The organism is Streptomyces sp. NBC_01077 (assembly GCF_045162855.1).
Lineage (GTDB): Bacteria > Actinomycetota > Actinomycetes > Streptomycetales > Streptomycetaceae > Streptomyces.
Map to the genome: position 1 here is coordinate 2,219,306 of NZ_CP108669.1, position 57,671 is coordinate 2,276,976.

Below are 57,671 nucleotides of genomic sequence, written 5' to 3' on the forward strand. Positions count from 1 at the left end.
GACACCCTGGAGGTCCAGGAGCAGGACACCGCCCTCCTCCTGACGCTCCCCCAGAGTCTCGACTGGCGCACGCAGCCCTTCTCGCACGTCGGCGGTCCGGGCTCGCGCCCGATGCGGGTGCCGCAGATGCGGCGCGCGGCCTAGAGGGTGTCTTGCCGGACGGGGCCTCCGGGCCCCTCCGCTCACCAGTAGGTTCCCCGCACCATCGCCGCCAGGGTGGCATGGTGCAGGATCAGGCCGTCGGGGTCCGCGGGTATCTCGACCTCGCCGAAGTGGGCCTGCCGGTACGCGATCCTGAGCATCACGATCGCGTGCCGCAGCGCCGCGTAGAGCGTGTGGAACTCCATGTCGCGCGGGGTGTGCCCGGTCAGTTCCGCGTAGCGCCGTTCGACCGCGTCGCGCCGCAGGAAGCCGGGCAGCCCGGGCTGGCCGAAGGAGACGGTCAGGTCCTGGAAGAAGCGGTGCAGGTAGACCGTCCAGCCGAGGTCGACCTCGCGCGGGACGCAGGCCGCCATCTCCCAGTCGAGGACGGCTGCGGGGGTGAATCCGTCGTAGACGATGTTCCCGATGCGCGCGTCGCCCCAGCCGAGGACGGCCGGGCCCTCGTCGGCCGGCCAGTGGGCCTCCAGCCAGTCGAAGGCCGACTCGATGAGCGGCGAGGGGGCGAGCCCCTCCACCACCCAGGCGTAGTACGCGCGTTGGGCGTCGACGTGCCGACGCAGCGGGGTCCCCGGGCCGTCGGGCAGCAGGAACTCGGCCTCCTTCGCGGGGAACTGCTCGTGCAGCCGGGCGAGCACGGAGACGGACCCGGCCTCCAGCAGGGCGCGTTCGGCGTCGGTGGCGGCGTGCAGCCAGTTCCCCTCGTACGTGTAGGGCATGACGTCCGGCGGGACGCGGCCCTCGGCGCGGGCCATCACGAAGAAGGGGGCGCCGAGCGGTTCCGGGTCCTCTTCGAGCCACAGCACCCGGGGTACGGGGATGTCGGTGTGCTCGCCGACCAGGCCCATGACCCGGTGCTGGCGGGCCATGTCGTAGACGGGGAAGACGGTGTACGCGTCGGGGTCGGCGGCCAGCCGCAGGGCGCAGCCGCGTACCGGGGCGTCCGGATGGTCGAGGTCGAAGAGCAGGGTCTCGCTGGACATGCCGTTGGAACCGGGCACGGCGAGATCGGTGGCACGGGCGCCGGGCAGATGCCGGTCCAGCCAGGCGGTGAGCCGGCGCCCGAGCTCCTCGGGGTCGCGGGTGGTGGTGCGGGGGCGGGGCGCGGAGGTCAAGGGGAGCTCCTCGGAAGGCCGTTGACGTAGGAGGGTGGGACGGACGACCGCTGACGCGAACGAGGTTCGTCAGGGGGCCGTCGACGTGTGGTCGGCGAAGCCGCTGGGGTCGTGGCGGCCGAACGAACCGTGCTCGAAGATGCCGTAGCCGGTGTGGCCGTCGAGCGTGAACCGGGCGGCGTGGTCGGTGACGCCGTACGCGGCCATGGGGTGGGCGGCGGGGTCGCTGAGGTCGTAGACGCGCCGGTCGGTCCAGCCGCGCCCCTGCCAGGTGCCGTGCTGCCAGTCGGTGGCGGGCGGGTAGCCGGCGCCGACGGCGAGCGGGGAGGAGGCGAGGATCTCGACGCCGAGCTCCAGGGGTTTGCCGGTCGGGTCGGTCAGGTGGACGGCGGCTCGTTCCGGGTGGCGGGTGCCCGGGCGGTACGTGATCTCGGTGCGGGGCCAGCCGAGTTGGGTGTCGCGGTGGCCGTTCCGTACGAGCAGGGCCTCGTTGAGCGTGCGGTAGCCGTCGGCGTCCTCCTGGGCGACGACCATGAGGAAGCGGTCCTCGAAGCGCATCGGGATCCAGAGCCAGTGGAAGCCCTCGGGGCGGAACTCGGCGCCGCGCCCGGGCTCCTCGCCGGGGATCGGGCGGACTCCCCAGCTGCGGTCGCGGGTGCCGGTCCACTCCCCCGGGGTGACGGCGAACTCCTCGCCACCCGCCCTGACCGTGCCCGCGCAGTGCCCGGCCTGGACGAAGCGGCGGCCTTCGAGGGTGAGCCGGCCGCCGTGACGCTGGGTGTGGTGGGGTTCCCAGACGGCCGGGAAGTCGCCGGTCCAGGAGAGGTCGTAGGAGAGCCCGTCGGGGTCGTCGGGGTCGGCCGCGCAGCGCAGGGAGAGGCGCTTGAGGGGCTCGTCGACGGTGATGGTGAACGGGCCGACGGAGAGGTTCATCCGGTCGTCGCCGAGTGCGTCGGAGGCCCGGACGGCGTGCAGCCGGTCGCCGACCCTGAGGGTGGCGTAGGCGTCGACGACTCCGGCGTTCGGGTAGACCCCGAGGCCGGCGATGAGCAGGGCGCGGCCGGTGTGGTCGAAGACGTGGAAGATGCACCGGTCGTAGGCGTTGCGGTCGCCGCTGACGTGGTGCTTCATCGAGAGCGGGGCCTGGTGCACGGGGTATTCGTCGAGTGCGACGGGCCGGTCGTCGACGTGCCGGTGCACGGACATGGCTGACCTCCTGGTCGGCGAGCGCGTGTTCCGCGAGGGAAACTGACGGTACGTCAGGTGCGCGCCGGGGGGCCAGAGCCGTGCACCGGGTACCGGACGAACTGCCGCTCGAATCCGTTCGGCGGTGACCACGACCGCCGGGGCGCGTTGGTTCGGGCATGACCACGCTGTACACGACCCCCAGCGGAATCGGTCGGCACCGGCAGGCCGAACCGCGCATTGAAGAATCGGTTCCGCATCCGACACGGACGCAGACGTCGGCACCGACGCCCGGCGCCCCCGGTACGGGCCCCGGCCCCGTACCGATGCCCGTGCCCGTACCCGTACCGGCGCAGGCACCCGCCCCGGTCCCCGCCGACCCGCCCATCTACAAGGACGTGCTCTCCCTCTGGGCGAGCCAGGGCCGCACCCTCCCGGGCCACCGCGACCAGGAGTGGGCGCGGCTCGCCTCGGGCCCCGTCTGGGCGGACCGCACGGTCCGCGTCAGCGGGACTCTGGTCCGACCAGGTGACGGGCGATGACCACACGCTGGATCTGATTGGTCCCCTCGACGATCTGGAGCATCTTCGCCTCCCGTAGATACCGCTCCACGGGGAAGTCCGCCGTGTAGCCGTACCCGCCCAGCACCTGGACCGCGTCCGTCGTGATCTGCATGACGGCGTCCGTGCAGAACAGCTTGGCCATCGCCGCGCACCGGCCGAACGGCCGCCCCTCGTCCCGGAGCCGCGCCGCCTCCAGGTACAGCGCCCTGCCCGCCTCGACCCGGGTCGCCATGTCGGCGAGGAGGAAGCGGAGCCCCTGGAAGTCGGCGATCGGCCGGCCGAACTGGCGACGCTCCCTGGCGTACGCGACGGCCTCGTCCAGGGCCGCCTGGCCGAGCCCGACCGCGCAGGCGGCGATGCCGAGCCGCCCCGAGTCCAGGGCGTCGAGCGCGATCGCGAAGCCCTGCCCCTCCGCGCCGAGGCGCCGCGCGTCGGGGACCCGTACGCCGTCGAAGTGGAGCTGCGCGGTGGGCGAGCCCTTCATGCCCATCTTCCGCTCGGGCGGAGCGGCACTCAGTCCCGGGGCGTCCCCCGGCACCAGGAAAGCGGTGATGCCACGCGCCCCCGCGCCTCCGGTCCGGGCCATGACCGTGCAGAAGTCGGCGATCCCGCCGTGGGTGATCCACGCCTTGGTCCCGTCGATCACCCAGTCGTCACCTTCTCCGGGACCCCGGACGGCCCGGGTGCGCAGCGCCGCGGCGTCGGATCCGGCGGAGGGTTCGGAGAGGCAGTACGCGCCGAGGAGGCCGCCGCCCAGCATCGCGGGCAGATGGGCGGCGCGCTGCTCCTCGGTGCCGTAGCGGGCGAGCGCGTGACAGGAGAGGCTGTGGACGCTGACGCCGAGGCCCACGGTGAGCCGGGCCGCGGCGAGCTCCTCCAGGACCTGGAGGTAGACCTCGTACGGCTGACCGCCCCCGCCGTACGCCGGGTCGTACGGCAGTCCGAGCAGCCCGGAACGGGACAGCAGGGCGAAGAGCTCGCGGGGGAAGTGTCCGGCGGCCTCCTCCTCGGCGGCGCGCGGGGCGATCTCCCGCCGGGCGATGTCCCGTGTCAGGGCCAGCAGCTCGCGGGCCTCGTCGGTGGGCAGCCGGCGTTCCACGCCGTCCGGGGTGCTGTCGGCCATGGCCGGGCGCTCCTCCCTGCCGGGCGCGGGCACGGGCACGGACGTGCGGGGCGCGCGCGGGGTCGCGGGGAGTATGCCCGTTCGAGGCATCGGGATCACCCGATGGTCGGGGGATCACACGGACGCCGAGGGCAAGGGTCCACCGGCCTCACACGCCGAGGGCGAGCGGTCCACCGACCTCACACACCGAGGGCAAGTGGTTCCACCGGCCTCACATACCGAGGGCAAGTGGGTCCACCGACCTCACATGAGGCCGGCCCGGGTGACGAGCACGGCCAGGAGGACGACCAGGGTCCAGCCGAGGACGTGCTCCAGGAGCTTGGGGCCCCGGTCGTCCTTGGGGCCGCCCGTCCGGGCGCGGAGGAAGAGTCGGGTGGCGGCGGAGGAGGTGGAGGTCATGGCGACCACCTTGCGGTACGGGGGCGGCCCCGGGGTAGAGACGTCGGTCACGTCCCCCGGGGCCGCGCCGTCGCGTCGGACGACGCCGAGGGCCGCGAGGGCCTTGCGCTGCGCGGGCGAGCGACGGTCCGGGAAGGAGCGGTAGCAGACCCTCCTGTGCCGGAGACCACTTTCACGAACGCGCCGACAGGGGGCCCCGACGGCCCGGCTGAACGCCGCCCGTTTGGAAAAAGGTGGATTTCGGCCGGGGTGCAGAATTCTTTGGTCTCGGCAAGTGAATTTTCGCGATTTACGTGCACATGCCAATGAACCTTGACGGGCCAGGATGATCTTTGCCTATCATCCCCTGTCGCTTTCGCGGCACACCTAGGGGACCAAGGGGATCCAATGCGCAAGCTCCACATTCTCGGCATAGCCTCCGCCGTGTTCGGTATTGCAGCATTCGCAGCACCGGCCCAGGCGGCCTCGTACGACGGTGTCTGCAACTCTTCGAGCGGTGGCGAAATCTGTCTCTACCGTGACGCCAATGCGCAGGGGCCCATCTACGACACGCTCTACAGCAAGCCCTCGTACACCGGCACGTACTACGGAACGGGCACTTCGATCAACGACAGCGTGACGTCGATCAGGAACCTGGACCCCGACACCGACGCCATGGTCTTCACCAATGCCAATTACACGGGCGACGACTCGATGATCTGGTCGAATTCCACGTTCAACGACATGGGCTACGGGTCGCCGTGGATGGACAACTCGATCTCCTCGCACTGCTTCATCAACAACTCGGCCTGCCCGTACTAGAGCACACCGAATAGGCAGGTGCCATGGAAGTCTCTTCCATGGCACCTGCCGATATTCCGTCCACACTCATCAGAGGGCGAACCACGATGATTCCGCAGCGCCGAGTGGCCGCATTCAGTTCACTCGCCGTACTGGCAGTGCTTGGAATATCCGGCTGCACCGAAGGCTCCGTTCACGCCGGACCCGGGGGCGGGGCCGGGACCGTGTCCGGCTCGACGCCGACGGCCTCGACCGCGCACACCTCGCGCACCCTGGAACTGCCGCTCGACGCGTACAAGCTCAGCGCCAAGGACCGGACGTCTCTCACATGGGCGCAGTACGTCCTTGCGGACAAGTGCATGCGGCAGCGCGGCATGAAGTGGCCGGCCCCGCTCACTCCTCCCGGGGAGAGCCACGAGCCGAACCAGCGCCGCTACGGCATCAGCGACGCGACCGTCGCAGCCTCGTACGGATACCAGCTGCCTCCGCCTGCCGGGGTCTCGCGTGCGGAGGAATACGAGTCGGACCTGCGCGGCAAGGAACGTCTCAAGACCGTGGACCGCGCCACGATGAACGCCTACACGGGGCAGGGCGGCAGCGGTCCCGGCTGCCAGGACCGGGCGCGACAGGCACTGCACATGCAGTGGATGTTCACAGCTGATCCGGTGTCGACCGCGTCGCGCACCGCTTGGGCACGCGCGAAGAGCGACGGCAGGGTGCGGGCATTGGACACCGAATGGAGCGCCTGCATGCGGGCGTCCGGGCACACTCGGCCGGATCCTCTTTCCGCGGCCGAATCCTGGGCCGGTTCCGGCACGGTCCCGGGAAAGCAGGGACCCCTCCGGGCTCCGAGTGCCGAGGAGGTGTCCATGGCGCGCGCGGATGTGAAGTGCAAGAACACGGTCGACTACATCGAGCGTCGCCAGTCGGTCGAAGCCGGCTACCAAACCGCGGAAATCACCGCCGGCTCCCGCCAACTCCAGGCCTACTGGTCCGCCTTGCAGCGCAGCCTCCGCACGGCGCGTGAGGTCAGCACTCGATAGGTGTGCCGTCCACCGCACGATCCGCGGCACAAGCGGACCACCGTGGCCCTGACGAACGGTGTGTCCGTCCACGAGGTGTCTCGCCGGCTCGGACGTCGTTCGGTCGAGGTCACGGTGGACCGGTGCGGCCACCTCACGCAGGACGGTCAGGAGCGCTGCCGTCAGGCCGTCGAGACGGCCGTGCGGCCGTACATGTTCACACCAGGCCCAGCTCCTGCAGTGCGCGGTGCTGGCTCGGCGCCGGCTTAGCGGGCCAGCAGACACCGCCCGTACCGCTTCTGACCTTGCCGTTCGCGTCGTACCGCAGAATTCACCCTGCGGCCCCGGCTGCGATCTCTGGGGCTGTCAATCGAACGGCCCTGTCTCACATTCGGTGGTGACGGAGCGTGCCGCTATCCGAGGATGATGCGGTGGCGGAGCGGGGTTTCCCCCCTCCGGCCCCGGTGACGGCGTCGCGCGATCACTCGCTCACGACGCTCCAGGCTCCCAGGACTTCGGAGAAGTCCTGGGTTTTGACCAACAGCTCCGGGAGCCCCGGTTCACTCGCCAGGATCCTTTCGACGACCGCGCATGCTCGCTCCGACCCGATCCCTCCGGATACGGGCCACACCAGCGGGCGGTCGCTGCTCGCGTACTCCTCGCAGAGCACCTCGGCATCCTGCTCCGGCACCGGCCATAGACCGAACAGCCGATCGTTGAGGTCGGACGTCTCCGCCCGCTCCGCGAAGAGCTTGAAGTACCAGCAGGAGCCTCCTGCCACGCTCCTCACGACACCCTCGACCGGACCGTCCATCCAACCGAAGATCAGGAGAAGCTCGACGCGCTCATGCCCTTCTGCCAAACGCAAGGCCATCCGGCTACCGCCCAAACGTAGTGTTGAAGGTCTTCCTCACCGTCGCATCCACCGGCTGCGGAAGAATCAGAGTGTGATGATCCGGGATATTCCTGGTCGGGGTATATGTCAACGACATCCCCGCCTCCTCCAACTGCTCCTTGGTCGCCACCGAGGCCCCGGGGAGCACACCAGGACGCACCGAGACACCATGGCCGAAGCCGTTGGCTTCCGCCGCCTGCGCTTGGCCCGCGAGCCGCCCCGTGCTCTCGGCGTTGGTGGGGAACCGAGAGAACGGCTGGTCCGCGGGACACGTGCACGCATCCCCCTTGGCCATGCCCGGACCGCAATTGTGCACCAGAAGCGGCGTCGAACCCGCCAGCACATAATAGGTGTGCAGGTCATCGACCGTGAGGTTGTGGACCCGCTTGTGCTGGGTCCACGCGCGCACGGCGCTCACCTGGGTGTAGGAGCCGTTGCCGGTCTGCAGCAGCATTCCGGGGACGATTTCCTTGGCGTAGAGCCACTTGCCTGGTTCGGGCGCCCAGAACGGGTGATTGTCCGTCGCGACGACCTTGCCCGGGTGTCCGCCGGGGCTGGTGACGGTGATCTCGACCAGGTTCTTCTCGCCCTCACCGGTGATGAGCGCGGTGACCGTGCGCGGGCCGGTTTCTCCGGTCACCGGGTCGGTGGCGGTGACCTTGTCGCCGACGCGCACCTGTCCTATGACCTTGTTGTTGCCGTCGGCCATCACGACCATGGTGTCCGGGGTGAAGCTGTTGCCGGTGGCGCAGCTCCCTGCCCCGTTGTCGGCAGCCTTGGGGGCGGATCCGCTGTCGGCCGGTTTCGGTGCGGGAGGGCTGTCCGCCGCCTTCGGTACGGGTGCGGTGTCGGCCGCTTTGGCCGTAGTTGCCGCATCGGCGGCATTGTTGGCGGTCTTGGCGGCCTGTGCGGCGTCGAGTGCCTTGTTGCCGTACTTGGCCGCGTTCGCCGCGTAGCCCGCGCCCGGGATGGCTGAGGCAGCGGAGAGGCCGGCGTTGACGTAGTCGCCTTCCGCGGCGTACCAGCCCGCGTTGGCCAGGTCGCCGACCTCGCCGACGACCGGGACCATGCCGACGACGTCGAGGGTGGTGTGACCGATCGTCTTCCACGACGGCATCTTCGGCCACTTGCCGGTCGGGTCGGTGAGCTTGACCGGGTTGTTGTGGGTGTAGGTGTAGGCGGCGAGGTTGCGCGGCTCGGCGATGCCGCCCGCCATGCCCCCGTCGAGGTAGTCGGGCAGCGCCGGGTCGGTGCTCGCCCAGAGCTGGGTCCGTGGGTTGTAGTAGCGGGCCCCGTAGTAGTAGAGCCCGGTCTCCGCGTCGAGTTCCTTGCCGGTGAACTGGTAAGGCGTGTCCGCCTGTCCGGTCCGTTCCTCCACCCAGGTTTCCCCGTACGGGAAGTACTCCAGGTGCTCGGTGACCTTGCCCTGCTTGTCGGTGACGTAGCCGGAGGAGCCGATGTGGTCGGCGTGGAAGAACTGTTGGGCGTCCTCGGGACCGGTGGTCTCGACGGCTTTGGTCGTCACGCGGCTGTCGCCGACGAAGACGTGCTTGTAGCCGGTGGTGTCGCGTTCGCTGTAGTACCGGTTCGGGTACAGCGAGAGCCCGTCCTCGCTCCGCTTGACGAGGCGGTCGCCCTTGTCGTCGTAGACGTAGGAGACGGTGGCGCCGGCGCAGCCGCTCGGGTCCTGAGTGAGGGTGCCGGTCGCGGTGTCCTGGTTGCAGACGAGGCGGTTCTCCTCGTCCCACACGTACTGCCGGCGCTTGTCGGTGGCAACTGTGTTGACCGTGCTTGTCAGGTTGCCGTTGGCGTCGTAGGCATGGCTGATCGGACCGACCTTGGTCGGGGCATGCGGTGTGGCGCCGTCGTAGGCGTACGTGTAGGCGTAGGTCGTCCGGTCCTGGACGTCGCTCGGGTTGGACGGGTCCTCGACCGGTTCGATCGGCCCGGCTCCGCCGCCGCCGACCGGGAAGGCCGGGGTGCCGCCGGTGACCTCGTGGGTCTGCGACTTGCTCGTGGTGTTGTGGATCGAGTCGTAGCCCAGGCTCAGTGTGTACGTGTTGACCGCGTTGTTCTTGTCCGTGTACCGGCCGGACGCGGAGGTGAGCCGGTACTGGTCGTCGTATCCGTAGGTCTGGCTGCTCGGACCGCCGATGTCCCCGCCCTGCGGCGCGTTGTTCGCCAGCGAGGTGATGTTGCCGATCTTGTCGTACGTGTAGCCCAGGTTCTGGAACGCGGTTCCGCCCGGCGCCACGGACTTCAGTGCTCCGAGTCGACGGTCCTCGGTGTCGTAGGTGTAGGTGGTGCGGACCCCGTTGCCGGTCTGCTGGAGGATCTTCTGCCCGAACTTGTCGTAGTCGACCCGGTCCAGGTACGTGTAGCCGGTGCCGTTCTTGGATCCGGTGGCCCGGCCGACCTGGCCGCCCGAGTCGTAGTCGTAGGTCAGGACCTCTCCGTCGGGATAGGTCATCTGCAGCACACGGTTGAAGGCGTCGTAGCGCCAGGCGGTGGTGTAGGTGCGCGGGGCGTCGCGGACCGCGGTGATCGTGCGGGTCTCCTTGATCACCTCGCCCAGCGCCCCGTAGGCGCGCTTCGCCGTTCCCGCCGCGTCGTGGACCTCGGTGACGCGCGAGGCCGCGTTGTCCGGTGCGCCGGGGGCTCCGTACGCGTAGGAGACGTTGTTCTCCGGGAACGTCGGGTAGCGGATGGCCTTCAGCCGCGAGTACTCGTAGTCGTACTCGACGGCCTTGTCCGCTGCCCGCAGGTTCGCGGTGGTCTTCGACGTGACGTTCCCGGCGAGGTCGTAGCGGGTCTCGGAGCGCCCGGCGTCCGGGCTGTCGAACGAAATGCGGCGTCCCAGTGCGTCGTAGCCGGCGCGCGTGACGTTGTTCTTGTCGTCGGTGATCGTCGTGACCTGACCTGTGGGGTCGTACGCGTAGCTGGTCCAGATCTCCGAGGAGCCGTTGAACTCCTTCACCGAGGTGGTGGCACCCCGGACGTCGGTGTAGGTGCGGCGCTCCTTGCCGTTGCCGTCGGTCGCCGTCCGCTCGAAGCGGGTCGTGCCCGCCCGGTCCTCGCCGAAGCCGTATCCGGTGCTGGTGGTGACGCCGTCCGGTTGCACGGTCCTGACCGAGCGGTCCAGGACGTCGAAGGTGTCCTTCGTGGGTGCCACGGAGTCGAAGGAGGCGTTGAACGTGGTGTTCGCGGTTCCCTTGTCCTCGGTCACCGGGTAGTACTTCTCCACGGCGCGGCCGAGGTAGTCGAACTTCAGCCGGCCGGAGACCGTCATCACCTGGGTGGGCGTGGCCCCGGGCGAGGCGGACACCGAGGCGTCCTTCTTGGTCTGCAGGACACGCTTGAGGCCGTCGCTGAAGGTGACGGTGTCGATGGTGTCGTCGCGCACGTCCGAGGCGGCACGGTCGAGGTGCTTGGTCGTGGCGTACGGGACGGTCGCCTCGGGGTGGTAGCCGAAGGTGATCGTGGCCTGGTCGCCGTCCTTCTCGTAGGGCCCGATCACCTTGTCGAGTCGGCCGACACCGTCGTAGGACATCCGGAGCGGCTGGCCGTTGTGGTCGGTGTTCCGCTCGGGCTGGCCGTATTTGAGGTTGTACGCCGTGGACGAGCGGTAGCCGAAGCTGTCCTCGACGGACTCGACGTGTACGCCGACGGTGGTGTCGTAGCCGTACTCCAGCTTGTAGCGCTGCCCCTTTGCGTTGGCCGGACCGGTCACCGATTTCAGGTTCCCGTCCGGGTGGTACGTCAGGTCGGAGACGGCCGCGGTGTCGTCGTCGAGGTACTCGCGTATCTGGCGCACGGCGCCGGTCGCGCAGTCGACGGTGGATGCGCGGTGCCGTAGGAGTGCGCCGGTGGCCGCGGCCTTCTGCCGTATCGCGTTGGCGATGCCGACGAGGTACTGGTCGCGGCACTGCGTGTCGGAGCCGCTGTACGCGAAGACGGTCTCCAGGTCGTCCGCGGTGCCTTCGTCACCCGTGGCGAAGGTGCGGGTGACGTTGCCGTACTCGTCGTAGGAAAGGTCGGTGAAGGTGGACTTCTCTGCGGCGGCCGCGCCTTCGTAGTGCTTCTCCTCGACGCGGGTGAGCTGCGGGAAGACGGTGGCGGTGCGGCTCTTCGGGTCGGCTTCCTGGTCCGTGGAGGTGTCGAGCAGCCGGTAGGTGTTGAGTGTCTCGCGGTACGGGTGGCCGGCGCCGTCCTCGGTCAGCGTGCGGGTGAGCAGGCCGCGGCTCACGTATCCGTCGGTGCGGTACTCGTCGGTCACCGTGCGGCGAACGGCGTCGTCCGTACCGGTGTCGCGGTTCTCGGTCACCACGCGGCCGAAGCCGAGGAACTCGCGCTCCAGCCGGTCGTGGCGGCCCTGCTCGTAGCGGAAGGTCGTCAGACGCGTGTCGGCACCATCACCCGCGAGCCCGTCGAACACCGAGGTGCGGGACAGCACCCAGCGGCTCTCCTGCATGGCGGCGGTGTTGCCCGAACGGGTGTAGTCCAGGTCGATACGGGCGCCCATCGGCCGGCTGACGGAGCGCAGCAGGTTGGTGCGACCGGTCTTGTTGACCGCGACAAGGAGTTCGTCGTCCCGGGTGGACTTGACGTGGTCGGCCAGGCCGTCGCCGTTGACGTCGCGCAGGCTGGTTTCGGCCCGGCTGATGCCGGTGGTCGCGTTGACGCCGGGGTTGAAGACGAAGACGCCGACGGGAGTGGGCAGGCCGACGGTGAAGTAGGCGCCCCCTCCGAGACTGGCGTTCTTGTCGACGGCGATGTCGGGGAAGCTGCCGCGGAAGGGGGCGGGCGCGGTGAAGCCGGTGCCGGTGTTGACCGCGACCTTGATCGGGTTGGCCCCGTCGGTGAACACCCGGTCGGTGAGGCCGTCGCCGTTGACGTCCGTCATGCTCGCGTTGGTGAACGAGGTTCCCAGCTCGGCGGACACACCGCCCGCGAAGCCGTAGCGGTCGACGTTGAACCCGAGGTTGACTCCGACGTTGCGGGTGGACGCGTCGTTGATCGGTCCGGCCGACCAGGGTTCGCGGGCGGCGAAGGAGTAGCCGAGGTTCAACTGGGCGTCGCCGTTGCCGAACACCTTGTCCGGCAACCCGTCCCCGTTGATGTCGATCAGGTCGACGCGGACGTCGGACTCGCCGCCGCCGAGGCTGCCGCCGATGCCGAGCGACGGTTGGACCGCGCCGGTGGTGGCGGTGTGGGCGCTGGTGCCCGCGTCGGGTGCGGCCATGCCCAGTGCGCTGGCGATGGTGGCGGTCTCGCTGCCTGCCGAGAACGACACGTTGCCGGAGACGTTGTCCGCCTCGCGGACGTTGCCGCCGAGGGTGCCGCGCGTGGCGCCGAGCGCGCCGGTCATGTCGGAGAACTGGATCTCCTTGGCGCCCACGACGTCGGGGTAGCCGTCGCCGTTGAGGTCGAGGTAGTCGACCGAACCCGCGGTGATCCCGCCGACCACGGTGCCGCCGAACGGGCCCGCCGCGAGGGTGGCCGACACCTGGCCGGTGACACCGCGTCGCATCACCGCCCGGTCGCCCGCCACGTCGGCGTCGGTGACGATGTCGATGGTGTCCGCGCCGAGGCGGGAACTGGTCGCCATCGCGGCGGTGATCCAGGAGGACTCGTCCTGAGCGGCCCAACCGCCCTTGGCGGGAACGGGGGCGAACACCGCGAGGCGCGGCATGGTGAGCCGGGGATTCGCGGCGAAAGGTGCGACATCCGCTTCCTTGGGCTCCTTGGGAAGCGCGTCCTTGAAGCTCTGGTCCAGCGTGAGTTCGGCCTGCTTGAGCGGCTGGGCGGCGCGGTCGCGGTTGCCCTGGTAGCCGATCACACCCCAGCCGCGGTAGGGCTGGGCGAAGGCGCCCTGCCCGACGGAACCGTGCATGGCGCTGGGCGCCGGGGTGAAGGTCGGCGAGCCGGAGGTCACGTCATAGGTGACCGACGCGGCCTGCGAGACGAGCAGGCCGAGCAGCCTGGACTCCGCCGTCGAGTAGTCGATGTAGAGCTCGTCGCCGGCGGTGACCGGTACGGTCAGGTCCAGGTTCTTGCCACTGAAGGGGGAGGTGTCCCTCGCTTCGAAGATCCGTTTGCCGAGCAGCTGCCCGCCTCGCTTCTTCACCGTGAGCGCGATCTTGGCATCACCGAGGAGGTTAAGGTTGAGGGATATCTTCGGCCGCACCTTCAACTGGCCGGTCTTGGTCGCCTTGTAGGACTGCTGCGGCGCGGTGAGGGTGTCCGCCGGGTACATGGTCATGTCGTACGGCGGGGTGATCACCATCGTGGGATCGCCCGCGGCGTCGACGACCGACTCGACCCCCTGCGCGGCCGTGTAGTGCGCCTTCGGCGCCCAGCTCACCGCCGAGGCGTCGATCGGGGAGTCGGTCTTCAGCTTCCACGACATCTTCTCGAACGTTCTGACCGGAATGCTCACGTCGATCGCGGTGGTGCCGGTCGACGCGGCGGGCAGGACCTTGCGAAACACCTCCGCGCCGGGGTTGACGCCGTTGCCCTTCTCGATCACGACGGTCACGTCGTCCGAGGTCGCCTTGTTCTTGACCACGTCACCGGTCAGCCGCAGCGTGCCGTTCACCGGCACGGTCACCAAGGACGGCCTGCCGCCGAAGGTGAAGTCGGCCGACGCGCGGAACACGGTGTCCGCCAGCCCGTTGGCGTCCGTGCCGGCCGGCAGGTCGGTGTAGGTGATCGCCGGGTCCCACGCCACGGTGTCGTACTTGCCGTCCAGAACGGACTGTGTGCGGAAGTAGAGCGCGTCGCCCTTCTTCACCGGGATCGACGCCACATTGCCCGGGGTGAACTCGGTGTGGTCGTCGGGGCCGATCCGCTGCGCCCAGAGTTCGGTGTCCTTGTGCTGGATGGTGACCCTCACGCCGTCGGCCTTGGTGTAGGCCGCCCGCGCCGGGGAGGGATCCTGGGCCAGCTGCACGCGGCCGTCCACACGGACGTTGCCGTCGAACGGCGCGACCCAGCGGCGCACCGTGTCAAGGAGCGGCGAGTTGTCCACCTGCTGGTTGAACTGCGCGGTCTGATCGCCGACGATCTCGCCGGTCACCGCGCCGCCCCCGATCGGCACCGGGGTGCGGGTGGAGTCCGCGCTGTAGGCGGGTTGCCCCTGCGCGTCCAGGTAGCCGAACAGCACGCCGCCGTTGTTCACCAGGTCGGCTATGCCGTCGCCGTTGACGTCGCTGAAGAACCGGTCCGAGGTGGTCGTGGTGCCCACGAAGTCCAGCTGGGCCGAGGTGGTGAGGACGTACGACTCGACGCCGATGGTGCCGGACAGCGTGCGCTCGGTCGAGATTCCCGGGAGGTTGGTGAGCTTGACCGGCGTGTCGCCGAACTTCGGCGCACCCCCCGGTGTGGCCAGATTGGGCCGGTAGAACACGTCCTTGTTCTTGCGGAACACCTTGTCCGGCAGGCTGTCGCCGTTCACATCGGCCAGCGCCGACAGGCCATCGGACTGGCCCGCGCTGAACCCGACCTTCAACCCGACGGCACCCTCCTTGGTCGTCAGCCCCTGGACGTTGTAGCCCGCGAACAGGTGCGCGCCGAAGCCGACCGACGTGTTCGCCGAGATCGCGCTGGCCTCGCCTTCGCGGATGTTCACCCCGAGGTCGTCATCCGGCACCGACCAACCCGCCGCGTCGGCGAAGGCGTTGTAGTTGCCCGACTGGTCGCGCACGTCGTCGAAGTAGTCGAACGTGTGGGTGTTGAAAAGCTGGTTGCTCTCGCTGAACTGCGACACCGAGGTGAGCAGCGTCTTGGCGAACGCGCCGGTCCGGTAGTTCAGCTCGTAGGCGCGGATCAGCTGGTCGTCCAGCTTGACCTCGACGCGCCGCAGCAGGTCGGCGGTGACCTTCTTGAACCCGTACTTGGCATCGATCCGCACGTCCGCCCGGCGTGGCTCGCCGCGCTCACGGTCCCGGATGAACGTCACCGAGTACCTGCCGTCGGTGTCGCCGCGGCCGGTGTAGGTGATCTTCTGCGGGTACAGGTCGCTGCCCGGAACCGCGGAGCCCGCCGTGCCGCCGTCAGCCACCTCGGCGTACCGGTAGCGCATGACGTTGTCGTTGCCGTCGCGGATCTCCCGCGCCGCCCAGGTGGCGACGCGCCCCTTGCCGTCGGCCAGCGTGCTGTCGGCCGTGCCGCCGAAGTGCGTCCGGACACCCTGCTTGTCGGTGACCTCCCACCAGTAGTTCGTGGGGCTGTCGCCGTGGCGCACGATCCGGTCGAACGAGCCCTCCACCCGGGAGTGGAACACCTTCTCCGCAGTGCGCGCCTGTAACTCGCTCCGGTGCGCCACCGGGGTCAGCTGCTCACCGTTGAGCAGGTAGGTCTCGGTCTCCAGTCCGGCGTCGTAGCGCGGCACACCCCACCGTGTGTCGACCGTGACCATCGGGGTGGCGAGGTCCCACCCGACGCCGAGCCACCCGTTCGTCCCCGACGAGTTGTAGGTGACGGCCAGATTCGGCTCCAGGCCCGCGCGGCCCTTCGGCACCTCCAGCGGGTACGACAACCGCGCGTCACCGCTGTTGTTCGCCGAGGGCGCCTCGACCAGGTTCACCCCGGAGCCGGGGTCGGCCGCCTTGATGTCCTTGATCTGGTTCGGGTTGAACGACGTGCCCTCCGGTCCCTCCGGCCCGGTGACCGCCGACCCGGCGTCCGGCACCGTCGCGGCGGCGCTGCGCATCAGCTCGGGCGAGGTCAGCCCGGACATGGTGAGCACCATGGCCAGGAGGACGATCACGCCCGTCCGGCCGCGGACCACGCGCTGGACAGTCATCAAAGAGCCCCCATACCGCCGGACGTCCCCGGAGCACGGGTCATCCGACGACCTCCGCCCCCTGTACTACCGAACGGTAGGTCGCGAGCCGGGTCGTTCGTACAGGCTTTCTGGACAAGACCCGCCGGCGTGGTAACGATCCGGCAACGTGAGTTCTGACCGTTGGGAGGGGGCAATCGTCCAGGCCGTTCTCGCCCCTTGAGCCGTGGCAGGTGTGTCAGCCCGTACGTCACCGTCACCCCGGACTGACCCCAGGCCCACCGCGTCGGTCGCGTATGAGAGGCCACTGGCCCGGATGGCGCCGTTTACCCGCCGCACGCTCGGCGCCCCGGATCCTGCCGCATCGTCGTGCCCGGTGAGTACGGCCGCACGGCCGCCGAGGCGGCCGTGCGGCCGGGCATGCTCACGCCAGGCCGAGCGCCTGCAGTGCGCGGTGCTGGCTCGGCGCCGGCTTGGCGGGCCAGTAGACGTAGCAGACACCGCCCGTACCGCTTCTGACCTTGCCGTTCGCGTCGTACCGCTTGGTGCGGAGCCAGATGTTCTCCAAATGGGAGGGTGCCGCTTGCCACACGGCGCTCTCCCGCACAAACATGCAGGTCAGAGGCGCAGACCGGGCGAGGTGAATCGAGCGAAGATGCGCTGGTGCTGACCTGGTGCTGACTTCCGCCGGCGCCCGTTCCGGTCCGTTCGGGTGCGTCGTGCTGGATCGGTGCTGACTCCGAGGCCCTCGACGCCCGGCAGACCTCCGCCCACTTGGTGCGGCCGCCATTCCTCACTACCGTCCTCGCGAACAACTGAAGCAAGCGTAGAGGAAATGTCTGTGAGTGAGCCGATGTGGGACGTCAAGGCGCTTGCCGCATATCTCGGGAAGCCCACTTCTTGGGTGTACGACAACCACCTCAAGGAGGAACTTCCGAGCTTCCGCGTAGGCCAACACCTTCGGTTCTCGCCGGCGGAGGTCCGGATACGGCTGGAAGAGCGATGCCGAATGGTCGCATGAACGTGTACAGCAAGGAGCCCGCTCGGGGCGACCCCGCGTGAACTCACCAAGCACTGGCTCCAGCAGCCCGAGGGCGCTTCGACCGGCCCGCCGTGCTATCCGGCTACAGTAGGTGAGCCCGTTGAGTGGCATAGCGAATCCGTGCAGAGAGGGGCAGCGGGAATGAGTGTGGTGGAGAGCTGGTCCCGCGTAATGAATCTCCTCCGGGAGCATGCTCCGGCCGATCACGCGGACCTGCCCGGCCCGGCCCCGGAGCGGATACTCGCGGCCGCCGAGGAGCGCATGGGTGTCTCGTTGCCTCAGGACCTGCGGGCGTGGCTGCTGCAGAACAACCTGGATCTTCCCGAGGAGGACGTGGACGACGACGTCGCCTGCTGCGGTTACGCCGGGTTCCCGGACGAGGGGAGCTTCTTTCTGGGCATCCGGGCGATGGAGAAGCTCTACGCGAACCACCCCTTGTCCGGTGGGGGCGAATGGCGCGAGGAGTGGATCCCGTTCCAGTCGGACCGGGACGGCTGGATGGGACAGTTCATCGACGCGAGGGACGGACGTATCGGCAGATGGTTCGTGGGAGCGCCCACGGTCACCGGCGAGTACGCGTCACTGGCTGACTACTTCGACTCCGTGGCGGAGATGCTGACGAGGATCGGCGCGGGGGACTATCCGGTCTGTTCCGTTGCCGAAGGGCGACTTGTCTGGTCGTGAGGCTGTGAGGTCGCGAAACGGAAGTGCCCCCCGGAACCGAAGATCGGCCGGGGGGCACTTCTCATGGTCCGGTTACGGAGTGGGTGCGGTGAATCCGTCGAGGTCGACCCAGTAGTCGTCGTCCTCCATCAGGCGCTGTTCCTTGATGAAGTCGCCGAACGGCCGCATCGACTGGGTGTTCTGCCAGTTCGACATCGAGGACCGGCCGCAGAGCTCCTTCCACGTCGGTGCCGTAGCATCCGGGCGCAGGTGGATCGTCATGGTGTCGTCGGGGTTGCGCTTGACATAGGTCTGTATGCATTCCGCGCCGCTGTAGGCGACGTGGGGGCTGGTGGTGCTGTGGAGGTTTCCGGCGCTCTGGTGTGCGTTGGCGAAGGCGAACTCGTCGCAGCTTTCCACGTCGGTACGCGGCTCGCCCGCGTCCAGGGTCCACATGTCGCTGAACAGGCCGGTGCCCCGGTACTTCGTCCACTTTCTGCCGCAGATGACCTGACGGTTGCGGTACTGCTGCGTCTTGCCGGTGCCGTCGGCGGACAGCTTGTTGTCCAGGTAGGTGAGCGGCTTTCCACCGTTGCTGTTGCCCCACTTGACGTTGGTCTTGCGCCACATCATGTCGATGTGTGCCGCGGCCGCGGGGAACTTCTTGGAGTTCATGACATATGTCGGCTTGTAGCCGGAGAACACACAGCCGGTACCCGCGTTGACGACCTCTTTGTCGCAGCGGATGTTCAGCTTGGCGCTCTCGAATTCGGACGGATTCACGACCGAAGTGCTGTTGACCTTACCGCCGAGAGACAGGTACGGGGTGATCGAGTTCTTGGTGGCGCCGCTGGGCGACCACTTGAACCGCGTGGTGACGGTCCGCAGGAGCGTGTCGCCCTTGGCGAAGACCTTCGACCCGTTCCAGTCGACGCTGGTGATGTCGCAGTAACCTCGGCACTTGGCCGCGAAGTCGAAGGTGGCGGAGTTCACCGTACCGTCCATCGACTTCAGCCGGATATTGGCGACCTGCGAGAACTCGTCACTCTTCGGGTCGAGGTAGTACGTCATGTAGAGGTCGAAAGCCGCGCTTCCGACCGGGACGGTGTTCGCGTACTCCGTCATCCCGTAGTCGCTGTGGATACAGGCGGTGGTGCGCTTGCGGGTGAGGGAGTGGTTGATCGTCGAGCATGTCGCGGTGCTCGTGGCGGCCATCGCCCTCGGCGCCGCCGTGGCGGTTTTCGCCGAGGAGCTGCGGGCCGCGGAGAAGGTGCCGTTGGTGATGTCCTCCTCCGGCTCGACCGGCGCAGGATCCGGAGCGGTCGGGTCGGCCGTCATACTGCCGGTCAGCGCCTGACCTTCGTACGTGCCCGGGACGAACGCCACCGCGTCGAAGGCGATGTCCGCCGACCCGTTGCCGCCGTTGAAGTTGTCGAGCCTCACCTCGGGGATCTGGTCACCGAATTCATAGGCACCCAGGTCCACCCACTTGTTGGCCTGGTTCGCCGTCTGCGAGATCGTCGCCTCCACTTCCCCTTCGGGGGTCTGGATCCGGTACACGGCGTCGGAGGTCTGCGCCCCGTGGTCGGGTATGTGCGCGAAGATCTTCGCCTGGCGCGTGGTGTTGGTCAGCGGAGCGTTCAGCTTCCACGTGCCGGTCACCTTCAGGCGCTCGGCGCCGGCCGGGTTCGACTCGGGCGAGCGGGTGTGCGTGAACCAGAAGTGGTTGCCGTAGCCCGCACCGATCTGATGCGTGTCGATCTTCCCCGGATACGTGGTGACGGTGGTCGGGTTGTCCGTACCGTCGTTGGTGAGATCCATCTGGGTGTCCCACGGGACATACGTGAAGTTGAATGTGCCGCTCGACTTCACCGCCCCGCATCCCCGCTTGGCGTCCACGCCGGCAGGTATGGTCCCGTCCGCCAGATCGTCGACCACCAGGGCGTTGGCGGGCAGAGGCGTGGTGGCGCAGTTCGGCGGGTAGGAGCCGGCATCCGGCTGCTCGCCGTAGGACGTCGGGAAGCGGTGCACACCGTTGCCGCACTTGGCCCCCGTGGTGCAGTTCTTCCACTGCGCCTCGGTGACTGGCTGGTTCCACCAGCAGTGCAGCCAGTGCGGGTTGGTTTTGCTGTTGCCCGCGTCCAGGGTGCAGGCACCCAGGCCCGGGTCGTTGGAGTCGTTGTCGCCGATCTTGGCCGGGTTGCAGTTGTTCGACGCGTTGCAGAACAGGTCGATCGGAGGCTTGGCGCTCGCGCGGTCCGCGTTGGTGGTCCACCATGCGCCCTTATAGCCCGCCTGGAAGTCACCGGGAGCGAACATCGCTGAGATCGGGCGCGCCGCCCAGCCGATCACCTTCTCCTGGTACGGCCAGTCCTGCGGGTGCGCGGCGTGGCTGTAGTCGTCCTTGGAGGAGTCGGTGGCGTGCTGCAGGAACGGCACCCGGTTGGCCTTCCACAGGGGGTTGGCCGGGTTGTTCGTCCAGCCCACGCCCGAGTGCCCCGCGGAGTCGGCGGTGTCGTAGAAGCCGGAGTTGTACGCCCACAGGGCGAAGAACCAGTTCTCGATCCACTTGGGGTGGCCGCCGTTGATCTTCATGCCGGCGTTGTACGTCTGGTTCCACTTCTCCGACAGGATCCGCACGCCGGCCGCGACGTTTGCGGTGTAGTCCAGCGCGACCGCTTCCTGGGCGACCGTGGACAGGGCGGTCTCGCCCGGCTTGGTCTTGCCCGCCAGGCGCATGCCGTCGGTGGCCTGGGTGATGCCGTAACCGCAGTCGGCATGGGCCCAGTTGATGCGCCACGGGTCGAGCTGCTCGCCGGAGGCGGCGTAGTCGACGCCGTAGTAGTTGCCGATCAGTGAGTTGGAGGTGACACCGGGCACGGCGAAGCGGGTGGCCTGCCACATGTTGGATTCCTGCGCGGTGATGCCCAGCATCACCTGTGCGGGAATGTGCCACTTGTCGGTGACGGCAGGGTCCTCGTTGTCGAGCTTGCCGTTGGGGTCACCCGCGAGGACGGTCGGCGGGAACAGGCCCTGGGGCTGGTAGCCGCCGGCGATGCCGGTGTTCTTCCAGTTGCTGTCGCGGTAGAAGTTCAGGGAGCCGACGACCGCCTGGTCCACGGCCCACTCGACCTGCCGCGGTGTGGGCTGGAACGCCTGCTTCTTCGGGTCGTTGCGGGCCACCGCGCAGTAGCGTTCCCCGGTGTCTTCGCTGGGGTTGTCGGCCTGCGCGGTGAGGGCCTGGGTGCGGGCGGTCTGCGTGGACAGGCCGTCTGTGCTCTTCTTGCCCATGTCCGGGCCGGAGTCGACCGGGCCGCCGGTGCGTAGGGCGGGGGACAGGGCGTGCCCCTGTGCCTCGCCGCCCACGCGGTGCGCGCCGGGGCGCAGGTCGAGGGTGACGGACTTGCCCGAGTCCAGCATGCGCAGGGCCGTACGGGCGGGGCGCGGCTTGGCGGCGTCCTCCGGGTTGACCAGGGTGGTCTTCCCATCGGACCAGGTGGTGGTCAGAGCCGCCTGGGCGTGGCTGGAGATCGCCGCGTCCTTGGGGAGCTTGCCGGGGTTGTGCACCCGCTTGGGCAGGGCCTTGGACGTGGCGTCACCGGTGACGAACACCTCGCCGCGTGCCGAGCGGGTCAGGTCCCAGGCGTGCAGCCCGCCGGAGGCGACGGTGACGGGCTCGGTCTTCTTGCCCTGCCTCACCTTCGTACGGTCCAGGTGCTTGGCCCAGGCGGCCGGCTTGTCGGACACCTTCTTGTCCAACTCGCGGTCGATGAAGGTGATACCGCCGTCGGCGTCGGCGGTGACCTGGAACGGCACCGTGGTGGTGGGCGCCAGGGTCTTCTCGGCCGTGCCGTTGATCCGTACCAGCTTGTTGCCGTGGGCGGCGACGATGCCCGCGTCGGTGGGGATCGCCGAGGTGATCTGGCCGGCGAGCGTGACCGGCTTCGACTCCTTGCCGGTGGCCGCGTCGACGGTGATCAGACGGGTCTGCTGCTTGTCGTCACCGTCATGGGTGAGCTGGGTGAACACCGCCTGATCGCCCTGGCCGCAGCCGGGCGAGAAGTAGGCGAGCGACGACTGGAACGGCAGCTTGGTGACCTCGCCCGAGGTCAGGTCGACCACCGCGGTGAAGGCACCGCGCACCATCAGCTCGGGCTTGTTGGTGAACATCCGCGGCGCGTACGAGACGGCCGCGTACTTGCCGGACTCGGTGACGCAGTGGTTGCCGATCCAGGTGTCCGAGGCGAAACCGTCCTCGAACAGACTGGCCACCGTGCGAAGTTGGTAGCCGTCCTTCTCCTTGCCCGCAAGGAGGTGGAAGCCGGTGCCGTCGCCGGTCGTGGTGACCGCGGTGTCCGCGGATTTCTCGTAGCCCTGGCCGAGCAGGCCGGCGCGGTCCTTCGCGGGGATCGCGGAGGGCATCAGGGAGAGCTTCTTCTGCTGCTGGGTGGTGTCGCTCCACCCCTGCGCCGCGCCCTTGGGCGGCTTTGGTCCCTCGGCCTGCGCGGGCAGGCTCAGCGGTATCGCCAGCGCGGTGGTCACCGCAAGGGTGACCGGCACGCGCAGACGGATACGTATCTGTCTCAACTGTGTTCCTTATCTGGTTACTTGACTGCCTTCGCGGCAGCAAGGACCTCGCCCATGCGCTTCTTGATGGCGGCAAGCTGGTCCTTGTTCTCCTCGATCAGCCGCTTCTGGACGGCCGACTCCTCCTTGAACCAGACCTCGATCAGACGGGTCTGCTCCTTGCAGTCGATGTCGTCCAGCGCGAGCTCGATCGCGTTCTTGGTGGTGCCGTCGCCGTCGGCGTAGCCCTGCTCCATCGCCCGGTACGGATCGGCGGCCTTGCGGCCCTTGTCCTTCATGCAGGCCGACCAGCTCTTGAGAGCCTTCTCGACCGGCTTCAGCGGCCGGGACTCGGAGAGGCTTGTCGAGGCGAGCCCGGAGACAAAGCCCGCATCCCCCTCGTTCACCTTGAGCCGCCGCTTCGACCAGCCGGCGCAGCCGCCCTCGTGCAGCTTCTTTCCGTTGTGCTCGGCGCGCGCGGGCTCCGGGACCCCGCCGAAATGGCCGTCGCTGGCCTTGGCACCCTTGGGCGGGGCGAACTCGGGCTCCTTCCGCCCGGTCAGGACCTCCACCTCGATGCCCGAAAGCCCCTGCTCGACGGATTCGAGGCTCCGGGTCAGCTCCTTCGGCAGCCCGTACCCGTACTTCTGTGCCTGTGCGCGGTCGCTGAGGCCGTAACGCCGCTCGATCGAGACGGCGTTGCTGTGGGGCGGCGGGTTCGCGCCGGGATGCGGCAGATCGACGGTCAGCCCGTACTCAGACATGCACCGCGTCTGCAGGGTGCGCAGCGCGGTGTCGACGGCGACCTGATCCGCGTAGGAGGGCAGGTAGGACTCAAGCGGCAGCTCCAGGCCCTTGACCAGTCCGGAAGTGGGCACCTCCGCAGGCCAGTTGGCTTGGTCGATCGGGGCCTTGTCCTTCGGGGCCTTGTCCTTCGCCGAGTCGGAGGCCGATCCGGACGAGGAACAGGCACCGAGCGAGATTGCCGCGAGCATGACAGTGGTGGCGACGGCCGTTCGCCTGAGGACGTGCATGGGTTTTCCTTCTCTACGTGACGTGAGGTGGTCCACGTGCGTGACGCATGCCGGCCGCGCTCCCTACGCTCAGCGGCGCAGCGCCTCTACCGGCGTGATGCGGGAAGCTCTCCAAGCCGGATACAGGCCGGCCAGCAGACCAGTCGCCAGGCCGATGGCGGGCGCGGTTGTCACCGTCATGGAATGGATGACGGGCGTCCAGTCCCGGGCGATCGCGACTCCAACGACAGTCAGCGTGCCAAGGGAGGTCCCAACGAGGCCACCCAGGGCCCCCAAGGTCGCGGATTCCGTGGGGAACTGAGTGGTGATGTGCCGACGGGGTGCTCCCGGCGCACGCCGCAGCCCGATCTCACTCGTGCGTTCCAGCACTGCCACGAGTGTGGGCGTGGCGATACCGACGGCTCCAATGAAGAGGCAGCTCGCCGCAAGGAGGAGAAAGAGCTGGTCGAGGTCCCCCGTGACCTTGCCCCGCAGGCTCCTCGGATCCGGCGGAGGGATGGCCTTGAAGTACTGGGGATGAGCGGGGTCGAGCGCCATCGGGGATTCCTGGGCCACCCGGGTCGCTGCTCCCAGACGGGTCGACACCAGCATCTTGGCACCATCTTTGGGAGTACCCCATATGTGCTGTGCCGTTGAGCGCGGGACGACAACAGACAGGAGAAGATCTGCCTTGCGTTCCACATCACCGATCACACCGATCACGGTGAACGCCTCGTCGCCGATGAAGACCGCCGGCTGAGTCTCGACGGTTGAGATACCGAGCTGGGCAGCGACCCCTGACCCAACAACTGCCACACGCTGGCGGGTTCTGTCGTGCCAGGCTGCGCACTACTCAGTCCCCCTCCTAGTCATATGAACAGGTGCCGCCCGCATTGGGTCAACCTCAAAGGCAGGCAGACGGCTTCCTTTGATTTCACCCAAGCCGAGGCGGATCGTGCGCATCTGAGCGATAGCTGCACGGCGAGCGTCAACACTCGCATGAGTTGCGATACAGGCCGCATAAGCCCCCCCGGGCCTGCTGAAATCCATGTGGATCCACCCTACAGTCCGGGGTGACCAATTCAAGATCCATAAAGCCGACCTGTCATGCGATCAGGGGCATACGGGATGACTGCTGATCTTTGGCGTCGCTTTGATGGCCCTCGACTACGGAATCCCGAACTCGCGGACGCCTGGGACGAGTTGAGCCGCAGCAGCCGCGGACCCGTTCGAACAGGGGATGCGGCGGTACGGGGCCGCGTACGTGCTCAGGGCGACGCCGCACGCAGTCAGCGGTGCAGGGCAGCCAACCCCTCCGTCGACGACGCGATCCGGCGCGTGGTGAAGGTCAACCAGTTGGGGGCGATGTACGGCCGCGGCTGGGGCGTCCCAGCCCTGGTCGCCCTCGGGTGCGCGATCGGCGCCTTCCTCTACTGGGGCGTCATGGTCGCCCGCAAGGTCGGCGTCCTGATCATGGTCTCGCTCGCCGTCTTCGCCGGTGCCGGCGGCGGCTGGGAGGTCGCCATGCGGTGGCGACGCGGCTGGATCGAGGCCACCGCCACGCTGGTCGTCTCCAAGCTCCTGATGACCGTGGTCTTCCTGATCGGCGCCTCCGCCATGGGCAAGAGCGACGCTGGCGACGGCATGTCGGCCCTGTCCGACGCAATGGCCGGCATCTTCGTGATGGTCCTCGTGCTGCTATGCCCGTACGCCACGTACAAGTTCGTGCACTGGGCCAGCGACGGCGGCGGCCACGACGACCTGCACCGCACCGGCATCGCCGGCATGGCGGTCGCCGCCGGGGCGGCGAAGACCGCAGCCACTCTGGCGATGCAGGCCGGCACCGGCGCCCCCGCCCCGCAGGGGCCGAGCCAGGTCCCCGGTGCGGGCGCCGATGGCGTGGCCTCCGGCATCAATCCCGCCGGCGGCAACCTCAGCAAGGAGGGCATCGACGCCGGGCCGCCCAAGCAGCAGACCCGCTTCCGATACGGCGAGGACCCGAACGCGACCAGCCCCTGACCAACGGAGTGTCCATTCACGAGGTATCGCGCCGGCTCGGACATCGTTCGATCAAGGTCACGGTGGACCGGTACGGCCACCTCACTCAGGACGGCCAGGAGCGCTGCCGTCAGGTCGTCGAGACGGCCGTGGGGTCGCACATGCTCACAGCAGGCCGAGCGACCGCAGTGCGCGGTGCTGACTTGGTGCTGACTTGACCGGCCAGAAGATGTAGCAGACACCACCCGTACCGCTTCTGACCTTGCCGTTCGCGTCGTAGCGCTTCGTGCGGAGCCAGATGTTCTCCCACTCGCGCCGCGGGTAGACCCGGCGGACGGCCTCGTTGCTGGGCGAGGCGGGGTCGTTGGCGATGACGTCGCCGTCCGCCGTGAAGCCGATGACGGTCATGAGGTGGCCGGAGGTGCCGTACCCGGCCCCGGTCAGCTCCTCCTTGCGGAAGGACTGGGACGTTATGGCCGGGATGCCGGCCCGGATCAGGCTTTCCAGCTCGGTGAGCGAGCGCAGCCGGGTGACCACGGCGTTCATGTCGGGGTACGTGGCCGCGTAGGCGGCGTTGAAGGGCCAGTTCCCGCAGCCCTCGTACTGGTGGTCGAAGGTGAAGCGGGCCGCGTGGCAGACCTGGGGGTCGTCGAAGTCGGGGTTCACCCAGGCCAGCTCCGCCGCCGACGGCCGGCGCCCCCAGTACTCGACGATCATCTGGGAGGAGGTCGGGCTGCACCACGCCTCGCCGCCGTTGTCGTACTCGGGGTACTGCCCGACGTGGGTGTTCTGCGAGTAGCGCGGCACGGCCAGCTCGCGGGCGGTCCCGGGTGTCGAGGCCGGAACCGAGAACCGGTCCGGGATGTCCGAGGCCATCGCGCCGAGCCGCCACACCGTGGGCGTGAGACCGCTGCCCGGGGTGCGGTACAGCGTCAGACGCAGCCGGTACGAGGTCAGCCGCAGCCCGCTCGCCGCGTCGTCGATCGCGAACGTGTCGGTCCAGACGGTGCTCCTGCCGTCGGTCTGGTCGTCGACCGAGGTCCGCCGGATGTCGCCGTCGCCTGCGGCCCAGCGGCCCAGGACGTACCAGGGGGTGGCGGTCGCGTCCGTGTACGTGCCGGACAGTTCGACCTGGAGCCAGGTGCCGGGCGGCGTCTCGGCGTTCCAGGAGGCGATGACCTCGGCGGCGGGCACGGTCGTGGTGTGCACCGGCGAGGTCCAGCTCGCGTACTCCCAGGCGGTGGTCCGCCCGGTGTGCGGGTCGGTGTAGTCGGTGCGCCCGGCGGGGGTGGCGAGGACGAGCCCGGGGCGGCGCCCGGCGACGGCCTTCGTACCGGCCGCGCTGCCGCACCTCCAGTCCGTGTACGAGGACCAGAAGCGGTTGTCGACGAGCCCGGGCGCGGGGGCGTGGCCCCGCCCGGCGCCGTCGGCCGGGGCCGGCGCCGGGCCCGAGGAGGTGGGCGGGCAGTCGGCGGCGCATTCGGGAACAGCAGCCGCGGCGGAAGCTGCGGTGGCGGCCGTGCCGGCGGCCGCGAGGGCCGCTGCGAGAACGGTTCTGCGCGGCGTGGAGCTGGTCATGGACGGTGACCCCCAGTCGAGAACGGTGGGCGTACGGACCTGTGGACGAGCGGGCGGGCACGCGGGGCGTACGGACCTCCGGGCGCCGGGGCCCGTGGGGCGCACGGACGGGACCGCGCGGGCCCACTATCGCGGCTCCTGCCACGCCTCCGCCAGCACTTCGCCCCGCGTCGCCGCACCAATATTGGTCTCGACCACTGACGGCGGTACCTCCCTGACCTGCGGCGGTCCCCCGCTCCCCTACCCTGGGCCCATGAACGACCTCGACCGCGCGGCCCACGCGCTGCTCCGGCTGCCGCCCTCCTGCGGACCGGTCCGGCTGATCGCGGTCGACGGCCACGCGGGCTCCGGCAAGTCCACGCTCGCCGCCCGGCTCGCCACCGCCCTGGACGACGCCCCCGTCCTCCACCTCGACGACCTCGCCACGCACGAGGAGCTCTTCGAGTGGACCGAGCGGCTGCGGGAGCAGGTCCTCGACCCCCTCGCGCGCGGTGAGACGGCGTCCTACCGCCCTTACGACTGGCGTCTCCGGCGCTTCGGTGAGGCGCGCGAGCTGCCCCCCGCTCCGGTCGTCCTCGTCGAGGGTGTCGGCGCGGGCCGGCAGGTGGTGCGGCCGTTCCTGACGTGGCTGCTGTGGATGGAGCGCGGGCCTGAGGAATCCTGGGCCCGGGGCCGTCATCGGGACGGTCCAGACCAGGCGGCTTTCTGGGACGGCTGGACCGTGGCGGAGACTCGCCATTTCGCCGAGGACCCCTCCCGGCCCTTCGCCGACACCCTGGTACGGGAGTGTCGCGAGGGATACGACTGGCTCCCAGGGCCGGGTGTGACAGCGGGCGCGGACCAGATCATCACGTACCGTGACGGCTTCATGTCCGTGAACTGAGGGGCCGAAAGTCCGCTTTCGCAAGTGCCTCAACTCCGCTTGACCCAAGGGGCGTACAGGTCTTACGTTCTGAATGTGCGGCTTTTCGGAGCCGCTGCGGACGCGAAGCCCCCGGTTGTTCCCCCGTGATCGGGGGCTTCGTTCTGCCCCTGACGGCCCTCTCCGGAGCCCTTCGCGACCCCTGATGCTCACCCAGGGTCACCGCTTCCGGATCATGCGCTTCTCCTTAAGCGCGCACCCCCTGCGCAGGTACGATGCCCCCAGGTGCGGTCAAATCCCGTCCATGCGAAGACGGTTGTGGGGGACCCGATGGACATCGGCACGCAGGGCGCGCAGGCCCCGGCCGAGCTCGCCTGGCTGCGCGGAATCGACGCCTACACGATGGGCGCGTATCCGCAGGCGGAGGACGAGTTCCGGACGGCGGTACGGATCGACCCCGGGATGGCGGACGCCTGGCTCGGGCTGCACGCGCTCCGGGTCGACACCACGACCGCGCTGCTGCGCATGTACCGCAACCGCGACCGCTTCGGCGAGCAGCGGACCCGGTACCGGCGCACCCTGAACTCCTGGTACTGGCTGGGCTGGTGGGTGCAGCCGGTCCTGGAGAGACCGCGCGACCTGCTGCTCGCGCACGCCTCCCACTGGCTCGACGGGCGCCATGTGCCGGAGCTGGACCGGGCCCTCGCAGGGCTCCCCCCGGTCGACACCGACCCCCAGGTGCGCTTTCTGCACGCCTGCCGGGCCTACCTCGTCAAGGACTGGGACCAGCTGGTCCGGCACACCGAGACCCTCGTCGACGACCCGCTGCTCGGCATCGAGGCCGGACTCTTCGGCGGTATGGCCCGGGTGCGTCTGGAGATGTACGGGCAGGCCGAGCCGCTGCTCTCGACCTCGCTGATGCGCTGCCGCAGCGAGCAGCCCCAGCGCAAGGAGCTGCGGTACTGGCTCGCCCGCGCCCACGAGGGCACCGGACGCAGCGCCGCCGCGCTGCCCCTCTACCGGGCCGTGCACCGGATCGACCCCACGTTCATGGACACGGCCGCCCGGCTCGCGGCGATCGCCGAGTACGACGGCTTCGAGGGATACGACGGCGTGGACGACCCGGCCGGGCTCGCGACGGTCGCCCTGGGCACCGTCGGCGGGGGTGTCGGCCAGGACCCGGTGGACACCGCACCGGGCGCCGAGCCCGACCCGGGCGGCCCGTTGGGCGACGGGCTGCGGCTCGCGCCCGAACCCGTACCGCCGGTGGTACCGGTCACGCCCCCGGAGACCGTACGGCAGAAGGCCCCGCTGCCCTCCCAGCCCGTGCCGCCGCGCTTCCCCGCGGGTCCCACCGATCCGGTGCTGCTCGCGGAGGCGCTCGCCGAACTGGAGGGCATGGTCGGCCTGGAACCGGTGAAGCGGCAGGTCAAGGCGTTGTCCGCGCAGCTGGAGATGGCGCGGCTGCGCGCCGGTCAGGGCCTTCCGGTCCAGCCTCCCAAACGTCACTTCGTCTTCTCCGGCCCCTCGGGCACCGGGAAGACCACGGTCGCCCGGATCCTCGGCCGGGTCTTCTACGCCCTCGGGCTGCTCGGCGGCGACCATCTCGTGGAGGCCCAGCGGGCCGATCTGGTGGGCGAGTTCCTCGGGCAGACCGCGGTCAAGGCCAACGAGCTGATCGACTCGGCGGTCGGCGGGGTGCTCTTCGTGGACGAGGCGTACGCGCTCTCCAACACCGGCTACAGCAAAGGCGACGCCTACGGGGACGAGGCCCTCCAGGTGCTCCTCAAGCGGGCCGAGGACAACCGCGACCACCTCGTGGTCATCCTCGCCGGCTATCCCGAGGGCATGGACCGGCTGCTCAACACCAACCCCGGTCTGTCCTCCCGTTTCACCACCCGCGTCGACTTCCCCTCGTACCGCCCGCTGGAGCTCACCTCCATCGGCAAGGTGCTCGCGGCGGCCAACGGCGACGGCTGGGACGAGGAGGCCCGCGAGGAGCTGCGCTCGATCAGCGGGCACGTCGTCGAGCAGGGCTGGATCGACGAGCTGGGCAACGGCCGCTTCCTGCGCACCCTGTACGAGAAGTCCTGCGCGTACCGGGACCTGCGGCTCTCCGGCTATTCCAGCACCCCGACCCGGGAGGATCTCGCGACCCTCCGGCTCGCCGACCTCATGCAGGCGTACGGCGAGGTCCTGTCGGGCCGCGGTCCGATCGACCGCGGCCCTCAGCAGGAGCCTCCGGGGTACTAGGGAGTGGCGGATCAGGCCCGGGCCGAGGGCGGATCCACCGGACGCTCCCTAGACCGCCACCGTCCTCACCCGGTGCGCGGGGTCGCGGACCTCGCCCACCAGCATCTCCAGGACGTCCTCCAGGGCGACCAGGCCGAGCACCCGGCCCGAGCCGTCGGCGACCTGCGCCAGATGCGTCGCGGCGCGGCGCATCACGGTGAGGGCGTCGTCGAGGGGAAGTTCGGCGCGGAGCGTCGCCATCGGCCGCCACAGCCGCTGGGGCACCGCCCGCTCCCGTTCCTCCAGGTCGAGGACGTCCTTCACGTGGACGAAGCCCATGAAGGTGGCGCCCGCCCCGGACCGGACCGGGAAGCGCGAGTACCCGGTGCGCACGGTCAGCTCCTCGATCTCGCGCGGGGTGACCGTCGGCGGGACCGTGACCAGGGAGGCCGGGCCGATGAGAACGTCCGTCACCGGGCGGGTGCCCAGTTCGAGGGCGTCCTCCAGGCGCTCCTGCTCGGCCGGGTCGAGCAGCCCCGCCTGGCCGGCGTCCTCGACGAGCCGGCCGAGCTGGGCGCGGGTGAAGACCGCCTCCACCTCGTCCTTGGGCTCGACGTCGAAGGCCCGCAGGACCAGCCGGGCACAGGCGCCGAGCGCGGCCGTCACGGGCCGGCAGAGCCGGGCGAAGCCGACCAGGCCGGGGGCGAGCCAGAGCGCGGTCCGCTCGGGCGCGGCCATCGCCAGGTTCTTCGGGACCATCTCGCCGATGACGAGGTGGAGGAAGACGACCGCGGCGAGGGCGATGACATAGCCGAGCGGGTGGATGAGCCCCTCCGGGACCCCGACCGTGTGGAAGACGGGTTCGAGGAGACGGGCCACGGTCGGCTCGGCGACGGCGCCGAGCGTCAGCGAGCAGACGGTGATGCCGAACTGGGCGGCCGCCATCATCTGCGGCAGGTTCTCCAGACCGTGCAGGACCTGCTTGGCACGGGCGCCGCCGAGCGGTTCGATCTGACTGCGGCGGACGGAGACGAGCGCGAACTCGGCCCCGACGAAGAAGCCGTTGGCCAGGACGAGGAGGACGGCGAAGAGCAGCGGAAGGGTGCTCATCGGACCGCCTCCGCCGCCACGGGAACGGGCACGTCCGGGTGGCCGGAAACCGGATCCGGCGCCGGGTCCGTCCGGACGATCTTTACGCGCTCGGCGCGGTAACGGTCGACCTGGTGCACCGAGAGCCGCCAGCCGGGAAGTTCGGCCCGGTCGCCGGGGGCGGGGATGCGTCCGAGGAGATCGGCGACGAGCCCGGCGACGGTCTCGTACGGCCCGTCGGGCACGTCGAGGCCTATCCGGCGCAGGGTGTGGACCCGGCAGGAGCCGTCGGCCTCCCAGGCGGGCCGGCCGTCCTCGGCGGGGGCGGCGGCCAGTTCGGGCCGTCCGTCGGCCACCGTGTCGTGCTCGTCGCGGACCTCGCCGACGAGTTCCTCGACGATGTCCTCCAGGGTGACGACACCGGCCGTGCCGCCGTACTCGTCGACGACCACCGCGATCGGCTGCTCCCGGCGCAGCCGCTCCAGAAGGGTCTGGGCGGGCAGCGTCTCGGGCACGAGGAGCGGGGGAACGGCGATCCGGCCGACGGGGGTGCGCAGCCGGGCGTGCGGGGCGACGGCGAGCGCGTCCTTGAGGTGGACCATGCCGACGATCTCGTCGATGCGGTCGCGGTAGACGGGGAAGCGCGAGAGGCCGGTGGCCCGCGTGAGGTTGAGGACGTCGGCCGCGGTGGCGTCCCATTGGAGGGCGCTCACCTTCACGCGCGGGGTCATGACCTGCTCGGCGGTGAGGCCGCCGAGGGACAGCGTCCGTACGAAGAGGTCGGCGGTGTCCTGTTCGAGGGCGCCGGCCAGGGCGGAGTGCCGGGCCAGGGAGACCAGTTCGCCGGGGGTGCGGACCGAGTCCAGCTCCTCGGTGGGCTCGACGCCCAGGAGCCGCACCAGCCGGTTCGCGACCCGGTTGAGCAGGGAGATCACCGGCCGGAAGAGGCTGGAGAAGTGGCGCTGCGGGGTGGCCACGAAGCGGGCCACCTGGAGCGGCCGGGAGACCGCCCAGTTCTTCGGTACGAGCTCGCCGACCACCATCTGGACGGCGGAGGCGAGCAGCATCCCGATCACCACCGAGATACCGGAGACGGCCCCGGCGGGCAGTCCCGTCGCGGTGAGCGGTCCGTGCAGCAGTCCGGCGAGCGCGGGCTCGGCGAGCATGCCGACGACGAGGGAGGTGATCGTGATGCCCAGCTGGGTGCCGGAGAGCTGGAAGGACAGCTCGCGCAGGGCGGTGACGACGGTGCGGGCGCGCCGGTCGCCGGCGGCCGCGGCCCGCTCGGCCTCGGCGCGCTCGACGGTCACGAGACCGAACTCGGCGGCCACGAAGAAGCCGTTGGCGAGGATCAGGACGAAGGCCGCGACGAGCAGCAGAAGGGAGATGATCATGCCGCCGCCTCCTGGGAGGGGGCGGCGCAGGTACTACCGGATGATCCGTCCATTGCTGGAGGGAGTCACTCCTCGGGTCGAAGGGTGGCCTCGCGGGCCGCGACCGCGGCCCTGCACACGCGAGGCGGTGGTGCCGCTCGGCACCACCGCCTCCAGAGTAGTCACGCGAAGGCCCCGAGGGGCAGGGGGTCGGCCCCGGATGGGGGATGGATCGGGGTCCACCCGGATCCCGGCCGGGGGTCGGGCCGCCCGCTCGTCAGGCCGTCTCGAAAGACCGCCCGCTCGTCAGGCGGCCTCGAAGGACCGCCCGCTCGTCAGGCCGTCTGCTCCGTGCCCGTGCCATGACTGTCCGCCAGGGCCCGCAGGGCGCGGGCGTCCCGGATCGCCGCTTCCTTGGCGATGCCCGGCTGGATGCCGAGCGCGGCCAGGCTGGTGCCGTCGCTCAGGTCGAGGAAGACCCAGGGGTCGCCGGGGCGCAGGTTGACCTTGAGGATCTCCGCCCAGGCAAGCCGCCGGGTCCGGGTGATGTTGACGACCGTGACGCCCTCGTCGTCGGCGACGACCTTGGGGCGGCTCAGCAGCACGAGAGCCCCGGAGATCAGCGCGGCGGTGAAGAAGAAGCTGGCCCGCTCCCCCGGACCGAGCCGCTCCAGCATCAGCGCGACGACGGCGATGACGACGAAGATCACGACACTCATCGTGATCAGGACGGCTCGGGTGCGCCCGGGACGGAAGGTGACCGGCAGGACCGGCGTCTGGGTGTGGGACATCGGGGTTCCTCGGGGCCTTCGGTGCGGGCGGTCCGTGCCGTCAGAGGCGGCAGGCGTGGATGGCGGTGGTGAGGATGGCGCGGGCACCGATCTCGTACAGGTCGTCCATGATCCGCTGCGCCTCCTTGGCGGGGACCATCGCGCGGACCGCGACCCAGCCCTCGTTGTGCAGCGGGGAGACGGTCGGCGACTCCAGGCCCGGGGTGAGGGCGACGGCCTGCTCCAGGTGCTCGGCGCGGCAGTCGTAGTCCATCATCACGTACGAGCGGGCGACGAGGACGCCCTGGAGGCGGCGCAGGAACTGCTGGACCTGCGGGTTGTCGTCCGCGGCGCCGTGGCGGCGGACCACGACGGCCTCGGAGGTCAGGATCGGCTCGCCGATGACCTCCAGACCGGCGTTGCGCAGGCTGGTGCCGGTCTCGACGACGTCCGCGATGACCTGGGCGACGCCCAGCTGGATCGCGGTCTCGACGGCGCCGTCCAGGTGCACGACGGAGGCGTCGATGCCCTGGTCGGCGAGGTGCTTGGCGACGATGCCCTCGTAGGAGGTGGCGATCGTCATGCCGCCGAAGTCCTCGGGACCGTTCGCGGTGCCCGGGCGGGTGGCGTACCGGAAGGTGGAGCGGCCGAAGTTCAGCGCGAGGATCTCCTCGGCGCTGGCGCCGGAGTCCAGGAGCAGGTCACGGCCGGTGATGCCGATGTCCAGCTTCCCGGAGGCGACGTAGATCGCGATGTCCTTCGGGCGCAGGTAGAAGAACTCGACCTCGTTGTCGGGGTCGATGACCACGAGCTCCTTGGACTCCTTGCGCTGGCGGTAGCCGGCCTCATGGAGCATTGCCGACGCAGGTCCGGAGAGGGAACCCTTGTTGGGAACGGCGATGCGCAGCATGGGGTGAGCTTCCTTTGCCTGGGAGTGGTGGGGAGTCCGGGTCGGTGGGTGCCCGGAGGGGTGTGCTCAGAGGTGGGCGTATACGTCGTCGAGCGAGATCCCGCGGGCGACCATCATCACCTGGACGTGGTACAGCAGCTGCGAGATCTCCTCGGCGGCCGCTTCCTTGCCCTCGTACTCGGCGGCCATCCAGACCTCGGCGGCCTCTTCGACGACCTTCTTGCCGATGGCATGGACGCCCTTGTCCACCAGTTCCGCGGTGCGGGAGGTGGCCGGGTCGCCGGTCTCGGCCTTGAGCTTGAGCTCGGCGAAGAGCTCTTCGAAGCTTTTACGGGTTCCGTTCGCCATGATGGTCCTAAGAGTACGGGGTAAGGGTCGCGTCATCAGCGCCAGGGTTCGCTCACCGTGCGCAGCGTGGTCGCGGTGGCGACGGCGGCGGTGACGGCCTCGTGGCCCTTGTCCTCGCTGGATCCTTCGAGGCCGGCCCGGTCGAGGGCCTGCTCCTCGGTGTCGACGGTGAGGACGCCGAATCCGACGGGTACGCCGGTGTCGATCGAGACCTGGGTGAGGCCGTGGGTGACGCCCTGGCACACGTACTCGAAGTGCGGCGTTCCGCCGCGGATGACGACGCCGAGCGCCACGATGGCATCGTAGCCGCGACCCGCGAGGACCTTCGCCACGACCGGGAGCTCGAAGCTGCCGGGGACCCGGAGGAGGGTCGGCTCGTCGATGCCGAGCTCGCTCAGGGCGCGCAGGGCGCCGTCGACGAGACCGTCCATGATCTTCTCGTGCCACTGGGCCGCGATGACCGCGACCCGCAGGTCGCCGCAGTTCTTCACGCTGAGGACGGGTGCGCCCTTGCCGCTCATGTCTCTCCTTGAACCGTACGAATGAAGGATTTACTGGTTGCCGCAGGTGGAGGCCGGGGAGCCGTCCAGCCAGGGCAGGTCGTGGCCCATCCGGTCACGCTTGGTGCGCAGGTAGCGGAGGTTGTGCTCGCCGGCCGTGACCGGCATGGGCTCGCGGCCCTCGACCGTGAGGCCGTGCCGGGTCAGGGCGTCGATCTTGTCGGGGTTGTTGGTCATCAGGCGCAGGCTCCGGACGCCGAGGTCGACGAGGATCTGGGCGCCGGCCGCGTAGTCGCGGGCGTCGGCGGGGAGCCCGAGTTCCAGGTTGGCGTCGAGGGTGTCGCGGCCGCGCTCCTGGAGCTCGTACGCGCGGAGCTTGGACAGCAGGCCGATGCCCCGGCCCTCGTGGCCCCGGAGGTAGACGACGACACCGCGGCCCGCCTCGGTGATGCGGTCCATGGAGGCCTGCAGCTGGGGGCCGCAGTCGCAGCGCAGCGAGTGGAAGATGTCGCCGGTCAGGCACTCGGAGTGGACCCGGACCAGGACGTCCTCGCCGTCGCCGATCTCGCCGTGGACGAGGGCGACGTGCTCGACGCCGTCCACGGTGGATCGGTAGCCGTACGCGGTGAAGTCGCCGTGCGCGGTGGGGAGCTGGACCTCGGCCTCGCGGCGGACGGTCGGCTCGGCCGAGCGCCGGTAGGCGATCAGGTCCTCGATGGAGATGATCGTGAGGCCGTGCTTGCGGGCGAAGGGGACCAGCTCGGGGAGGCGCAGCATGACGCCGTCCTCGCCGGCGATCTCGACGATCGCGCCGGCCGGCCGGAGGCCCGCGAGGCGGGCGAGGTCGACGGCGGCCTCGGTGTGGCCGTTGCGGGCGAGGACGCCGCCGGCCTTGGCGCGGAGCGGGAAGATGTGGCCCGGCCGCACGAAGTCCGAGGGCTCGTGGTTGCCGCCGGCGAGCATCCGCAGGGTGGTGGCGCGGTCGGCGGCGGAGATGCCGGTGGTGACGCCGTGGGCGGGGGCCGCGTCGACGGAGACCGTGAAGGCCGTGCGCATCGACTCGGTGTTGTGCTCGACCATCTGCGGGAGCTGGAGGCGCTCCAGCTCGTCGTTCTCCATCGGGGCGCAGATGAGGCCGCGGCACTCGCTCATCATGAAGGCGACGACCTCGGGGGTGGCCTTCTCGGCGGCGATGACGAGGTCGCCCTCGTTCTCGCGGTCCTCGTCGTCGACGACCACGACGGGGCGGCCGGCGGCGATGTCGCGGATGGCCTGTTCGACGGGGTCGAGGGCGAGGTCGGTGGCGTCCCAGAGGGGCAGTGCGTTCATGCCGCGGCTCCTTCCAGAGCGGAGGTCGTACGCGTCCGGAGCCACCAGTCGCGCATGCCCCAGATGACGAGGGCGAAGTAGATGACGTAGACCAGGCCGGAGAAGGCGAGGCCGCTGTTGAAGGCGAGCGGGACGCCGACGAGGTCGACGAGGAGCCAGGCGAACCAGAATTCGACCAGGCCACGGGCCTGGGCGATCATCGCGACGAGGGTGCCGACGAAGATGTACGCGTCGGCCCACGGGCTCCAGGAGAGCGACGGGTAGAGGGTGAAGAGGCCGCCGACGGCGAGGGTGCCGAGCACCGCGCCGGCGAGGAGCAGTCCGCGCTCCTTCCAGCTGGCGAAGCGGACGGCGATGGAGCCGTCCTGGGCCTGCTGCCTGCCCCGGTTCCACTGCCACCAGCCCCAGGCGGCGACGCCGATGACGAGGAGCTGCTTGCCGACGCCGCCGGAGAGGTGGGCGGAGGCGTAGGCGCCGACGAGGATCAGGCCGGAGAGCAGCTGGGCGGGCCAGGTGAGGATGGAGCGGCGCCAGCCGAGCGCGAGGGCTATGAGTCCGATCGTGTTGCCGATCATGTCGGACCACATGATGTGCTGGTCGAGGACGGTGAAGGCCTCGGAGTTCAGCCAGTTCACTTGACGGTCTCCCCCGCGTCGGGTCCGGCGTTGGGGCCGAGCAGCCGCTCGACGTACTTGGCGATGACGTCCACTTCGAGGTTGACCGGGTCGCCGGACTGCTTGATGCCGAGCGTGGTCAGGTCGAGGGTGGTGGGGATGAGGCTGATGGTGAACCAGTCGTCGGTGACCTCCACGACGGTGAGGCTGACGCCGTCGACCGTGATCGATCCCTTCTCGACGACGTACCGGGAGAGGTGGACGGGCAGGCCGACCTTGACGAGTTCCCAGTGCTCGGACGGGGTCCGCTCCAGGATCGTGCCGGTGCCGTCCACGTGGCCCTGGACGATGTGACCGCCGAGGCGGCCGCCGACAGCCATGGGCCGCTCCAGGTTGACGCGGGTGCCGACCTCCAGGGCGCCGAGGCTGGACCGCTTGAGGGTCTCGGCCATGACGTCGGCGGTGAACTCGCCGTCGCCGAACTCGACGACCGTGAGACAGACACCGTTGACGGCGATGGAGTCGCCGTGCTGGGCGCCCTCCGTGACCAGGGGACCGCGCAGCCGGAAGCGGGAGGCGTCCTGCAGCTGCTCGACGGCGACGACCTCGCCCAGTTCTTCGACGATTCCGGTGAACACGGTCAGGCTCCCTTGAGGGTGGCGGTGATCTGAGGGGTGGCGGTGATGCGGATGTCGGATCCGATGTGCGCGGTCTCGGTGATGTCGAGCCGCAACGCTTCGGTGATGGTGGTGATTCCGGCGTCGGCGAGGACGTTCGGGCCCGCGCCGAGGAGTACGGGGGCGAGGTAGCCGACGACCTGGTCGACGGCGCCCGCGGTGACGAAGGCGCCCGCGAGGGTGGGGCCGCCTTCGAGGAGGACGGAGCGGACGCCGCGCGCGTGGAGGGCGTCCAGGAGGGCGGGTACGGACAGGCCGTGCTCGGCCCTGGGGAGGCGTACGACGTCGGCGCCGCCGATCGAGGTCTCGGCGTCGTCGGCGATCGCGATGAGGGTCGGGGCCGCGTCGTCCAGGACCCGGGCGCCGGGCTTGACGGCGGTCGCCTCGGTGTCGACGACGACCCGGAGCGGCTGGACGGCGCCTTCGATGCCCCGTACAGCCAGGTGGGGGTCGTCCGCGCGGGCGGTGCCGGAGCCGACCACGACGGCGTCGGCCTCGGCGCGCAGCCGGTGGACGTCGGCGCGGGACTCGGCGGAGGTGATCCAGCGGGAGGTGCCGTCGGCGGCGGCGATCCGGCCGTCGAGGGTGGCGGCGTACTTCCAGCGGACGAAGGGGCGGCCCTGGCGTACGGAGGTGAGCCAGGCGATGTTGACCGCCTCGGCCTCGGCCTCCAGGAGGCCCTGCTCGACCTCCACGCCCGCGGCGCGCAGGGTGTCGGCACCGCCGGTGGCCTGCGGGTTCGGGTCGCCGACCGCGTACACGACCCGGCCGACCCCGGCCTCGATCAGGGCCTGGGCGCAGGGTCCGGTGCGGCCGGTGTGGTTGCAGGGTTCGAGGGTGACGTAGGCGGTGCCGCCGCGGGCGAGGACGCCTGCCTCGCGCAGGGCGTGGACCTCGGCGTGGGGGCCGCCGGCGCGCTGGTGGAAGCCTTCGCCGATCTGGTGGCCCGAGGCGTCGGTGATGACGCATCCGACGACCGGGTTGGGGCTGGTGGCGCCGAGACCGCGTGCGGCGAGCTCGACGGCGCGTCGCATGGCGGTGATGTCGGCCTGCTGGGCCACCGGGTCCTCCTGCCTCTTCGGGCACGGACTCCGGGGCCTGTCGATGACGACAGAGAGCGGAACGACACTTCGCGCAGGGTGCGCCGAGGCCGCGTCCTCCGGGTACGCCACATCGATGTCGATACGGCGACCAGCGGACGTACGGCCGGCACACCCCTGACAGGGGTCGCCCGCCGCGCACTGCCTCCCATCCGGACTTTCACCGTCGGTCCAGGAATTTCACCTGGTCAACCGGCCGCTGGCTGCGGACGGGTCGCGGACTATACCGCCGGTTCGGAATTACACCGACCCCGGAGTGCGCTGCTGCTGATACAGGGCCAGTGTGCCACGAGCCGCGCGAAGCGATGTGGCCGAGATCCTGTGGTCTGGCTCACAGACTCCCACAGAACTCTTCTATGGTCCAGACCTATTGACGCACTGGTCTAGTCCTCTTAATCTCCGTGTCACCTCCTAGGAACGGCCCGGCGGGGTGCGCACTCCACGGGCCCAACACGACCCACCCCCTTGTTCGTTGTGTTTTTCCACCTCCCCAGGAGGAACCGATCGTGTTGTCCCCCACCGCGAAAAGAGCCTCGCTGCTCTCCTCCGGCGCAGCCGTCGCCGGGCTGCTGCTCAGCTCGCTCTCCGGCGGCGTCTCGTACGCGGCCGACAACGAGTCCTGTCGCCCCGACGGGCTCTACAAGACCCCGGGCGTCGACGTCCCGTACTGCTCGGTCTACGACACCGAGGGCCGCGAGAAGATGGGCGCGGACCACCAGCGCCGGGTCATCGGCTACTTCACCGGCTGGCGCGACGGCAAGAACGGCCAGCCCGCGTACCTGGCCAAGGACATCCCGTGGGAGAAGATCACCCACATCAACTACGCCTTCGGCCACATCGGCGGGGACAACAAGCTCTCCGTCGGCGCGGACGGTCCGAACAACGCGGCCACCGGGATGACCTGGCCCGGTGTCGCCGGAGCCGAGATGGACCCCGCGTACGCCTACAAGGGCCACTTCAACCTGCTCAACAAGTTCAAGAAGCAGCACCCGAACGTGAAGACGCTCATCTCGGTCGGCGGCTGGGCCGAGACCGGCGGCTACTTCGCGGACAACGGTGACCGGGTCGACTCCGGCGGCTTCTACTCGATGGCCACCAACGCCGACGGTTCGGTCAACCAGGCCGGGATCGACACCTTCGCCGCCTCGGCCGTCGACTTCATCCGCAAGTACGGGTTCAACGGCGTCGACATCGACTACGAGTACCCGACGACCATGAAGGACGCCGGAAACCCGCTGGACTGGCAGCTCGCCAACGCGCGCCGCGCCGGACTCGTACAGGGCTACGCGGCCCTCATGAAGTCCCTGCGCGAAAAGCTGGACACGGCAGGCGCCACCGACGGCAAGCACTACATGCTGACCGTCGCCGCCCCCTCCTCCGGCTACCTGCTGCGGGGCATGGAGACCTTCCAGATGCAGAAGTATCTGGACTACGTCAACATCATGTCCTACGACCTGCACGGTGCCTGGAACGAGTACGTCGGACCCAACGCCTCCCTCTTCGACGACGGCAAGGACGGCGAGCTCGCCGCGGCCAACGTCTACGGCTCGGCGCAGTACGGCAACATCGGGTACCTCAACACCGACTGGGCGTACCACTACTTCCGCGGCTCGATGCCGGCCGGCCGGATCAACATCGGCCTGCCCTACTACACCCGCGGCCACAAGAACGTGCAGGGCGGCACCGACGGTCTGTGGGGCAAGGCCTCCGCGACCACCTGCCCGGCCGGAGCCGGTCTTACCAAGTGCGGTGACGGCGCCGTCGGCATCGACAACCTGTGGCACGACAAGGACACCAACGGTGTCGAGTCGCCCGCCGGCTCCAACCCGATGTGGCACGCCAAGAACCTCGAGAAGGGGATCGTCGGCGACTACGTCACGCAGTACGGCTTCCCGGCGAACACCACCCTGACCGGCACCTACGCCCGCAAGTACGACTCGACCCTGGTCGCGCCGTGGCTGTGGAACGCGCAGAAGAAGGTCTTCCTCTCCACCGAGGACGAGCAGTCGGTGGCCGCCAAGGCCGACTACGTGGTCAACAAGGGCATCGGCGGCACGATGGTCTGGGAGATGGCCGGCGACTACGCCTGGAACGCCACCAAGGGCCAGTACGAGATGGGCTCGACGCTCACCTCGCTGATGTACGACAAGTTCAAGGCGGCCACCCCGTACGGCGCGAAGAAGTCCAACGCGACCCTGCCGACCCAGGCCGTGAAGATCGACGCGCAGTTCACCGAGTTCAAGCTGGGCGACTCGAACTACCCGATCACCCCGAAGATCAAGATCACCAACAACACGGCGACGGCGCTCCCGGGCGGCACGGAGTTCCAGTTCGACTACGGGACCTCGGCCCCGGCCAACGCCTCCGACCAGTCGGGCTTCGGCACGAAGGTGATCAGCAGCGACCACACGGGCAGCAACGTGGGCGGCCTGAAGGGCGACTTCCACCGCGTCTCCCTGAAGCTCCCGGCCTGGCAGTCGCTGGCCCCGGGCGCCACGGTCGACCTGGCGTTCAACTACTACCTGCCGGTGTCCACCCCCTCCAACTGGACGGTGAACATCAACGGCACGACGTACGCCCTCGCCGGTGACCTGGCGCGCGGCACGACGGTGGTGGAGCCGGGCACGACGACCCCGCCGACCACCCCGCCGACCACGCCTCCCACCACCCCGCCCACGACCCCGCCGACCACTCCCCCGACCACGCCTCCGACGACGCCGCCCACCGGCTGTGGCACGGTCCCGGCGTACGTGGCCGGCAACATCTACAACGCGGGCAACGAGGTCTCCCACAACGGCCGCAAGTACAAGGCCCAGTGGTGGACCCAGAACGAGACGCCGGGCACGACCGGCGACTGGGGCGTCTGGAAGGACCTCGGTCCCTGCTGACCCCGTCCCACCCTGTGAGACCCCCGGCGGCGGAACTTCACGGCCCTTGCCGCCGCCGGGCTCCCTCCGCGCCGCGCCCCCCTGTCCGGGGCGCGGCGCGCTCCGCATGTGCGGACCGGCCGCGTTCCGCACGTGCGGAGGGCGGCCGGGACCGTCAGTCTTGAGACATGAGCACGATCCTGGTGACCGGTGGCACGGGAACCCTCGGCCGGCCCGTCTGCGAGCGGCTGCGCGCGGACGGCCACGAGGTACGGGTCCTCAGCAGACACTCCCCGCCGTACGCGGTCGACCTGCGGCAGGGCGGGCCGCTGCTCGACCGGGCGGTCGACGGGGCGGACGCCATCGTCCACTGCAGCAACATCATGCGCGGCGACAAGGACGCCGCCCGCATCCTCATCGAGGCCGCCCAGCGCGCCGGGGTGCCGCACCTCCTGTACATCTCGATCATCGGCGTCGACCGGGTGCCGCTCGGCTACTACCGCACCAAGTACGCGGTGGAGCGCATGATCCAGGGCTCGGGCATCGGCTGGACGCTGCTGCGCACCACCCAGTTCCACGACCTGATCCTCCAGCTGCTCCAGGGCCTCGCCAAGCCGCCCGTGATGCTGCTGCCCAAGGAGGTACGGGACCAGCCGCTGGAGGTCACGGAGGCGGCCGCGCGCCTCGCCGCGCTGGCCGCGGGACCGCCGGCGGGCCGGGTGGAGGACATGGGCGGCCCCGAGATCCGGACCTTCGTCGAGCTGGCCCACTCCTATCTGCGGGCGAGCGGACGCCGGCGCCGCCTCGTCGAGGTGCCGCTGCCGGGCGGGGCCTACCGTGGGCTGCGGCGCGGCGAGCACCTGGCACCGGACCGCGCGGTGGGCCGCGTGACGTTCGACGAGTTCCTGGCGCGGCGGTTCGGCGGACCGGAAGAGTCGGCGGGCGCATAGCGGCTCACCGGGCCGAACCCCTCTCCGTCATCGGAGTCGCCGGTTCCTTCGGGCCCGGAAGCGGCCGACAGCGGCCGGCAGGGCCATGGCGGGCACGGCCATGGTCGTGCCCGCCATGGTGCGGGCACGACACGGTGCGGGCACGACACGGTGCGGGCACGACACGGTGCGGGCACGACATTCGGGTGACGGCAGCCGCCCTCGGCGATCTTCAACGGGGTGTCGCGGACGGATCCGGACGGGGCTGGATAGCTTTTCCGCGTCAATGCCGCGATCGCGGTTCGACCGCGTTCGGCTTCTCGCTCCCGCCGCCGGCGCCGTGGAAATGCCGGCGCATGCTCGTCGAAAGGTTCTGCGCGATGACCATCATGTCCTCGACGGCGCGCTGTCTCGGATTGGCCATGCTGGTACTCGGACTGACCACACCGGCCGCGGCGACACCGGCGCCTCCCGAACTGGGACACGCGGGCCGCTGGCTCACCGACGACCAGGGCCGAGTGGTCACCGTGCACGGCGTGAACATGGTCTACAAGAAGCCGCCGTACTTCCCCGCGGCGGGAGGTTTCGGGGAGAAGGACGCGAAGTTCCTGGCAGACAACGGTTTCAACGCCGTGCGGCTGGGTTTCGCGTGGAAGGCGGTCGAGCCGCGGCCCGGCGTCTACGACGACGACTACATCGAGAAGATCAGGCAGACCCAGCGATTGCTGGCCCGGTACCACATCTACAGCCTCGTCGATTCCCATCAGGACGCGTTCAACGAATCGGTGGGCGCGAGTTGGAGCGGGTTCCCCGACTGGGCGACGTACGCCGACGGGTTCCCGGTGAAGCCGAATCCGGGCTTTCCGCTGGTCTACTTCACGAGCCCCGCGCAGAACCAGACGTGGGCGAACTTCTGGCGCGACCGCGCCGCGCCCGACGGCGTGGGGCTGCAGGAACACTATGCGGCCATGTGGGCGCACGTCGCAGAACGCTTCACGGACCAGCCGTACGTGCTGGGCTACGACCTGATCAACGAGCCGTGGCCCGGCTGGGAATACCCGACCTGCTTCCCGAAGGGCTGTCCCCGGTTCGAGACCGGCGTGCTCGCGCCGTTCGAGGCGAAAGTCATGAACGCCATCCGCCGAGTCGACCGGAACCACCTGCTGTTCTACGAGCCGTCCCTGACCAACGACTTCGGCACGCCGAACTGGATGCCGAATCCGACCGGCGATCCGAAGGCGGGGATGAGTTTTCACGACTACTGCCTCGGCCAGGTCGACACCTGTGTGACCAACGGACTGGAGCGCTCCGCCACCGAGGGCGTCGTCGGGGTGGTGACCGAATTCGGCGCGACCACGAATGCCGCGAAGCTGACCGCTCTCACCGATCGGTTCGACGCCAACATGGCTTCCTGGATGTTCTGGTCCCAGCCCCAGGATCAGACGCCCAGCCATCCCCAGGAGCCACCGACCGGTCCCAATCTGATGGACCCGTCGATCGTCCGGCCCTATCCACGTGCCGTCGCGGGTACCCCGCAGCAGTGGCAGTACGACAGCACGACCGGGACGTTCACCCTCCGGTACAGCGCCCGCCGCGCCGATTCCGGTCAGCCGTTCGCCCGGGGAGCCCGCACCGAGGTATTCCTGCCGCAGAGCAGTTACCCCGGTGGCTACCGGGTCGAAAGCCAGGGCGCCGACGTCGTGTCGTCACCCGATGCCCGGCTGCTGCAGCTCACCACCCGTCCGGGACAGGACACCGTGCAGGTGACCGTGACGCGACGGTGATCGGCGCCTGAGGCGACTGAGCACCCGGGCGGGGCGGGTGGCCGACGCCGTCCCCGACCCGCCGGTCCGGCCCTAGAACCCGGTGGCCGGCGGGCCGAAGAGCGCGTCCTGGGCCGCGTCGCGGGCAAGGAGGAGCGCGCCGCGCAGGACGGCCGCGCCGCCGAGCTCCGTCGGGCGGACCTCCGTACGGAGCGGGGAGAGCGCCGCCAGTTCCGACTCCACCCGGGCCGCGAGTTCGGGGCCGCCCTGGTGGCCGGTCTCCCCCGCGAGGACGACGCAGCCGGGATCCAGGACGGAGGCGACGGCCGCCGCGCCGACGGCCAGACGGCGGGCCAGCTCGTCAAGGAAGGGGCCGTGGCCCGAGGCGAGCGCTCCGGCCGGGTCGAGACCGTGGGCGGCGGCCAGGTGCTCGACGGCCGCCGCGCAGGCCAGCTCGTGGAAGCCGCCGTCGCAGCCGGTGGCCGAGGGGAGCCCCGAGGTGCCGGGAACGGGCAGGAATCCGATCTCGCCCGCGCCGCCGGAGGCCCCGCGGCGCAGCCGCCCGCCGAGGACGACGGCGGCGCCGACGCCCTGGCCGAGCCAGAGCAGGACGAAGTCCTCGCGGTCGCGGGCCGCGCCCTCGCGCAGCTCGGCGACGGCAGCCAGGTTGGTCTCGTTCTCGACCAGGACGTGGGCGGGCAGCCGCTCCTGGAGGACGCCGACGAGCCGCCGGTGCCAGGCGGGCAGGCCCGAGGAGTCGCGGAGTTCGCCGGTGGCCGGGTCGATGAGGCCGGGGGCGCCGACGGCCACGCTGTGCAGCCGGTCGGCGCCGGCCTCCTTCACGGTCCGCTCCAGGAGCGTGACCGCCTTCTCGACGGCGGGTCCGGTGTCGCTGTCGTCGCCGACGGGCACCGACGCCTCGGCGAGGGTGGTGCCGAGCAGGTCGGCGACGGTGACGGAGACCGATCGGGTCCGTACGTCGAGGGCGGCGAGGTGCGCGCGGTCGGCGACGAGTCCGTACAGCTTGGCGTTGGGGCCCCGGCGCTCGGCTCCGGACTCCCCCACGACATGGACGAGCCCGGAGCCCTGGAGCCGCTCGACGAGGTCGGCGACGGTGGGCCGGGAGAGTCCGGTGAGGGTCTTGAGCTGAGTGGCCGTCAACGGGCCTTCGTCCTGGAGCAGTCGCAGGGCGAACCGGTCGTTGATGGCTCGTGCGGTGCTCGGGGATGCGGCCATGCGGCGATCCTCTCAGACGGGCTCCGGCGGGGACGCCGCCCTGCGGTCTATTTATCAGGCAGGGTTCCTGATAGTTTACGCGCCACACCACGCAACAGCGCCACACCACCACCCAGGGAGGGGCCCATGGCGGCGGAGACCGTCACCAGCACCGATCGCCTGCGGCGGGCACGCTTCGCCGTCGCCGCCGTCTTCTGCGTCCACGGCTCCGTCACCGGCAGCTTCGCCACCCGCATCCCCTGGATCCAGGAGCACGCGGGCGTCAGCGCCGGACAGCTCGGCCTCGCGCTCGCCTTCCCGGCCCTCGGCGCCTCCGTCGCGATGCCGCTGGCCGGCGCCGTCTCCCACCGGTTCGGCGCCCGCACGGCGCTGCGCGGCCTGCTCACCCTGTGGACGCTCGCCCTGACGCTGCCCTCGCTCGCCCCCAACATCTGGGGCCTGTGCGCCGCGCTCTTCGTGTACGGCGCCACCGCGGGCATGTCCGACGTGGCGATGAACGCGCTCGGGGTCGAGACCGAGAACCGACTCGGCAAGTCCATCATGTCGAGCCTGCACGGCATGTGGAGCGCGGGCGCCCTCATCGGCTCCGCCGCCGGCACGGTCGCCGCCCACCTCGGCGGCGACGCCCGCCTCCACCACCTGATCGCGGCCCTGGTCCTCACCGCCCTCGGGCTCGCCTTCTGCCAGGGCGTGCTCGACGTACGCAGCACCCCGGACGAGGATCCGCCGCCACGCTTCTCCCTACCGCCGAAGTCCGCGCTGATCATCGGCGCGATCGGCTTCTGCGCGGTGTTCGCGGAGGGCGCCAGCCTCGACTGGTCGGCCGTCTACCTCCGGGACGAGCTCGGCAGCTCCGCCGGGCTCGCGGCCGCCTCCACGACCGCCTTCGCGCTGACGATGACCGTCGCACGCCTGGCCGGCGACCGGGTCGTGGACCGCTTCGGCGCGGTCCGTACCGTACGGGTCGGCGGCGCCGTCGCCACCCTCGGCGGGGTCCTGGTCGTCCTCGCCCCGCACGCCGCCGTCGCCATGGCCGGATTCGGTCTCATCGGCCTCGGGGTCGCGGTGGTCGTCCCGCTCGCCTTCGCCGCCGCCGGGCGCAGCGGCCCGAACCCCAGCCAGGCCATCGCGGGCGTCGCCACCATCACGTACACCTCGGGGCTCATCGCCCCCTCGGCGATCGGCGGCATCGCCGACGCGACCTCGCTGGTCTTCTCGTTCGGCCTGGTCACCCTGCTCGCCCTGGGGCTGGTACTCGGCGCGGGCGTCCTCCGGTCCGGCGGGACCGGCGGGCGGGAGGGGGCAACGGCGAAGCCCGCTGCGGAGAAGACCCCGGGCCCCGTCGGGTAGCCGGGCCCGGGCTCGGACGAACATCCCCGGCCTCGGCGGCGCATACCATGTGGCTGATCTTTTGCGGTCATGACACGGCCGCCTGAACCGGAGAACGGGAGCCACCTCATGAACCTCGGCGTGCGCTGGACCTTGCACGGCGACGGGAAGACACCCGCTCCCGGAGCCGTCGTCCGCCCGGACGAACGGCTCTCCTGGCCCCGTACGGCCGGCCTCGGCGCCCAGCACGTGGTCGCGATGTTCGGTGCGTCCTTCGTCGCCCCTGTCCTCATGGGTCTGGACCCGAACCTCGCGATCATGATGTCCGGTGTCGCGACCGTGATCTTCCTCCTCGCGACCCGCGGCACCGTCCCCTCCTACCTGGGCTGCTCGCTCTCCTTCGTCGGCGTCGCCGCCGCCATCCGGGCCTCCGGCGGCACCAGCGCCACCGTGACCGGCGCGGTCCTCGTCGTCGGAGCGGTGCTCTTCCTCGCCGGTCTCGCGGTCAGGAAGTTCGGCGCGCGGATCATCCACGCGGCGATGCCGCCGATCGTGACCGGCGCGGTCGTCATGCTGATCGGCTTCAACCTGGCCCCGGTCACCGCGTCGACGTACTGGCCGCAGGACCAGTGGACGGCCCTCCTCGTGATGCTGTTCACGGGGCTCGCCGTCGTCTGTCTGCGCGGCTTCTGGTCGCGGATCGCGATCTTCCTCGGCCTGATCTTCGGCTACGGCATCTCGTGGATCTTCGACCTGGTCTTCGGCAAGATCCACTCGATGTCCGCAAGCGGCCAGGTCACCGACCACTGGCGGCTCGACCTCTCCGGTGTCTCCCAGGCCGACTGGGTCGGTCTGCCCTCGTTCCACGGCCCGAGCTTCGAGTGGTCCGCGATCCTGGTCGCGCTGCCCGTCGTCATCGCCCTGATCGCGGAGAACGCCGGACACGTCAAGGCCGTCGGCGAGATGACCGGCACGCCGCTGGACGACCAGCTCGGCACGGCGATCGCCGCCGACGGCGCCGCCTCGATGCTGTCGACGGCCGTGGGCGGCCCGCCGAACACCACGTACTCGGAGAACATCGGCGTCATGGCCGCCACCCGGGTCTACTCCACGGCCGCCTACTGGGCCGCCGCCGGCTTCGCCCTGCTCTTCGGCCTCTGCCCGAAGTTCGGCGCGGTCGTCGCCGCCATCCCCGGCGGCGTCCTCGGCGGCATCACCGTGATCCTGTACGGCATGATCGGCCTGCTCGGCGCCCAGATCTGGATCAACGCCAAGGTCGACCTGCGCAACCCGCTCAACCTCGTCCCGGCCGCCGCGGGCATCATCATCGGCGTCGGCGGGGTGAAGCTGACCTTCACGGACACCTTCGAGCTGGGCGGCATCGCGCTCGGCACGATCGTCGTGATCACCGGCTACCACGTGCTGCGGGCCTTCGCCCCGGCCCACCTCAAGGGGCAGGAGCCGCTGCTCGACTCCGGCACCAGCTCGTACGAGAGCACGTCCGGCGACGAGCCGCTGTCGAAGAACTGAGTGATTCGCCCGTTCTGGGTAAGCCGGGCCCGATGAGTTCCCTCCCGGGCCCGGCGGCTGGGAGCCTGCCCGCATGGCGCAGACCCAGCAGATCGGGCAGACCTGGCAGACCCGGCGCACCGGGCAGAGCGAGCGGATCGATCAGATCGATCGGCAGCTCGGGCAGTTCCTGGCCGTCGACCCCGTGGTGGACCGGATGCGAGCGCTCCGCGCGGGCTGGCATCCCGCCGACGGGGTCGCCGTCTTCAACCGGGTCTATCTGACCGTCACCGAGGAGATCGGCCACGCCATCGAGGCGGGCGGCTTCGGCGACCGACGGGCCGCCGCCACCCTCGACGTACGGTTCGCCGAGCGCTATCTGGCCGCGGTCGACGCGGCCGCGACCGGCCTCCCCTCCCCCGCCTGCTGGCGGCCCCTGTTCCGCTACCGGCGGCATCCCGGCGTACGGCCGCTGCAGTTCGCGCTGGCCGGGATCAACGCCCACATCGGCCACGACCTGGCCCTCGCGGTGGTCGACACCTGCCGGATCCTGGAGTGCGAAACCGCCGACCTGGAGGACGAGTTCGACCGCGTCGGCGACATCCTCGTCCTCCTGGAGGAGCGCATCCGGGAGGAACTGATGCCGGGCCCGGACCTCCTGGAGATCGCGGACCCGCTGACGCATCTGCTCGGCTGCTGGAGCCTCGACCGGGCCCGCGACGGGGCCTGGCTGGCGGCGCGCTCACTGTGGCAGCTGCGCGGCCTTCCCGAGCTGGCCGAGGAGTTCACGGAACGCCTCGACCGCTCGGTGGGCCTGGTGGGACGGATGCTCCTCACGCCCCTGACCAGGCCCTAGGTGGTGTCCTGCCGATCAGGCCGCACACCCCCTGGAGGGTTGTGATCAGTCCTCCGGCAGCTCGACCGGGGCGATCTCGTCGTACACGTCGCCCGGACCCGGGTTGGTGGCGTCGGTGCCGCCGCCGAAGTGGTGCATCACGCCCCAGACCGCGTTGAGCGCCGTCTGCACCGCGCCCTCGGCCCAGCCGGCCGTCCACGAGATGTCGTCGCCGGCGAGGAAGATGCCCCGCTTGTCCTCGGGCAGCCGGTCCTGCATGAAGTGGGTGAACAGGCGCCGCTGGTAACGGTAGTGACCGGGCAGGTTCGCCTTGAAGGCGCCCATGAAGTAGGGCTCGTTCTCCCAGGAGACCGTCACCGGGTTGCCGATGATGTGCTTCCGGATGTCGACCTTCGGGTAGATCTCGCCGAGCGACTTCAGCATGACCTCCATCCGCTCGTTCGCGGACAGCGGCAGCCACTTCAGGCTGTCGTCGCACCAGGTGTACGAGAGGCAGATCGTGGCCGGCCTGTCCGGGCCCTCGTCCAGGAGGTAGGTGCCGCGGGTCATGCGGTCGGTCAGCGTCATCGACATGACGTCGCGACCCGTCTCCTCGTCCTTGTCCAGCCAGAACGGCCGGTCCACGGGCACGAAGAGCTTGGACGACTCCATGTAGTGGGTGCGCTCGATCGCCGTCCAGTGGTCGATCGGGAAGAGCGAGTCGTCACAGGCGATCTTGGAGAGCAGCATCCAGGACTGGGCGGTGAAGATCGCCGCCGGGAAGGTGCGGATGTCGCCGGAGGCGTCGGTGACGGTGATCCGGTTGCCGGCGGTCCGGTTCAGCCGGGTCACGGCCGGCTTCGGGGCGCCCTCGTGCAGGGAGCTGAGCGAGGTGCCCTGCGCCCAGTGGACGATCTTCTCCGGCTCGCGCTCCCACAGGCGCACCGGCAGCTGCTGCGAGCCGCCCACGATGCCGCGGTGGTGGTCGTCGGCCTCGGTGTAGACGACGCGGAGGATCTCCAGGATGGAGTTGGGGAAGTCGGTGTCCCAGCCGCCGGTGCCGAAGCCGACCTGGCCGAAGATCTCGCGGTGCCGGAAGGACTTGAAGGACTCCGACTCGCAGAGGAAGCCGTAGAAGGTCTGGTTGTCGAGCTTCTCGACGAGCTTCGACCAGATCTCGCGGATGCGCGGGACGTCGCGCTCGCGCATGGCCTGGTTCATGTCGGAGAAGTCGGCGCCCTCGTCGAGACAGGCGTTCCACGCGTTCATCACGTCGCGGTAGACCTGCGGAAGGTCGTCCACGGTGGTGGCGTAGTGCGACTCGCCCTTGAGGTCGACGACGGTCGACGGGGTCGACTCGGCCAGCGGGTTCGGGAAGGGCGTGGTCTCCAGGCCGACCAGGTCGATGTAGTGCTGGAGCGCGGTCGAGGAGGGCGGGAAGCGCATGGCGCCCATCTCCGCGGTGAGGCCCTCGGTGGCGGTGCCCTCGAAGCCGACGGTACGCAGCCGGCCGCCGATCTGGTCGGCCTCGTAGACGACGGGCTTGAGGCCCATCTTCATCAGCTCGTACGCGGCGATGATGCCGGAGAGACCACCGCCGATGACGGCGACCTCGGTGCCGTGCTCGATCGCCGGTATCTGACCGAGTCCGGCCGGGTGGGCCAGGAAGTCGTCGTAGGCGTACGGGAAGTCCGGACCGAACATGGTGATCGGCGGCTGGCCGTCGCTGTGGGGGACGGCGGTCGTGGGCACCGTGGACGTCATGGGGTACGGACTCCTTGCACGGAAAAAAGGCTGAGGCTGGGCGAGGGCGCGAGGGCGGGCGGGGTGGCTCAGACGAGCGAGCCGTAGAGGCCCGGGCGCCGGTCGCGGAGGTAGGGGTTCTCCCCGCGGGAGGCGGCGAGGAAGGCCGGGTCGACGTCGCCGAGGACGAGGTCCTCGCCGCGTCCGGCGCGGGCCCGGGCGGTGCCGTCGGGGCCGGCCAGGGTGGAGAGGCCGACGAATTCGAAGGCGCCCTCGGGGCCGGTCCTGTTGGCGTACGCGATGTAGATCTGGTTCTCGAAGGCGCGGACCGGCACCACGGACAAGGGCACGACCTCGGCGGGGTGCATGAGCGCGGTCGGTACGAGGAGGAGGTCCGTACGGGCCAGCGCGTGCGCCCGCACGTTCTCGGGGAACTCGACGTCGTAGCAGATCATCATGCCGATGGTGAGCCCGTCGAGCTCAGCCTGGACGACAGCCCGGTCACCGGGGGTGAACCAATTCAGCTCGAAGTCTCCGAAGAGGTGGGTCTTCCGGTACTGCGCGAGCGGGACGCCGTCGGCGCCGATGAGCTGGGCGGAGTTGTACAGGACCCCGTGCCGCTCGGTGTCCCGCTCCGGGTAGCCGTAGCCGACGGCCAGGCCGTGGCGCACGGCGATCGCCGCGACGGCACGGGCGGAGGGGCCGTCGGCAGGCTCGGCGAGCCGCGCGATGTCGGCGCCGATGGCGTACCCGGTGAGGAAGAGCTCGGGGGCGAGCAGCAGCCCCGCACCGGCGGCGGCGGCGCGGCCGGCCGCCTCGTCGAGGATCTTGAGATTGGCGGCCACGTCGCCGAGTTCACCGGAGCTCTGGAGCAGGGCGGTGCGCAGCACGGGCATGCGTGATCCTCGGGGGGTCGGAGTACAGGGGGAAGACGTCAAAAACGGTACGGTTTCGCGCCGCTTCGGGACAAGGCGGCAGCGTTGCGGACCGACCGTCGAACCGTTGCGCGATCGAAGGGTCCGGCAGCGATTCGTTGCGTACGCCTCCTTCCGGGGTCGCAGGACTCCCCCGCCGCGCGGCGGAGACGGAACCGTCCTGTGGCGCGACGCCGGGCGGCGGGCGTCGCGGAAGAGTGGTGGTCGTCCGGTCGACCTGCCGGACGACCTGCCGAAAGGACCGGGGAACCATGAACCGTCGTACGAAGACCGTGGCCGTCGCTGCCGCGATCCTGCTCACCCTGGGGGCCGGGGGGATCGCCGCCGCCTCGGCGGACGAGGCTCCCGCCTCGGCCGCGGCCACGGCCACCGTCAAGGAGGCCGCCGCGCTGACCGGCACCGCGAAGCTGTACCGGCCGGCCGGGGACGACATCACGTTCACCTTCGACGCGCACCTGGCGGAGAAGAACCGGCAGGATCCGATGAAGGCCACCGGCACGTTCCGCTTCAGCCACTACAAGGGCGACTGGGGCGGGTACGCCAAGGTGAAGGTCGACTGCCTCACCACGGGCGGCAAGGTGGCCGTCGTGTCCGGTGTCGTCGTCGAGACGGATGTGAAGGAGTTCCGGAAGGCGCGCGTGGGCATCACGGTGCACGACGCCCCCGGCGGCGACCGGCTCGGCTACACCTGGATGACCGCCGACCCGCAGAAGGACAAGGTGCCGCCGTGCATCAGCGGCGCACCGTTCGAGAAGGTCGAGAAGGGGACGGGCGACTTCAAGGTCGTGCCCTGGGAGTTCGTCTACCCGACCGAGTAGACCGCCCCACGGGGGTGGGCGGGCGAAGGACGGTGCGGGAACCACGGCCCGCACCGCCCCGACCGCCCCTGCCCCGCAGGGCTACGCGGGCGAGCCGGAGGAGAAGCGCCGCAACAGCGGCGAGAGCACCAGGACGGACTTGGTCCGCTCCACGAAGGGCTCGCCCGCGATCCGCTCCAGCACGCGCTCGAAATGGCGCATGTCCGAGGCGAAGACCTGGACGACGGCGTCCGCGTCACCGGTGACGGTCGACGCGGACACCACCTCGGGGTACCGCTCCAGACCTCGCCGGATGTCGTCCGGCGAGGTGTTGTGGCGGCAGTAGATCTCGACGAAGCCCTCGGTCTCCCAGCCGAGCGCCGCCGGGTCCACCCGAACGGTGAAGCCGGTGATGGCGCCCTCGGCCCTGAGCCGGTCCACGCGCCGCTTCACGGCGGGGGCGGAGAGTCCGACGAGCGAGCCGATGTCGGCGTAGCTGCGACGGGCGTCTTCCGCGAGGGCGTGGACGATGCGTTCGTCGAGGTCGTTGAGTCGCACTACGGGTGGATCACTTTTCTGCGGTAGCCAGTCGGGAGCGGCGCATGCCGTACAGGAAGTAGAACACGAGTCCCGCGGCCATCCAGCAACCGAAGACCACCCAGGTGACGGCGTCGAGGCTGAACATGTTGTACGCGCAGAAGATGAAGCCCAGGACCGGGAAGACCGGCCCGAACGCCACCTTGAAGGTGCGCGGCATGTCGGGGCGGGTGTAGCGGAGCACGATGACGGCGATGTTCACCAGGCCGAAGGCGAAGAGGGTGCCGATGCTGGTGGCGTCGACGAGCTTGCCCAGCGGGATGACCGAGGCGAGGGCGCCGCAGAAGACGGAGACGATCACCGTGTTGACGCGAGGGGTGCCGGTCTTGGCGCTGACCTTGCCGAAGGCCTTCGGCACGAGGCCGTCGCGGGACATGGCGAAGAGGATGCGGGTCTGGCCGTAGAGCACGGTCAGGACGACGCTGGCGATGGAGATGACGGCGCCGGCGGCGAGCAGGGTGCCCCAGAAGGTCTGGCCGGTGACATCGTTCATGATCGCCGCCAGTGTGGCCTCGGAGCCCTCGAACTCCTTCCAGTTCCACGCGCCGACCGCGACCGCGGCGACCAGCACATAGAGCGCGGTGACGATGATCAGCGAGAGCATGATCGCCCGAGGCAGGTCGCGCTTGGGGTTCTTGGCCTCCTCGCCGGCCGTGGAGGCGGCGTCGAAACCGATGTACGAGAAGAAGAGGCTCGCTCCGGCGGCGCTGACGCCCGCGGTGCCGAGCGGCATGAAGTCCTTGTAGTTGCCGGACTTGAAGCCCATGAAGCCGATGGCGCAGAAGAGGGCGAGCGCGGCGATCTTCACCACGACCATGATCGTGTTGACCACGGCGGACTCACGGGCGCCACCGAGCAGGAAGACCATCGCGAGCAGGACGACGATCAGGCCGGGCAGGTTGATGATCCCGCCCTCGCCCGGGGCCGAGGAGAGCACGTCGGGGAGGGTGACCCCGATCGTGCCGTCGAGCAGCTCGTTGAGGTACTCGCCCCAGCCGACGGCCACGGCGGCGACGGAAACGCCGTACTCCAGGACCAGACACCAGCCGCAGACCCAGGCGACGAGTTCACCCATCGTTGCGTAAGCGTACGAGTACGAGGAACCGGCGACCGGTATCGAGCCGGCCAGCTCGGCGTACGAGAGCGCGGAGAAGAGAGCCGTGAGGCCGGCGATGACGAAGGCGACGGTGACCGCGGGGCCGGCCTTCGGAACGGCGTCGCCGAGGACGACGAAGATGCCCGTGCCGAGCGTGGCTCCGATGCTGATCATGGTCAGCTGCCACATGGAGAGCGAGCGGCGGAGGTTGCCACCCTCGCCCTGCCCACCCTCTGCGACCAGCTGTTCCACCGGCTTGCGCCGGGTCAGTGCGCCGAGAGCGGAGGTCTTGCGGGTGGTCGATTCCTCGACCGGTGGGGCTGCGCCATGGTCCAGCACTGCGGAGGCTCCTTATCGCTGCCTGTCGGCGGGGCGAGGGACCGCAGCGGCGCGTGGGCATGACAAAAGAGGCCCACGGGGGAGGGGAACCGCCGAGCAGGCGGTCCCCGCCACTCCTGGTACGAGGCACGAGCCTAAGGGGCAGGGGTTCGCACTCGTAATCCAGGGTTGTTGCGCACTGCCGGATGATCATTGCGCGCTTGGGGCGCAGACGGGGAAACATTGCGCTCCCCCGCATGAATCCACACATTGGGGGTGTGAACCGGCCCCCGCGCGCGCATTGACTCCTCGTGCCCGATGACCCACGCTGCGAGCCCTCGACGACCCCCCGATCGGAGGCCCAGGTGGGCTGGCTCGACCCGGCACCGTTCCTGCGCGGTACGGCCTGGCTGGACGGGAACCGGCCGGTACGCGCCGACCCCGACGACCTGGAACGGCTGCCGTGGGACATCGCCGAGCGGGCCGCGCTGCCCATCGGCGTACGGATCGAGTTCACGGCCGCGCCCGGGACGCGCGCTGTGCGGCTGCGGTACCGGGCGGCCGTCCCGGAGCCGGGCGACCCCCTCGCCGAGCTCCGCCACTGCTTCGCCCTCTGGAGCGGTACGCGGCTCGTCGGCGAGGCCTGCGCCGCCCCGGCCGCCGAGGCCACCGTCACGCTCCCGCTGCCCCCGGGCGGCGGCGTCTTCACCGTCCACCTACCGGAGGGCCAGGCGCCGGTGCCGCTCGCCCTGCGGGCCCTCGGCGGATCCCTCTCCCCCGCCCCCGCCCGGCCCCGATGGCTGGTGCACGGCGACTCGATCACCGAGGGCTGGTGGTCGACCCGCCCGGCCCACTCCTGGCCCGCCACGGCGGGACGGCTCCTCGGCTTCGACCCGGTGAACCTCGGGTACGCGGGCGGGGCACGCGGCGAACTCCCGCTCGCCGAGCACCTGGCGCGGCTCCCGGGCGAGGTGATCACCCTCGCGTTCGGCACCAACTGCTGGTCCACGGTGCCCGCGACGGCCGACTGGCTGTACGCCACCGTCCGGGCCTTCGTGGGCCTGGTCCGCCGCGGTCACCCGGAGACCCCGCTGCTGATCGTCTCGCCCGTCCTGCGCCCGGAGGCCGAGCACACCCGCAACGTCCTCGGAGCGACCCTCACGGAGCTGCGCAGGGCCATGGAGCGGGCGGGCCGGGACCTGGCGGCCGAGGGCGACACACGCCTCCTGGTCCTTCCGGGACGGCCCCTGCTCGGCCCGGAGCACCTGGCGGACGGACTGCATCCGGACGACCGCGGCCACGCGCGGATCGCGGCAGCGGTGGCGGAGACCCTCAGCGGGGCCTTGGGCCTGCCCCTGCCCCCGCCCCTGCCCGTCGGACGTTCCGCATCGGCAGGGTCCTGAACAGGAGGGTGCAGGCGTCGGCGTACACGCGCTCGTGCGTGCGCTCGTGCGTGCGCTCGTGCGTGCGCTCGTGCGTGCGCTCGTGCGTGCGCTCGTGCGTGCTGCCCAGCCGGACCTGTCCGTGACCGACGTGCGCCCCGTACGGAACGGCATTGGGCCCCCGGGAAGGATTTCCCGGGGGCCCACCGATGTCACCACGTGACGGGACTAGCTCCAGCTGGCGTGCAGCGGCTTGCCCTCGGCGTAGCCGGCGGCGGACTGGATGCCGACCACGGACTTCTCCTCGAACTCGGCGAGCGAGCCGGCACCGGCGTAGGTGCAGGAGGAGCGGACGCCCGCGATGATCGAGTCGATCAGGTCCTCGACGCCCGGGCGGGCCGGGTCGAGGAACATGCGCGAGGTGGAGATGCCCTCCTCGAACAGGCCCTTGCGGGCACGGTCGTAGGACGACTCCTCGCTCGTGCGGTTCTGCACGGCGCGGGCCGACGCCATGCCGAAGGACTCCTTGTACGGACGCCCGTCGGCGGTGTGCTGGAGGTCGCCCGGGGACTCGTACGTCCCGGCGAACCACGAGCCGATCATCACGTTGGACGCGCCGGCGGCGAGCGCCATGGCGACATCGCGCGGGTGCCGGACGCCACCGTCGGCCCAGACGTGCTTGCCGTACTTCTTGGCCTCGGCGGCGCACTCCAGGACGGCGGAGAACTGCGGGCGGCCGACGCCGGTCATCATGCGGGTGGTGCACATGGCGCCGGGGCCCACGCCGACCTTGATGATGTCCGCGCCGGCCTCGATGAGGTCGCGCACACCCTCGGCGGCGACGATGTTGCCGGCGACGATCGGAACCTGCGGGTCGAGGGCGCGCACGGCCTTGATCGCGGCGATCATCGACTCCTGGTGGCCGTGCGCCGTGTCGATGACGAGCGTGTCGACGCCCGCGTCGAGCAGCTGCTTGGCCTTGCCCACGAAGTCGCCGTTGATGCCGACGGCGGCGGCGATGCGCAGCTTGCCGTCCGCGTCGGTGGCCGGGGTGTAGAGGGTCGCGCGGAGCGCGCCCTTGCGGGTCAGGATGCCGACGAGACGGCCGTCCTTGTCCACGGCCGGGGCGTAGCGCCGGTTGGCGTGGTCGAGCGTGTTGAACGCGTCGCGCGGCGCGATGTCGGCGTCGAGGAGCAGCAGGTCCTTCGACATGACCTCGGAGAGCTGCGTGAAGCGGTCCACCCCGGACAGGTCCGCGTCGGTGACGACACCGACCGGGCGGCGCTCCTCGTCGACGACGACGGCGGCGTCGTGCGCCCGCTTGGGCAGCAGCGAGAGCGCGTCGGCCACGGTCTGGTGGGGGGCGAGGACGATCGGGGTGTCGAGCACGTGGTGGCGGCTCTTGACCCACGAGATGACGTCGGTGACGACCTCGATCGGGATGTCCTGCGGGATGACGACCAGTCCGCCCCGGCGGGCGACGGTCTCGGCCATACGGCGGCCGGCGATGGCGGTCATGTTGGCCACGACCAGCGGGATCGTGGTCCCGGTTCCGTCCGGCGAGGAGAGGTCCACCGCCTGGCGGGAACCGACGGCCGAGCGGCTCGGCACCATGAACACATCGTCGTACGTCAGGTCGTAGGGC

At 70.1% G+C, this 57,671-nt stretch carries 40 protein-coding genes, 3 pseudogenes and 1 riboswitch (2 of these 44 running past the window's edge); of the genes and pseudogenes, 16 read left to right on the forward strand and 27 right to left on the reverse strand.

Annotation, left to right across the window (positions count from 1 at the left end; genetic code table 11):
• Positions 1-144: the 3' end of a hypothetical protein gene (locus OG462_RS09835; RefSeq protein WP_406056467.1), read on the forward strand. The gene continues 225 nt to the left of window position 1, outside the view; the window shows 144 of its 369 coding nt (coding positions 226-369); its start codon lies beyond the left edge, outside the window; its stop codon occupies positions 142-144.
• Positions 145-182: 38 nt separating this feature from the next.
• On the opposite strand, the gene OG462_RS09840 is transcribed toward OG462_RS09835, so the two are convergent.
• Positions 183-1,274 carry a phosphotransferase family protein gene (locus tag OG462_RS09840; protein ID WP_406056469.1) on the reverse strand — a complete coding sequence of 364 codons (1,092 nt, stop codon included), beginning with the start codon at positions 1,272-1,274 and terminating at the stop codon, positions 183-185.
• A 69-nt stretch (positions 1,275-1,343) separates the two neighbouring features.
• Positions 1,344-2,480 carry a hypothetical protein gene (locus tag OG462_RS09845; protein WP_406056471.1) on the reverse strand — a complete coding sequence of 379 codons (1,137 nt, stop codon included), beginning with the start codon at positions 2,478-2,480 and terminating at the stop codon, positions 1,344-1,346.
• A 158-nt stretch (positions 2,481-2,638) separates the two neighbouring features.
• Here OG462_RS09845 and OG462_RS09850 point away from each other — a divergent pair, with 158 nt between their 5' ends.
• Entirely contained in the window at positions 2,639-3,001 is a 363-nt protein-coding gene (locus OG462_RS09850; protein ID WP_406056473.1) for a hypothetical protein, read from the forward strand.
• Here the strand turns inward: OG462_RS09850 and OG462_RS09855 are convergent.
• Both OG462_RS09855 and OG462_RS09860 read right to left on the reverse strand, forming a co-directional pair.
• The gene (locus OG462_RS09855) at positions 2,964-4,145 is read right to left on the reverse strand and encodes an acyl-CoA dehydrogenase family protein (RefSeq protein ID WP_406056475.1); all 1,182 of its coding nucleotides are present in this window, start codon (positions 4,143-4,145) and stop codon (positions 2,964-2,966) included. The two genes, OG462_RS09850 and OG462_RS09855, sit on opposite strands and share 38 nt — an antisense overlap.
• A 243-nt stretch (positions 4,146-4,388) precedes the next feature.
• Positions 4,389-4,544, reverse strand: a complete 156-nt coding sequence (locus OG462_RS09860) for an SCO1431 family membrane protein (protein ID WP_406056476.1) — start codon at positions 4,542-4,544, stop codon at positions 4,389-4,391.
• Between the two features lie 387 nt (positions 4,545-4,931).
• Here OG462_RS09860 and OG462_RS09865 point away from each other — a divergent pair, with 387 nt between their 5' ends.
• Together OG462_RS09865 and OG462_RS09870 are read left to right on the forward strand one after the other, a co-directional pair.
• Complete coding sequence (locus OG462_RS09865) at positions 4,932-5,345, forward strand: peptidase inhibitor family I36 protein (protein ID WP_406056478.1); 414 nt, start codon at positions 4,932-4,934, stop codon at positions 5,343-5,345.
• 203 nt (positions 5,346-5,548) lie between these two features.
• Complete coding sequence (locus OG462_RS09870; protein WP_406056480.1) at positions 5,549-6,367, forward strand: hypothetical protein; 819 nt, start codon at positions 5,549-5,551, stop codon at positions 6,365-6,367.
• Between the two features lie 460 nt (positions 6,368-6,827).
• Here the strand turns inward: OG462_RS09870 and OG462_RS09875 are convergent, their stop codons facing one another.
• The 3 genes and pseudogenes from OG462_RS09875 to OG462_RS09885 all read right to left on the reverse strand — a co-directional run.
• On the reverse strand, positions 6,828-7,160 hold the full coding sequence (locus tag OG462_RS09875) for a hypothetical protein (protein WP_406056482.1): 333 nt from the start codon (positions 7,158-7,160) through the stop codon (positions 6,828-6,830).
• Between the two features lie 64 nt (positions 7,161-7,224).
• On the reverse strand, positions 7,225-16,047 hold the full coding sequence (locus OG462_RS09880; RefSeq protein ID WP_406056483.1) for a SpvB/TcaC N-terminal domain-containing protein: 8,823 nt from the start codon (positions 16,045-16,047) through the stop codon (positions 7,225-7,227).
• Positions 16,048-16,450: 403 nt separating this feature from the next.
• Positions 16,451-16,591: pseudogene (locus tag OG462_RS09885) on the reverse strand (peptidase C39 family protein); the annotation flags it as partial.
• 618 nt (positions 16,592-17,209) lie between these two features.
• On the opposite strand from OG462_RS09885, the gene OG462_RS09890 reads away from it, so the two are divergent.
• Positions 17,210-17,752, forward strand: a complete 543-nt coding sequence (locus OG462_RS09890; protein ID WP_406056485.1) for an SMI1/KNR4 family protein — start codon at positions 17,210-17,212, stop codon at positions 17,750-17,752.
• Positions 17,753-17,824: 72 nt separating this feature from the next.
• Here OG462_RS09890 and OG462_RS09895 read toward each other — a convergent pair whose 3' ends face one another.
• The 3 genes and pseudogenes from OG462_RS09895 to OG462_RS09905 form a co-directional block, all read right to left on the reverse strand.
• Positions 17,825-22,318 carry a hypothetical protein gene (locus tag OG462_RS09895; RefSeq protein WP_406056487.1) on the reverse strand — a complete coding sequence of 1,498 codons (4,494 nt, stop codon included), beginning with the start codon at positions 22,316-22,318 and terminating at the stop codon, positions 17,825-17,827.
• A gap of 17 nt (positions 22,319-22,335) precedes the next feature.
• Entirely contained in the window at positions 22,336-23,331 is a 996-nt protein-coding gene (locus OG462_RS09900) for a hypothetical protein (RefSeq protein ID WP_406056489.1), read from the reverse strand.
• Between the two features lie 69 nt (positions 23,332-23,400).
• A pseudogene (locus OG462_RS09905) lies at positions 23,401-24,144 on the reverse strand (ABC transporter permease); the annotation flags it as partial.
• A gap of 465 nt (positions 24,145-24,609) precedes the next feature.
• Between OG462_RS09905 and OG462_RS09910 the strand changes: the two are divergent.
• Positions 24,610-25,510, forward strand: a pseudogene (locus OG462_RS09910) (ATP-binding protein); the annotation flags it as partial.
• Here the strand turns inward: OG462_RS09910 and OG462_RS09915 are convergent.
• On the reverse strand, positions 25,474-26,886 hold the full coding sequence (locus tag OG462_RS09915) for a peptidase C39 family protein (RefSeq protein WP_406056491.1): 1,413 nt from the start codon (positions 26,884-26,886) through the stop codon (positions 25,474-25,476). The pseudogene OG462_RS09910 and the gene OG462_RS09915 sit on opposite strands and share 37 nt — an antisense overlap.
• A 253-nt stretch (positions 26,887-27,139) precedes the next feature.
• On the opposite strand from OG462_RS09915, the gene OG462_RS09920 reads away from it, so the two are divergent.
• Together OG462_RS09920 and OG462_RS09925 are read left to right on the forward strand one after the other, a co-directional pair.
• Positions 27,140-27,769 (forward strand): uridine kinase, encoded by a 630-nt coding sequence (locus OG462_RS09920; protein WP_406056492.1) that lies wholly within the window; start codon positions 27,140-27,142, stop codon positions 27,767-27,769.
• A 309-nt stretch (positions 27,770-28,078) separates the two neighbouring features.
• A complete protein-coding gene (locus OG462_RS09925) occupies positions 28,079-30,001 on the forward strand; it encodes an AAA family ATPase (protein WP_406056494.1) in 1,923 nt (640 codons plus the stop codon).
• A gap of 48 nt (positions 30,002-30,049) precedes the next feature.
• Here the strand turns inward: OG462_RS09925 and OG462_RS09930 are convergent, their stop codons facing one another.
• From OG462_RS09930 to ribD, 10 genes are all read right to left on the reverse strand, one after another.
• Positions 30,050-31,090 carry a hemolysin family protein gene (locus OG462_RS09930; RefSeq protein ID WP_406056496.1) on the reverse strand — a complete coding sequence of 347 codons (1,041 nt, stop codon included), beginning with the start codon at positions 31,088-31,090 and terminating at the stop codon, positions 30,050-30,052.
• Positions 31,087-32,463, reverse strand: coding sequence for a hemolysin family protein (locus tag OG462_RS09935; RefSeq protein ID WP_406056498.1), 1,377 nt, complete (start codon positions 32,461-32,463; stop codon positions 31,087-31,089). Before OG462_RS09935 ends, OG462_RS09930 begins: the two co-directional genes overlap by 4 nt.
• 314 nt (positions 32,464-32,777) lie before the next feature.
• Positions 32,778-33,233 carry a PH domain-containing protein gene (locus OG462_RS09940; protein ID WP_406056500.1) on the reverse strand — a complete coding sequence of 152 codons (456 nt, stop codon included), beginning with the start codon at positions 33,231-33,233 and terminating at the stop codon, positions 32,778-32,780.
• Between the two features lie 40 nt (positions 33,234-33,273).
• Positions 33,274-34,122, reverse strand: coding sequence for an ATP phosphoribosyltransferase (hisG, locus tag OG462_RS09945; RefSeq protein ID WP_406056502.1), 849 nt, complete (start codon positions 34,120-34,122; stop codon positions 33,274-33,276).
• 66 nt (positions 34,123-34,188) lie between these two features.
• On the reverse strand, positions 34,189-34,470 hold the full coding sequence (locus OG462_RS09950) for a phosphoribosyl-ATP diphosphatase (protein ID WP_055644610.1): 282 nt from the start codon (positions 34,468-34,470) through the stop codon (positions 34,189-34,191).
• Between the two features lie 35 nt (positions 34,471-34,505).
• Positions 34,506-34,991: a 6,7-dimethyl-8-ribityllumazine synthase gene (ribH, locus tag OG462_RS09955; protein WP_125665105.1), complete on the reverse strand. Its 486-nt coding sequence runs from the start codon at positions 34,989-34,991 to the stop codon at positions 34,506-34,508.
• A gap of 30 nt (positions 34,992-35,021) precedes the next feature.
• Entirely contained in the window at positions 35,022-36,299 is a 1,278-nt protein-coding gene (locus tag OG462_RS09960) for a bifunctional 3,4-dihydroxy-2-butanone-4-phosphate synthase/GTP cyclohydrolase II (protein ID WP_406056505.1), read from the reverse strand.
• Positions 36,296-36,886 (reverse strand): nicotinamide riboside transporter PnuC, encoded by a 591-nt coding sequence (locus tag OG462_RS09965; protein WP_406066452.1) that lies wholly within the window; start codon positions 36,884-36,886, stop codon positions 36,296-36,298. Before OG462_RS09965 ends, OG462_RS09960 begins: the two co-directional genes overlap by 4 nt.
• A 44-nt stretch (positions 36,887-36,930) precedes the next feature.
• Complete coding sequence (locus OG462_RS09970) at positions 36,931-37,551, reverse strand: riboflavin synthase (protein ID WP_406056507.1); 621 nt, start codon at positions 37,549-37,551, stop codon at positions 36,931-36,933.
• 2 nt (positions 37,552-37,553) lie between these two features.
• Positions 37,554-38,651, reverse strand: a complete 1,098-nt coding sequence (gene ribD / locus OG462_RS09975; RefSeq protein ID WP_406056509.1) for a bifunctional diaminohydroxyphosphoribosylaminopyrimidine deaminase/5-amino-6-(5-phosphoribosylamino)uracil reductase RibD — start codon at positions 38,649-38,651, stop codon at positions 37,554-37,556.
• Between the two features lie 173 nt (positions 38,652-38,824).
• A riboswitch (FMN riboswitch) is annotated at positions 38,825-38,954 on the reverse strand.
• A gap of 242 nt (positions 38,955-39,196) precedes the next feature.
• On the opposite strand from ribD, the gene OG462_RS09980 reads away from it, so the two are divergent.
• The 3 genes from OG462_RS09980 (at position 39,197) to OG462_RS09990 (ending at position 44,270) form a co-directional block, all read left to right on the forward strand.
• Positions 39,197-41,578, forward strand: a complete 2,382-nt coding sequence (locus OG462_RS09980) for a chitinase C-terminal domain-containing protein (RefSeq protein ID WP_406056511.1) — start codon at positions 39,197-39,199, stop codon at positions 41,576-41,578.
• A gap of 167 nt (positions 41,579-41,745) precedes the next feature.
• Positions 41,746-42,507: an SDR family oxidoreductase gene (locus tag OG462_RS09985; protein ID WP_406056513.1), complete on the forward strand. Its 762-nt coding sequence runs from the start codon at positions 41,746-41,748 to the stop codon at positions 42,505-42,507.
• Between the two features lie 359 nt (positions 42,508-42,866).
• Complete coding sequence (locus OG462_RS09990; protein WP_406056515.1) at positions 42,867-44,270, forward strand: cellulase family glycosylhydrolase; 1,404 nt, start codon at positions 42,867-42,869, stop codon at positions 44,268-44,270.
• Between the two features lie 72 nt (positions 44,271-44,342).
• On the opposite strand, the gene OG462_RS09995 is transcribed toward OG462_RS09990, so the two are convergent.
• Positions 44,343-45,485, reverse strand: coding sequence for an ROK family transcriptional regulator (locus tag OG462_RS09995; protein ID WP_406056517.1), 1,143 nt, complete (start codon positions 45,483-45,485; stop codon positions 44,343-44,345).
• Between the two features lie 126 nt (positions 45,486-45,611).
• Between OG462_RS09995 and OG462_RS10000 the strand changes: the two genes are divergently transcribed.
• The 3 genes from OG462_RS10000 to OG462_RS10010 all read left to right on the forward strand — a co-directional run bounded on the left by OG462_RS10000 (position 45,612) and on the right by OG462_RS10010 (position 49,179).
• Positions 45,612-46,835, forward strand: coding sequence for an MFS transporter (locus OG462_RS10000; RefSeq protein ID WP_406056519.1), 1,224 nt, complete (start codon positions 45,612-45,614; stop codon positions 46,833-46,835).
• 108 nt (positions 46,836-46,943) lie between these two features.
• Positions 46,944-48,344 (forward strand): uracil-xanthine permease family protein, encoded by a 1,401-nt coding sequence (locus OG462_RS10005; RefSeq protein WP_406056521.1) that lies wholly within the window; start codon positions 46,944-46,946, stop codon positions 48,342-48,344.
• Positions 48,345-48,417: 73 nt separating this feature from the next.
• The gene (locus tag OG462_RS10010) at positions 48,418-49,179 is read left to right on the forward strand and encodes a DUF5995 family protein (RefSeq protein WP_406056522.1); all 762 of its coding nucleotides are present in this window, start codon (positions 48,418-48,420) and stop codon (positions 49,177-49,179) included.
• Between the two features lie 45 nt (positions 49,180-49,224).
• On the opposite strand, the gene OG462_RS10015 is transcribed toward OG462_RS10010, so the two are convergent.
• Positions 49,225-50,922, reverse strand: coding sequence for a flavin monoamine oxidase family protein (locus OG462_RS10015; RefSeq protein WP_406056524.1), 1,698 nt, complete (start codon positions 50,920-50,922; stop codon positions 49,225-49,227).
• A gap of 68 nt (positions 50,923-50,990) precedes the next feature.
• Positions 50,991-51,797, reverse strand: a complete 807-nt coding sequence (locus tag OG462_RS10020) for a carbon-nitrogen hydrolase family protein (RefSeq protein WP_406056526.1) — start codon at positions 51,795-51,797, stop codon at positions 50,991-50,993.
• A 290-nt stretch (positions 51,798-52,087) separates the two neighbouring features.
• Between OG462_RS10020 and OG462_RS10025 the strand changes: the two genes are divergently transcribed.
• Complete coding sequence (locus OG462_RS10025; RefSeq protein ID WP_406056528.1) at positions 52,088-52,654, forward strand: Repetin; 567 nt, start codon at positions 52,088-52,090, stop codon at positions 52,652-52,654.
• A gap of 81 nt (positions 52,655-52,735) precedes the next feature.
• On the opposite strand, the gene OG462_RS10030 is transcribed toward OG462_RS10025, so the two are convergent.
• Both OG462_RS10030 and OG462_RS10035 read right to left on the reverse strand, forming a co-directional pair.
• Positions 52,736-53,191 (reverse strand): Lrp/AsnC family transcriptional regulator, encoded by a 456-nt coding sequence (locus OG462_RS10030; RefSeq protein WP_015032260.1) that lies wholly within the window; start codon positions 53,189-53,191, stop codon positions 52,736-52,738.
• Positions 53,192-53,201: 10 nt separating this feature from the next.
• On the reverse strand, positions 53,202-54,665 hold the full coding sequence (locus OG462_RS10035) for an amino acid permease (RefSeq protein WP_406056530.1): 1,464 nt from the start codon (positions 54,663-54,665) through the stop codon (positions 53,202-53,204).
• A 344-nt stretch (positions 54,666-55,009) separates the two neighbouring features.
• Here OG462_RS10035 and OG462_RS10040 point away from each other — a divergent pair, with 344 nt between their 5' ends.
• Positions 55,010-56,047, forward strand: a complete 1,038-nt coding sequence (locus tag OG462_RS10040; protein WP_406056532.1) for a GDSL-type esterase/lipase family protein — start codon at positions 55,010-55,012, stop codon at positions 56,045-56,047.
• Between the two features lie 207 nt (positions 56,048-56,254).
• Here OG462_RS10040 and OG462_RS10045 read toward each other — a convergent pair whose 3' ends face one another.
• On the reverse strand, positions 56,255-57,671 hold the 3' portion of the coding sequence (locus OG462_RS10045; RefSeq protein WP_406056534.1) for a GuaB1 family IMP dehydrogenase-related protein. It continues 26 nt past the right edge of the window; the window shows 1,417 of its 1,443 coding nt (coding positions 27-1,443); the start codon falls outside the window, past its right edge — the gene reads right to left on this strand; its stop codon occupies positions 56,255-56,257.

Bases quoted from the DNA above. Each gene is read 5' to 3' on its own strand.
- OG462_RS09845 (WP_406056471.1), bottom strand. From the start codon at position 2,480: ATGTCCGTGCACCGGCACGTCGACGACCGGCCCGTCGCACTCGACGAA.
- OG462_RS09850 (WP_406056473.1), top strand. From the start codon at position 2,639: ATGACCACGCTGTACACGACCCCCAGCGGAATCGGTCGGCACCGGCAG.
- OG462_RS09855 (WP_406056475.1), bottom strand. From the start codon at position 4,145: ATGGCCGACAGCACCCCGGACGGCGTGGAACGCCGGCTGCCCACCGAC.
- OG462_RS09860 (WP_406056476.1), bottom strand. From the start codon at position 4,544: ATGACCTCCACCTCCTCCGCCGCCACCCGACTCTTCCTCCGCGCCCGG.
- OG462_RS09865 (WP_406056478.1), top strand. From the start codon at position 4,932: ATGCGCAAGCTCCACATTCTCGGCATAGCCTCCGCCGTGTTCGGTATT.
- OG462_RS09875 (WP_406056482.1), bottom strand. From the start codon at position 7,160: ATGGACGGTCCGGTCGAGGGTGTCGTGAGGAGCGTGGCAGGAGGCTCC.
- OG462_RS09880 (WP_406056483.1), bottom strand. From the start codon at position 16,047: ATGACTGTCCAGCGCGTGGTCCGCGGCCGGACGGGCGTGATCGTCCTC.
- OG462_RS09890 (WP_406056485.1), top strand. From the start codon at position 17,210: ATGAGTGTGGTGGAGAGCTGGTCCCGCGTAATGAATCTCCTCCGGGAG.
- OG462_RS09900 (WP_406056489.1), bottom strand. From the start codon at position 23,331: ATGCACGTCCTCAGGCGAACGGCCGTCGCCACCACTGTCATGCTCGCG.
- OG462_RS09915 (WP_406056491.1), bottom strand. From the start codon at position 26,886: ATGACCAGCTCCACGCCGCGCAGAACCGTTCTCGCAGCGGCCCTCGCG.
- OG462_RS09920 (WP_406056492.1), top strand. From the start codon at position 27,140: ATGAACGACCTCGACCGCGCGGCCCACGCGCTGCTCCGGCTGCCGCCC.
- OG462_RS09925 (WP_406056494.1), top strand. From the start codon at position 28,079: ATGGACATCGGCACGCAGGGCGCGCAGGCCCCGGCCGAGCTCGCCTGG.
- OG462_RS09930 (WP_406056496.1), bottom strand. From the start codon at position 31,090: ATGAGCACCCTTCCGCTGCTCTTCGCCGTCCTCCTCGTCCTGGCCAAC.
- OG462_RS09935 (WP_406056498.1), bottom strand. From the start codon at position 32,463: ATGATCATCTCCCTTCTGCTGCTCGTCGCGGCCTTCGTCCTGATCCTC.
- OG462_RS09940 (WP_406056500.1), bottom strand. From the start codon at position 33,233: ATGTCCCACACCCAGACGCCGGTCCTGCCGGTCACCTTCCGTCCCGGG.
- hisG (WP_406056502.1), bottom strand. From the start codon at position 34,122: ATGCTGCGCATCGCCGTTCCCAACAAGGGTTCCCTCTCCGGACCTGCG.
- OG462_RS09950 (WP_055644610.1), bottom strand. From the start codon at position 34,470: ATGGCGAACGGAACCCGTAAAAGCTTCGAAGAGCTCTTCGCCGAGCTC.
- ribH (WP_125665105.1), bottom strand. From the start codon at position 34,991: ATGAGCGGCAAGGGCGCACCCGTCCTCAGCGTGAAGAACTGCGGCGAC.
- OG462_RS09960 (WP_406056505.1), bottom strand. From the start codon at position 36,299: ATGAACGCACTGCCCCTCTGGGACGCCACCGACCTCGCCCTCGACCCC.
- OG462_RS09965 (WP_406066452.1), bottom strand. From the start codon at position 36,886: ATGTGGTCCGACATGATCGGCAACACGATCGGACTCATAGCCCTCGCG.
- OG462_RS09985 (WP_406056513.1), top strand. From the start codon at position 41,746: ATGAGCACGATCCTGGTGACCGGTGGCACGGGAACCCTCGGCCGGCCC.
- OG462_RS09990 (WP_406056515.1), top strand. From the start codon at position 42,867: ATGACCATCATGTCCTCGACGGCGCGCTGTCTCGGATTGGCCATGCTG.
- OG462_RS09995 (WP_406056517.1), bottom strand. From the start codon at position 45,485: ATGGCCGCATCCCCGAGCACCGCACGAGCCATCAACGACCGGTTCGCC.
- OG462_RS10000 (WP_406056519.1), top strand. From the start codon at position 45,612: ATGGCGGCGGAGACCGTCACCAGCACCGATCGCCTGCGGCGGGCACGC.
- OG462_RS10005 (WP_406056521.1), top strand. From the start codon at position 46,944: ATGAACCTCGGCGTGCGCTGGACCTTGCACGGCGACGGGAAGACACCC.
- OG462_RS10010 (WP_406056522.1), top strand. From the start codon at position 48,418: ATGGCGCAGACCCAGCAGATCGGGCAGACCTGGCAGACCCGGCGCACC.
- OG462_RS10015 (WP_406056524.1), bottom strand. From the start codon at position 50,922: ATGACGTCCACGGTGCCCACGACCGCCGTCCCCCACAGCGACGGCCAG.
- OG462_RS10020 (WP_406056526.1), bottom strand. From the start codon at position 51,797: ATGCCCGTGCTGCGCACCGCCCTGCTCCAGAGCTCCGGTGAACTCGGC.
- OG462_RS10025 (WP_406056528.1), top strand. From the start codon at position 52,088: ATGAACCGTCGTACGAAGACCGTGGCCGTCGCTGCCGCGATCCTGCTC.